This is a genomic window from Streptomyces sp. NPDC059994 (genome assembly GCF_042737755.1).
Taxonomy (GTDB): Bacteria; Actinomycetota; Actinomycetes; order Streptomycetales; family Streptomycetaceae; genus Streptomyces.
The window spans coordinates 1-41,034 of sequence record NZ_JBHWUR010000067.1; the positions used below are offsets into that span (position 1 = coordinate 1).

General features: G+C 72.2%; 36 protein-coding genes, 2 tRNA genes and 1 pseudogene. 21 read left to right on the top strand and 18 right to left on the bottom strand.

Annotated features, from left to right (window positions below):
- Positions 1–37: 37 nt before the first annotated feature.
- Both ACFWA7_RS27125 and ACFWA7_RS27130 read right to left on the bottom strand, forming a co-directional pair.
- On the bottom strand, positions 38–895 hold the full coding sequence (locus ACFWA7_RS27125; RefSeq protein WP_385546649.1) for a ketose-bisphosphate aldolase: 858 nt from the start codon (positions 893–895) through the stop codon (positions 38–40).
- A 49-nt stretch (positions 896–944) separates the two neighbouring features.
- On the bottom strand, positions 945–1,829 hold the full coding sequence (locus tag ACFWA7_RS27130; RefSeq protein ID WP_385546651.1) for an SIS domain-containing protein: 885 nt from the start codon (positions 1,827–1,829) through the stop codon (positions 945–947).
- Between the two features lie 173 nt (positions 1,830–2,002).
- Between ACFWA7_RS27130 and ACFWA7_RS27135 the strand changes: the two genes are divergently transcribed.
- The gene (locus tag ACFWA7_RS27135) at positions 2,003–2,782 is read left to right on the top strand and encodes a DeoR/GlpR family DNA-binding transcription regulator (RefSeq protein ID WP_385546654.1); all 780 of its coding nucleotides are present in this window, start codon (positions 2,003–2,005) and stop codon (positions 2,780–2,782) included.
- A 33-nt stretch (positions 2,783–2,815) separates the two neighbouring features.
- Here ACFWA7_RS27135 and ACFWA7_RS27140 read toward each other — a convergent pair whose 3' ends face one another.
- Positions 2,816–3,415 (bottom strand): TetR/AcrR family transcriptional regulator, encoded by a 600-nt coding sequence (locus ACFWA7_RS27140; protein ID WP_385546657.1) that lies wholly within the window; start codon positions 3,413–3,415, stop codon positions 2,816–2,818.
- A gap of 167 nt (positions 3,416–3,582) precedes the next feature.
- Here ACFWA7_RS27140 and ACFWA7_RS27145 point away from each other — a divergent pair, with 167 nt between their 5' ends.
- Entirely contained in the window at positions 3,583–4,494 is a 912-nt protein-coding gene (locus ACFWA7_RS27145; protein ID WP_385825621.1) for a phosphatase PAP2 family protein, read from the top strand.
- The gene (locus ACFWA7_RS27150) at positions 4,491–5,375 is read left to right on the top strand and encodes a DMT family transporter (RefSeq protein WP_385546663.1); all 885 of its coding nucleotides are present in this window, start codon (positions 4,491–4,493) and stop codon (positions 5,373–5,375) included. The genes ACFWA7_RS27145 and ACFWA7_RS27150 overlap by 4 nt, the downstream gene beginning before the upstream one ends.
- A gap of 67 nt (positions 5,376–5,442) precedes the next feature.
- Here the strand turns inward: ACFWA7_RS27150 and ACFWA7_RS27155 are convergent, their stop codons facing one another.
- Positions 5,443–8,103 carry a TIM-barrel domain-containing protein gene (locus ACFWA7_RS27155; protein ID WP_385825623.1) on the bottom strand — a complete coding sequence of 887 codons (2,661 nt, stop codon included), beginning with the start codon at positions 8,101–8,103 and terminating at the stop codon, positions 5,443–5,445.
- A gap of 276 nt (positions 8,104–8,379) precedes the next feature.
- On the opposite strand from ACFWA7_RS27155, the gene ACFWA7_RS27160 reads away from it, so the two are divergent.
- From ACFWA7_RS27160 to ACFWA7_RS27170, 3 genes are all read left to right on the top strand, one after another.
- Positions 8,380–9,390 (top strand): SPFH domain-containing protein, encoded by a 1,011-nt coding sequence (locus ACFWA7_RS27160; RefSeq protein ID WP_385546684.1) that lies wholly within the window; start codon positions 8,380–8,382, stop codon positions 9,388–9,390.
- Positions 9,387–10,280 carry a hypothetical protein gene (locus ACFWA7_RS27165; protein ID WP_385825625.1) on the top strand — a complete coding sequence of 298 codons (894 nt, stop codon included), beginning with the start codon at positions 9,387–9,389 and terminating at the stop codon, positions 10,278–10,280. Before ACFWA7_RS27160 ends, ACFWA7_RS27165 begins: the two co-directional genes overlap by 4 nt.
- 229 nt (positions 10,281–10,509) lie before the next feature.
- Positions 10,510–11,271: a BTAD domain-containing putative transcriptional regulator gene (locus ACFWA7_RS27170; protein ID WP_385825628.1), complete on the top strand. Its 762-nt coding sequence runs from the start codon at positions 10,510–10,512 to the stop codon at positions 11,269–11,271.
- 15 nt (positions 11,272–11,286) lie between these two features.
- Here ACFWA7_RS27170 and ACFWA7_RS27175 read toward each other — a convergent pair whose 3' ends face one another.
- From ACFWA7_RS27175 to ACFWA7_RS27185, 3 genes are all read right to left on the bottom strand, one after another.
- Complete coding sequence (locus ACFWA7_RS27175; RefSeq protein ID WP_385825630.1) at positions 11,287–12,114, bottom strand: phosphatidylglycerol lysyltransferase domain-containing protein; 828 nt, start codon at positions 12,112–12,114, stop codon at positions 11,287–11,289.
- Positions 12,093–12,230: a hypothetical protein gene (locus tag ACFWA7_RS27180; RefSeq protein ID WP_385825632.1), complete on the bottom strand. Its 138-nt coding sequence runs from the start codon at positions 12,228–12,230 to the stop codon at positions 12,093–12,095. Before ACFWA7_RS27180 ends, ACFWA7_RS27175 begins: the two co-directional genes overlap by 22 nt.
- A gap of 309 nt (positions 12,231–12,539) precedes the next feature.
- Entirely contained in the window at positions 12,540–13,211 is a 672-nt protein-coding gene (locus ACFWA7_RS27185) for a GDSL-type esterase/lipase family protein (protein WP_385825634.1), read from the bottom strand.
- Positions 13,212–13,431: 220 nt separating this feature from the next.
- Between ACFWA7_RS27185 and ACFWA7_RS27190 the strand changes: the two genes are divergently transcribed.
- From ACFWA7_RS27190 to ACFWA7_RS27200, 3 genes are all read left to right on the top strand, one after another.
- Positions 13,432–13,526: transfer RNA gene (locus ACFWA7_RS27190), tRNA-Ala, on the top strand.
- Between the two features lie 37 nt (positions 13,527–13,563).
- Positions 13,564–14,475, top strand: coding sequence for a diacylglycerol/lipid kinase family protein (locus tag ACFWA7_RS27195; RefSeq protein ID WP_385825636.1), 912 nt, complete (start codon positions 13,564–13,566; stop codon positions 14,473–14,475).
- 464 nt (positions 14,476–14,939) lie between these two features.
- Entirely contained in the window at positions 14,940–16,049 is a 1,110-nt protein-coding gene (locus ACFWA7_RS27200) for a nitric oxide synthase oxygenase (protein WP_385825652.1), read from the top strand.
- A 363-nt stretch (positions 16,050–16,412) separates the two neighbouring features.
- Here ACFWA7_RS27200 and ACFWA7_RS27205 read toward each other — a convergent pair whose 3' ends face one another.
- The gene (locus ACFWA7_RS27205) at positions 16,413–16,886 is read right to left on the bottom strand and encodes a MarR family winged helix-turn-helix transcriptional regulator (protein ID WP_385825638.1); all 474 of its coding nucleotides are present in this window, start codon (positions 16,884–16,886) and stop codon (positions 16,413–16,415) included.
- Positions 16,887–17,058: 172 nt separating this feature from the next.
- Here ACFWA7_RS27205 and ACFWA7_RS27210 point away from each other — a divergent pair, with 172 nt between their 5' ends.
- From ACFWA7_RS27210 to ACFWA7_RS27260, 11 genes are all read left to right on the top strand, one after another.
- Positions 17,059–18,303 (top strand): Glu/Leu/Phe/Val dehydrogenase dimerization domain-containing protein, encoded by a 1,245-nt coding sequence (locus ACFWA7_RS27210; protein ID WP_385825640.1) that lies wholly within the window; start codon positions 17,059–17,061, stop codon positions 18,301–18,303.
- Positions 18,300–19,760 (top strand): adenylosuccinate lyase family protein, encoded by a 1,461-nt coding sequence (locus ACFWA7_RS27215; RefSeq protein WP_385825642.1) that lies wholly within the window; start codon positions 18,300–18,302, stop codon positions 19,758–19,760. The genes ACFWA7_RS27210 and ACFWA7_RS27215 overlap by 4 nt, the downstream gene beginning before the upstream one ends.
- Positions 19,757–20,374 (top strand): hypothetical protein, encoded by a 618-nt coding sequence (locus ACFWA7_RS27220; RefSeq protein ID WP_385546076.1) that lies wholly within the window; start codon positions 19,757–19,759, stop codon positions 20,372–20,374. The genes ACFWA7_RS27215 and ACFWA7_RS27220 overlap by 4 nt, the downstream gene beginning before the upstream one ends.
- Positions 20,375–20,444: 70 nt before the next feature.
- Positions 20,445–21,119 (top strand): FmdE family protein, encoded by a 675-nt coding sequence (locus ACFWA7_RS27225; RefSeq protein WP_385825644.1) that lies wholly within the window; start codon positions 20,445–20,447, stop codon positions 21,117–21,119.
- 44 nt (positions 21,120–21,163) lie between these two features.
- The gene (locus ACFWA7_RS27230) at positions 21,164–22,021 is read left to right on the top strand and encodes an NAD(P)H-binding protein (RefSeq protein WP_385546070.1); all 858 of its coding nucleotides are present in this window, start codon (positions 21,164–21,166) and stop codon (positions 22,019–22,021) included.
- A 4-nt stretch (positions 22,022–22,025) separates the two neighbouring features.
- Complete coding sequence (locus ACFWA7_RS27235; RefSeq protein WP_385546067.1) at positions 22,026–22,928, top strand: inositol monophosphatase family protein; 903 nt, start codon at positions 22,026–22,028, stop codon at positions 22,926–22,928.
- A gap of 216 nt (positions 22,929–23,144) precedes the next feature.
- The gene (locus ACFWA7_RS27240) at positions 23,145–24,242 is read left to right on the top strand and encodes a phenazine biosynthesis protein (protein WP_385825646.1); all 1,098 of its coding nucleotides are present in this window, start codon (positions 23,145–23,147) and stop codon (positions 24,240–24,242) included.
- Positions 24,242–25,618: an aldehyde dehydrogenase family protein gene (locus ACFWA7_RS27245; protein WP_385546061.1), complete on the top strand. Its 1,377-nt coding sequence runs from the start codon at positions 24,242–24,244 to the stop codon at positions 25,616–25,618. Before ACFWA7_RS27240 ends, ACFWA7_RS27245 begins: the two co-directional genes overlap by 1 nt.
- 73 nt (positions 25,619–25,691) lie before the next feature.
- Positions 25,692–26,417 (top strand): SDR family NAD(P)-dependent oxidoreductase, encoded by a 726-nt coding sequence (locus tag ACFWA7_RS27250; protein WP_385546058.1) that lies wholly within the window; start codon positions 25,692–25,694, stop codon positions 26,415–26,417.
- A gap of 225 nt (positions 26,418–26,642) precedes the next feature.
- Positions 26,643–27,005: an ArsR/SmtB family transcription factor gene (locus ACFWA7_RS27255; protein WP_385546055.1), complete on the top strand. Its 363-nt coding sequence runs from the start codon at positions 26,643–26,645 to the stop codon at positions 27,003–27,005.
- A 110-nt stretch (positions 27,006–27,115) separates the two neighbouring features.
- Entirely contained in the window at positions 27,116–28,372 is a 1,257-nt protein-coding gene (locus tag ACFWA7_RS27260) for an MFS transporter (protein ID WP_385825648.1), read from the top strand.
- Positions 28,373–28,379: 7 nt separating this feature from the next.
- Here ACFWA7_RS27260 and ACFWA7_RS27265 read toward each other — a convergent pair whose 3' ends face one another.
- From ACFWA7_RS27265 to ACFWA7_RS27285, 5 genes are all read right to left on the bottom strand, one after another.
- On the bottom strand, positions 28,380–28,619 hold the full coding sequence (locus tag ACFWA7_RS27265; protein ID WP_385825654.1) for an acyl carrier protein: 240 nt from the start codon (positions 28,617–28,619) through the stop codon (positions 28,380–28,382).
- Between the two features lie 3,040 nt (positions 28,620–31,659).
- Positions 31,660–32,703, bottom strand: a complete 1,044-nt coding sequence (locus tag ACFWA7_RS27270) for a trypsin-like peptidase domain-containing protein (RefSeq protein WP_385546049.1) — start codon at positions 32,701–32,703, stop codon at positions 31,660–31,662.
- Between the two features lie 173 nt (positions 32,704–32,876).
- Positions 32,877–35,099, bottom strand: coding sequence for an NADP-dependent isocitrate dehydrogenase (locus ACFWA7_RS27275; RefSeq protein ID WP_385546046.1), 2,223 nt, complete (start codon positions 35,097–35,099; stop codon positions 32,877–32,879).
- A gap of 177 nt (positions 35,100–35,276) precedes the next feature.
- Positions 35,277–35,353 (bottom strand) — tRNA-Pro (locus ACFWA7_RS27280).
- A gap of 108 nt (positions 35,354–35,461) precedes the next feature.
- The gene (locus ACFWA7_RS27285) at positions 35,462–36,646 is read right to left on the bottom strand and encodes a Gfo/Idh/MocA family protein (RefSeq protein ID WP_385825650.1); all 1,185 of its coding nucleotides are present in this window, start codon (positions 36,644–36,646) and stop codon (positions 35,462–35,464) included.
- A 611-nt stretch (positions 36,647–37,257) separates the two neighbouring features.
- Between ACFWA7_RS27285 and ACFWA7_RS27290 the strand changes: the two genes are divergently transcribed.
- On the top strand, positions 37,258–38,463 hold the full coding sequence (locus ACFWA7_RS27290; RefSeq protein WP_385546040.1) for an acyl-CoA dehydrogenase family protein: 1,206 nt from the start codon (positions 37,258–37,260) through the stop codon (positions 38,461–38,463).
- Positions 38,464–38,490: 27 nt separating this feature from the next.
- On the opposite strand, the gene ACFWA7_RS27295 is transcribed toward ACFWA7_RS27290, so the two are convergent.
- From ACFWA7_RS27295 to ACFWA7_RS27315, 5 genes and pseudogenes are all read right to left on the bottom strand, one after another.
- The gene (locus ACFWA7_RS27295; RefSeq protein ID WP_385546037.1) at positions 38,491–39,060 is read right to left on the bottom strand and encodes a GAF domain-containing protein; all 570 of its coding nucleotides are present in this window, start codon (positions 39,058–39,060) and stop codon (positions 38,491–38,493) included.
- 29 nt (positions 39,061–39,089) lie between these two features.
- Positions 39,090–39,671, bottom strand: coding sequence for an ATP/GTP-binding protein (locus ACFWA7_RS27300; protein WP_385546034.1), 582 nt, complete (start codon positions 39,669–39,671; stop codon positions 39,090–39,092).
- Positions 39,649–40,020, bottom strand: coding sequence for a DUF742 domain-containing protein (locus ACFWA7_RS27305; RefSeq protein WP_067166125.1), 372 nt, complete (start codon positions 40,018–40,020; stop codon positions 39,649–39,651). The genes ACFWA7_RS27300 and ACFWA7_RS27305 overlap by 23 nt, the downstream gene beginning before the upstream one ends.
- Positions 40,021–40,022: 2 nt before the next feature.
- Entirely contained in the window at positions 40,023–40,457 is a 435-nt protein-coding gene (locus tag ACFWA7_RS27310) for a roadblock/LC7 domain-containing protein (protein WP_101391062.1), read from the bottom strand.
- Between the two features lie 7 nt (positions 40,458–40,464).
- Positions 40,465–41,034 (bottom strand): annotated as a pseudogene (locus ACFWA7_RS27315) (ATP-binding protein); the annotation flags it as partial.

The window sequence follows — 41,034 nt, forward strand, 5'->3', positions numbered from 1 at the left end:
GCCCGGGGAAGGGGGCCCGGCGGCCGCGCCGCGCGCGTCAGGCTTCGGTGGCCAGCACCCCGATGAGCCGGGTGACCGCCTGCACCATCGCCTGTCGCCCGACCGTCAGATAGCTGCGGGCGTCCACCGCCTCCGGGTTGGCGGCGAGATACGCGCGGATCGCGTCGGTCATGGCGATGTTCAGCGCCGTACCGATATTGATCTTGGCCATGCCACCGGCGACGGCCGCCGCCAGCTCGTCGTCGGGGACGCCGGACGAGCCGTGCAGCACCAGCGGGACGTGGAGCGCGGCGTCGAGGCGGGCGAGCAGACCGTGGTCGAGCGCGGCCGTGCGGGTGGTCATGGCGTGGGTGTTGCCGATGGCGACGGCGAGCGCGTCGACGCCCGACTCGGCGACGAAGGCGCGCGCCTCCTCGGGGTCGGTCCGGGCGCCGGGCGCGTGCGCGTCCAGCGGCGGCTCGCCGTTCTTGCCGCCGACCTCACCCAGCTCGGCCTCGATCCACAGGCCCTGGGTGTGCGCCCAATCAGCGGCGGCACGCGTCGCGGCGAGGTTCTGGTCGTACGGCAGATGGCCGCCGTCGTACATCACCGAGCTGAATCCGGCGTCGGCCGCCTGCCGCAGCAGGTCGTCGCGCTTGACGTGGTCGAGGTGGAGCGCCACCGGTACGGCGGCGGCCTCGGCCGCGGCGACGGCGGCCCGGGCGAGCGGCAGCACCCGGCCGTAGCGAAACCTCACCGCGTTCTCACTGATCTGCAGGACGACCGGCGAGTGCGCGGCCTCGGCGCCGGCGATGACGGCCTCGGCGTGTTCCAGCGTGATGATGTTGAAGGCGGCCACGGCACGGCGCTTGGCGGCGGCCTCGGTGACCAGGGCCCCGGTCTGGGCGAGTGGCATCGTGCTTCCCCTGTCCTCTGTGCGGTTGTCCTCTGTGCGGTCGGGTGCTTCAGGAGCCGTCGAGGACCACCGAGCGGGTGAGGTGGCGCGGGCGGTCCGGGTCGAGGCCCCGGGCGGCCGCGACGGCGACCGCGAGGCGCTGCGCCCGTACGAGCTCGGCCAGCGGGTCGAGGTGCCCGGCCACCCACTGGGCCCCGGTGGCGCGCACCTGCTCGGCGAGCCCGTCCGGGGCCTCGCCGAACATCCAGGTCGCGGTGGTGCCGGTGGAGATGCTGATCGGGCCGTGGCGGTACTCCATGGCCGGGTACGCCTCCGTCCAGGACAGCGATGCCTCGCGCATCTTCAGCGCGGCCTCCTGGGCGAGCCCCACTGTCCAGCCGCGGCCCAGGAACGTGAACTGGCTGCGCCCGACGAGCCCTTCGGGCAGCGGCTCGGCCAGCGCGGTGCGCGCGTCGGCGACCGCCTGCTCGGTGTGCAGGCCGAGGTGGGCGCGGAGCAGGGTGAGCGCGGTGGTGGCGAAGCGGGTCTGGACCACCGATTCCTCGTCCGCGAACTCCAGGACCACGACGTCGTCGGCGGCCCGCATCACCGGGGTCTCCGGGTCGGCGGTGATCGCGGTGGTGCGGGCGCCGCCGCGCACCTGGGCGAGGAGTTCGAGGACCTCGGTGGTGGTGCCGGAGCGGGTGAGCGCGACCACCCGGTCGTAGGAGCGGCCGGCCGGGTACTCGGACGCGGCGAAGGCGTCGGTCTCGCCCTGGCCCGCGCTCTCGCGCAGGGCGGCGGCGGCCTGGGCCATGAACAGCGAGGTGCCGCAGCCGACGACGGCGACCCGCTCGCCCGGCGCGGGAAGGGCGTCCTTGTGGTGCACCGCCAGCTCGGCGGCGCGCTTCCAGCACTCGGGCTGGCTGCTGAGTTCGTTCTCGACATGGCTCATGCCGGGCTCCCACTCACTCTGGATCCGTGGCCCGGATCCGTGTCCGGATGCGTGTTTCTGCAAAATATAGCTAGCTTTCGAGCACAATCAAGCATCTTGGGGTGGGTTAAAGTCATCACCGACGGTGACCACGGCGAAATGCGCCGGAGAGCACGGGAGAGAAGAGGATCCGGATGTCGCGCGACGCCCGCTGGCAGGCGCTTCTCGAACTGCTCGTGGAGCAGGGCCGCCTCGACGTCGAGGAGGCGGCGACCGCGCTCGGCGTGTCCGCCGCGACCATCCGCCGCGACTTCGACCAGCTCGCCGAGCAGCAGATGCTGGTCCGCACCCGGGGCGGCGCGGTCGTGCACGGGGTGTCGTACGAGCTGCCGCTGCGCTACAAGACGGCCCGGCAGGCCTCGGAGAAGCAGCGCATCGCGAAGGCCGTGGCGGATCTGATCGCGCCCGGCGAGGCGGTGGGACTCACCGGCGGCACCACGACGACAGAAGTGGCACGGGCCCTCGCCGTACGGCCCGAACTCGCCTCCGGGTCACCGGCGTTGACGATCGTGACCAATGCGCTCAACATCGCCAACGAGCTGGCGGTACGGCCCCAGTTCAAGATCGTGGTGACCGGCGGGGTCGCCCGGCCCCAGTCGTACGAGCTCACCGGGCCACTGGCCGGGGGCGTGCTCAACCAGATCACCATGGACGTCGCGGTGCTCGGCGTCGGCGCCTTCGACGTCACCCACGGCGCCTCGGCGCACGACGAGGACGAGGCCGGGATCAACCGGCTGCTGTGCGAGCGGGCCGAGCGGGTGATCGTCGCCGCCGACGCCACCAAGCTGGGCAAGCGGACGTTCGCACGGATCTGCGCGACCGATCAGGTCGGCACGCTGGTGACGGACACGGCGGTGTCCGAGGAGACCGCCGCCCGGTTCACCGACGCGGGCGTGACGGTGCTGGCGGTATGAACTCCCGTACGGGAAGCGGCGACTGACTGAGCGTCAGCTGATACCCAGCGCCGGAAGGATCACCGCTTCCACGAACTCCGGCAGGGCGTCCGCCTCCGCGAACCTGTCCTCGAAGAGCCGTTCGACGCGCAGGACACCCATGAAGGCCGGGGCGACGAAGTCGATCGCGCGGTTGCCGGGATCCACCTCACCGCGCTCGGCCCCGCGCCGCACCATCGCGTCGAGCGCGGCGATCTCCGGGTTCAGGACGGTCTCGCGCAGCGCCTCGCGCAGGTCGGGGTGCATCACATAGGCCTGGCCGACGGCCTCCATCAGCTCGGTGTCGCGACCCTTGTTGCGGGACGCGGCCAGCGCCGCCTCGCGCAGGTCGCCCGCGAGCGTGCCCGTGTCGATCCCGGTGAAGAACGAGCAGCGGCTCGCCCCGAGCGCCGCCGTGACCAGGACCGGCTTGGACTTCCACTGGCGGTAGAGCGTGGCCTTGCCGCACTTGGTGCGCGCGGCGACGCCCTCCATGGTCACGGCGTCATAGCCGCCCTCGCGCAACAGGTCGAGCACCGCCTCGTACAGCTCCAGCTCCCGCTCTGGGCTGATCTTGCTACGGCGTGCGGCGGCCGTCGCGGCCTGCGTCGACATCGCGTTCCTCCGGTGCGTGGGGCAGTGCTCCTGCACATACGAGAGTAGGCGCCGCTCAACCGAGACGCAAACGTATCGAGACGTTTGCGTCTCGATGAAATCCGATCTAGCCTTCCTACGTTCGCTTGTCGATTTCTGCTCGATTTCTTGCTCAGAGGGGCCGGAGAATGGCTGCCGGTATACGTCCAGGGACCCGGCGTCCCACCGGACCGGAGACGACCGGTACCTCCCGGCCGCCCCTGGTGCGCGAGCTGCTGCTCGTGACCGCGCTCTTCGTCGTGTACAAGTTCGGCAGGCAGCTGGCGAACGGCCACGAGACGCGCGCCCTCCACAACGCCGACCGCGTCTGGGACTGGGAGCGCGCGCTCCAGCTGCCCGGCGAGGGCGCGGTGCAGCGGCTCCTGCTCCACAACGAGACAGTGATCCACGTCGCCAACACCTTCTACGCGACCGTGCACTTCCCCGCCACGATCGCCTTCCTGGTCTGGCTGTACGTCCACAGGCCCGCCCACTACCTGTGGTCCCGCCGGGTCCTGGCGCTGGTGACCACGGCCGCGCTCGCCCTGCACATCCTGCTGCCGCTGGCGCCGCCCCGGATGCTGGCGTCGGCCGGCCTCGTGGACACCGCGCAGGTGTACGGGCCGTCGGTGTACGCGGCGACGCCGGACACGGACACCATGGCCAACCAGTTCGCGGCGATGCCGTCGCTGCACTTCGGGTGGGCGCTGATGGTGGCGATCGGCCTGATCGCGGCGACCCGCGGACGGTGGCGCCGGCTGTGGCTGCTGCACCCCGCGCTCACCCTGCTGGTGATCGTCGGCACCGCCAACCACTACTGGCTGGACGCGCTCGTCGCGACCGCGCTGCTCGGCGCCGCCCTGTACCTCGTGCCGCGTCCGAAGCAGGTACGCGGCGGTCGCACCGTCGCCGTGCATGTGCGCAGGACCCCCACGCCCCGGCCGGCCGAGCCCGCCGTGGCCCCCGAACCCGCCCGTGCCCCGGAATCTGCCCTGACCTCCGGGCGCACGGGCGCCTACGACCGCGCCGACGCTCCCCGGCTCGCGGAGGCGCTGCGATGAACGAGTCCGCGGTTCTCGCCATCCTGCTCTCTCTCGTCTCGGCTGCCGGGTACGCCCTCGCCGCCGTCGCACAGTCCCGGCTGGCCTGCGCGAACGGGGGCGGCGGACTCGCCGCCCTGCTCGCCCGGCCCCAGTGGTGGTGGGCCGTCGGGCTCAACGCGGGAGGCGCGCTGATGCACGTCGCCGCGCTCCACTACGGCCCGCTCACCCTGGTCCAGCCACTGGGCGCGCTCACCCTCGTCGCGGCGCTGCCGATCGGCGCGTACTACCAGCGGCGCCGGGTCACCCGGCGCGAATGGCGCGGCGCCGCCTGGACGCTCGCGGGGCTGACCGGCCTGATCTCGGTGACCGGGCCCTCGACGCCCGGCGACGCGCTGAGCCTGCGCGAGGGGCTCGCCGTCGCGGCTGCCACCGCGCTCCTGATCGCGGTGGCCGCCCGCGCCGGATCCGGCTCGGGCCGCGTCGGGCTGGGCCACGCCACCGCCTCCGGCGTCGCCTCGGGCGTGGCCTCCGCGCTCACCCAGACCGTCACCGCCTCGCTCGCCCGCGAACTGCCGGGCGGGCCGATGGCCTGGTGGCAGACGACCCTGCTCGCCGCACTGGTGGCGGCGTTCGCGGTGGGCGGGCTGCTGCTCTCGCAGACCGCGTTCCGTGGCGGGCTCGCCGCGCCGCTCGCCGTGGTGAACCTCGCCAACCCGGCGGCGGCCTCCGTGATCGGCGTGGCGCTGCTCGGTGAGCGGTTCCACGGCGGGCCGCTCGGCTGGCTCACGGCGGCAGCCGCGGCAGTGGTCGCCGCGCGGGGTGTACTCATGCTGACCGGCGCGGAGCCGGTGCAGGTCCCGGCCCCGCGCACCCCGGAACCGGTCCACGTGCCGGTCTGAGGCCGAGTCCCACACACAAGGGCCGCACCGGAGGATTCCGGTGCGGCCCCTGGCGTACGGCCGGGTCTCAGCCGAGCGTGACCGTGAAGCCGTTCGCGGTCGGGACCGAGGCGGTCTTCACCTCCGTCACACCGGTCCTGGCGTCGTAGAACCACCCCGGCCCCGCCGCCGCCAGCTCCTGCGCGGAGCCGTAGCGGTGCAGCCGGTGGCCGCCGACCGCGACGGCGCCGGGCGCCGCCTCGGCGTGCACGGTGAAGCGGTACGCGCGAGCGGCGGGCTTGCCCGTGTAACTCCCCACGCTGGGGCCGACCTCGATGACCGAGCCGCGGCCCGTCGAGCGCACCTGGACCTTCTGCGTGGCCGAGGAGCCCTGGGCGAACTGCCGGGTCACGCCGTCGTCCTCGTACAGCGTGTACGCGGACTTCCCCGCCTGCGGGTAGACGTCGTAGTCGAGTTCGCCCTTGTCCCGGGTCTGCCAGGACAGCGTGCCCTTGGGCCACATCGGGACGATCGAGCCGCCCTTGACGAACAGCGGGAGCGTGTCGAGCGGCGCCTTGTAGCCGTTGATCGTGGTCGGGCCCTGGTAGGTCCTGCCGGTCCAGTAGTCCGTCCAGGTGCCCTTGGGCAGATAGATGCCGTCGCGTACCTCCGTGTCGCTGTAGACGGGGGCGACCAGGAAGTCCGGGCCCGCCAGGAACTCGTACTTGGCGTTCGGGCCCAGGGTGCCGGGATCGTCCGGGTACTCCAGGGAGAGCGGCCGGACCGCGCCGACGCCGGTCTTCGTCGCCTCCTTGGAGAGCCCGTACATGTACGGGATGAGCCGCTCCTTCAGCTGGAGGTACCTGCGGTTGATGGAGGTGTACGGCTCGCCGTCCAGCCACGGCTGCTGGTCGTGCGGCTTGTGCGTGGTGAGGTCGCTCGACCAGCCGTCCATGGTCATGATCGCGGGCAGGAACGCCTTCCACTGGAGGTCGCGGGCGTACATCTTCGGGTCGTGGGCGAAGATGCTGCCCACGTCACCGGTGTTGTAGGCGATACCGGAGAGCGTGGCGCCCGCGTAGGTGGGGATCTGCCAGCGGATGTAGTCCCAGCTCAGCTTCTGGTCGCCGCTCCACAGGACGCCGCAGCGCTGGGCGCCCGCCCAGGAGACCGGCAGCCAGACGAAGCCGCGGGCGTCGCTGTTGTCCTCGATGCCGGCCTTCGCCTGGTCGCAGGCGTTGAGGGCGAAGCCGTAGCCGTTGCCGACCCAGGCGACGTCGAGCTTGGCGACCCGCTGGCCCGCCTTGACCTGCTCGGCGAGCTTGTCGAGGCCGTCCTGGGTCCACAGGCCCAGCTGGGCGCCCCGCGCGTGGAGACCCTGGCCGGTCTCGGCGAGGTTCTCGTGGCCGCAGCCGTAGCCGTCGTTGACGAGCATCCAGCCGAGCGGCATCTGGTTCTGCACATAGCCGTCGGCGACCTTGAGCGCGTCCAGGGTGTGCCGCTCGCCCCGGTTGGCGTTGTGCAGATAGCAGTCGGAGTCGCCGGGTTCGAGCCCGTACACCGGCGGCATGAACGGCTTGCCCACCAGCGAGGTGTACTTGCCGATCACGGACTTCACATCACCGGTGAAGTAGTAGGCGTCCAGGCGCCGTTCCTGCTGGCCGGTGCGGACGTGGGGGCCGAAGTCGTAGACGCCGGGCGCGAAGGTGTTGCGGAAGACGCCGTAGCCGGCCGAGGAGACGTAGAACGGCTGGGAGTTGTTGTAGCCGCCCTCGTTCCAGTTGGTGTTGTTGCCCACGTGTCTGATCTGGTCGCGGTGCGAGAAGCTGCCGTTCTGCTCGCCGCCGCCGAAGAACTGCTCGGTGGCGCCGCGCGTCAGGCTCTGGCGCAGACCGCCGGTGGTCCAGCGGAGCGGGTCGGCCTCCTGCCAGATCGCGGTGCGGTTGTCGGCCTTGTAGAGCCCGAACCGCAGGGGCTTCTTGTAGACGCGCAGGACGGTGTCCTTGGCGCGGATCCCGTAATAGGCGCCCGCGTCGAAGGAGCTGGTCGCCCGCCGCGGCTTCGGCTGCCGCTGGATCATGCGGCTGCCCGGCGGGTCCGCGAGGACGCCGTCGGGTGACGCCTGCAGCCGCAGGGTGTCGTCCTCGAAGAACTCGGCGCGGGCCTTGAGCGCGCCCGCCGCGATCTCGTACGCACCGTGGCCGCCGGTGAAACCGGTGAGGTTCCCGGCGTCGCTCGCCTCGGGCAGATAGGCCTTGCCCGCGAAGGAGTTGTCGTGCACGTCGTACGGGACGACGACCACGTGATACGTGCCCGATGCCTTGGGGATGACGGTGGCCTCGGGGTCGGCGGTCCCGGCGCTCTCGGCGACCTTCTTGCCCGCCGAGTCGTAGATGTAGAGGTCGAAGTCGTCGGTGGGCTTCTCCCACTGGATGGAGACGGGGACCCCGCCCTCGGGGTTGTCGTCCCACTCGCCGGCCGGCGGGTTCACCGTCAGGTCGAAGCGGGCGCAGACGGCGTTGCCCGGGTCCTCGGCGGGCGTGCCGCACTTGTCGGGCGAGCCGACCGTGCCCTTGGGGTAGACCGGGCTCTGCCAGGTGACGCTCTTGGAGGCGCCGTCGAGGGTGCCTGCGGGTGGGGTGGCGTGGGCCGCCGGGGCGGCCGGGACCGTGAGCGCGGTGAGGGTGAGCGCGGCCGCCGCGAGCACGGCGGCGGCCACTCTCCCCCGGCGGTGTCGAAGATTCCGCAAGGAGTGTTCTCCGTTCGTACCGAGCTGCTTCCGAAGCTGATTCCGAAGCCACTTCCGAACAACGAGGGTGCAGTGCATGCGCGTTCATGCTTGGAACCATGGAGTTTCGAGCATTAAGATTCATGACGCGGCCGGTACATGTCAACGGCTTCGCGGATACCGGACGGGTAAAACCGTGGCCCCCGGGAGGATCCTTTCGTCACCTTGACGATATCGAGAAGACCCCATATCGTCGTCATGACGAAAACAGAGGACGGCACACAAGGGGGTCCCACCATGGCCGACATCGACCGCCGACTTGGCCGGCGCCATCTGCGCTCCGCGCCCACCGCGCACATCCGCCACCACAAGCGCGGCCGGCTCGTCCACGACGGGCCAGGGCTCAGCTTCTGGTTCCGGCCGCTGACCGCCGCGCTCTCCGAAGTGCCGGTCGACGACCGGGAGTTGGCCATGGCCTTCCACGCCCGGACGTCCGACTTCCAGGACGTCACCGTGCAGGCCACCGTCACGTACCGGATCAGCGACCCGGCCGTCGCGGCCGCCCGGCTCGACTTCTCGATCGACCCGGACAGCGGCGTCTGGCGCGGCGCCCCGCTGGAGCAGCTGTCCACGCTGCTCACCGAGACCGCCCAGCAGCACGCGCTCGACGTGCTCGCCCGCACCCCGCTCGCGGCGGCCCTCGTCGACGGGGTGGCCTCGGTGCGCGAGCGGATCTCGGACGGCCTCGCGGCCGAGCCCCGGCTGCCCGCCACCGGCATCGAGGTGGTGGCGGTCCGGGTGGTCGCCATCCGCCCCGAGCCGGAGGTGGAGCGGGCGCTGCGCACCCCGGCCCGCGAGCAGATCCAGCAGGAGGCCGACCGGGCGACGTACGAGCGCCGGGCGGTGGCCGTCGAGCGCGAGCGCACCATCGCCGAGAACGAGCTCGCCAGCAGGATCGAACTCGCCCGCAGGGAGGAGCGGTTGGTCGAGCAGCGCGGCACCAACGCCCGCCGCGAGGCCGAGGAGAACGCGGCCGCCGACGGTGTGCGTGCCGAGGCCGAGGCCGCCCGTACGGTCCGGCTCGCCCGGGCCGAGGCCGAGGCGGCCCGCACGACCGGCGAGGCCCGCGCCCAGGCGCAGGCCGCCTGGCTGCGGGTCCACGCCGACGCCGACACGGCGACGCTCCACGCGCTCACCGCGACCCGGCTGGCCGAGAACCTGCCCCGGATCGACAGCCTGACCCTCTCCCCCGACGTGCTCACCGGACTGCTCGCCAAGCTGGCCCGCCCGGCCGGGGAGGAGCGGTGAGCCTCGCGCCGCGCGCGGTGCTCGTCCACCGCACCACGGAGTACGAGGAGTTGCTGGCCCGGCACGGCACCCACGGCCAGGCCGCGTTCTTCCTCGCCTCGCGCGGGCGCTCCCTGGACGAGGTGGCCGAGCGCCACCACCGCACCCGGCGGGCGCTCGCCGAGGTGGCGGCGGCCGTGCCGCTCCAGTGGCGCCAGTCGCGGGTCGAGCGCGCCGATCTGGACCGGTTCCTGTTCGCACCGGAGGACGTGGTCGTGGTGGTCGGGCAGGACGGGCTGGTCGCCAACGCGGCCAAGTACCTCTCGGGCCAGCCCGTGGTCGGCATCGACACCGATCCGGGCCGCAACCCGGGCGTGCTGGTGCGCCACCGCCCGTCCGACGCCGCAAAGTTGCTGCCGAGCGCCGCCGCGACCCGGGCCGATGAGCTGACCATGGTGGAGGCGGTCGCGGACGACACCCAGCGGCTGCTCGCGCTGAACGAGATCTATCTGGGGCCGCCGGGCCACCAGACCGCCCGCTACCGGCTGGGTCCCGACGACCCGGCCGCCGCCCCGGAGCCCCAGGCCTCCTCCGGCCTCCTTGTGGGCACCGGCACCGGGTCCACGGGCTGGCTGCGCTCGCTGTGGCAGCAGCGCGGCAGCCACCTCGCACTGCCGGGCCCCGCCGATCCCCGGCTCATCTGGTTCGTACGGGAGGCGTGGCCCTCACCCACGACCGGAACGAGCCTGGTGGAAGGGGTACTTGAGAGCAGTGAGCGGCTGCGCCTCACCGTCGAGTCGGACCGCCTTGTCGCCTTCGGTGACGGAATCGAGTCGGACGCACTGGAGTTGACGTGGGGTCAGACGGTGAGCGTGGGACGGTCGGACACCGCACTCCGGCTCGTAGGCTGATCCGCCTGGGCGGTGGGCACGCTCCCGCGTGAGCCCCCTCACAGTGGGGCACTCGACTTTCCATTGCGTTGACCGTGTCAGAAGCGACAAATACTCTTCATCCATGTTCGTTACGGGGTAAGATCCCGCTCTTCGAGCGGAGATCATCCAATTCACCGGCGCTGCCGGAAGATCCCTTCAAGGCGTCGGCGGAGTCATAGGATTCAGCACGAAGCACGGGGGAAGCACGTTGAAAGTTCGCCTGCTCGGATCTTTGGAAATCACCGACGGCCATCTCACCTTCCGGATTCCCGGCGAGAAGCTCAGGGCGATCGTGGCCGCACTGGCCCTGTCGCCCAACCGGCCCGTCTCACGCCACGATCTCATCGACGAGCTGTGGGGAGAGGAACTCCCGCGCAACGCCGAGAACTCGCTCCAGGGACATGTCGCCCGGCTGCGCCGCATCATCGAGTCCCGTACGGGGCGCGACGGGCTGCGCGGACTCATCCAGACGTCCGGCTTCGGCTATGCGCTGTCGCTGCCCGAACGGGACGTCGACGCCTCGCTGTTCACCGCCCTGGTGCGACAGGCAACCGCCGCGCGCCGGGCGTCGCCGGAGCGCGTGGTCCGGCTGCTCACCGAGGCCCTCGCCCTGTGGCGCGGGCCCGCGCTCCTCGACACCGGCCAGGGCATGATCAGCCGGCTCGCCTACACCCGGCTCACCGAGGTGCGGCTGATGGCGTACGAGCACCTCTTCGACGCCGAGCTCGACCTCGGCAGGCACCGCGAGGTGATCACCGAGCTCCAGCAGCTGCACGCCCAGTACCCGCTGCGCGAACGGTTCTGCGAGCAGCTCATCACCGCGCTGTACCGGTCGGGGCGGCAGGCCGAGGCGCTCGACGCCTACCACCGCACCCGGCAGCGGCTCTCGCACAGTCTCGGCCTGGAGCCCGGGGACGCGCTGCGCGCCCGCTTCCAGCACATCCTGCGAAGGGAGCCGGTCGCCCTCTGACCGCCAGAGCCTCCATCAGGGCGTCCGCCAGGGCGACTTGGCGAGCCGCAGCAGCTCGCCCAGCGCCCCGGCGGCCGCCCGGCCCTGCCACGCCAGATAGCCGGGCTGCACCAGATGCGGGTCCCAGATCCGCTGATAGGCCAGCCGCCCGGCCGCCGCGTGCCGCCACTCGCCGCGTTCGGCGGCCAGCCGCAGCAGCCGCGCCGCCAGCACACTGGCCGACCCCAGCTCGTACTGCGCACAGAGTCCGGCGAACGGGGTGAAGCCGAGGTGCAGCCACTGCGCCTCCTCGGCCGCGAAGACCCGTACCGCCTCCAGGTTGACCGCTTCCAGAGCGCCCTCCGGCGCGCCCGGCACCCGGTGCGCGGTGTGGTGCAGCCAGCCGGGGCGGGTGCCGAACACCGGCAGACAGGTGAGGGAGGCGACGACCTCGTTGCCGATCCGGCCCGCGAACACCCGCCGCCCGTCGGCCGATTCGGCCGCGCCGGGACCGGCCCCGATGTCCTCGTACGCCACCTTCTCAGCCACTTCGACCCCCGCCTGCCACGCCTGGGACACCGCGAGCCGCAGTTCCGCCAGGCGCGGGCCGCCAAGGCGGAATTCGGGAAGGTAGACCGAATAGGACGAGCCCGCCTGGTTCACGGTGAAGCCGCAGCGCGAGAAGAGCTCGGCTTCCGGGCGCCGCAGCCGCGTGGCCACTATTCTGCGGCGGCGTTCCCCGGCGAATTCCGTGAAGGCGCGCAGCAAGGGCTCCTGACCGTCGTGGGAAGCGATCACTCCGGCGGACTGGTGCAGATGGCCGCCGGTATCCCGATAGGGGATCACTCCGTGTCTGCCCGCCACGGTGAAGTACTCATTTCCTCGCTCACCACGAGAAACGCGCTGGGGTTCTCGCCGTAGGTCCGTAATTCCCCGAGAACCGTGTCGCCGCCGTCAACGGCGAAGGTACCGATGCTCATGACATTCCCCCCTGTCATGAGCATCGTGGCAGCCGTGGACCCCAATTCCCTGACACGCGCGTCCCAGTCCCGTCTCAGAGTCCTCTCAGCGGGCGGTGGCGCTTTCCCGTGTTCTTCGGGAGAGGGGGCGAACCGGGAGATGGCGGTCGGGCCGGCGTGATCACCGGCAGGGCGCCGAGGGCCCCGCACGTCCCGCGCCTCGCCCCGCCCGCCGTGCTCACCCGAGCCGATCCGGACCACGGGAACGGGCGCGGGACCGGTCCTGCCGCGCCGAGGCGGGCCGCCGCCCCGGCGGGTGAGCGCGGAGGCCTACGGCGTTAGGCGGGCCGCCAGCGTCCGTACCACCACCGCCGCGGCCAGCGCGTGGCCCCGGCTGTTGAGGCGGCCCTGCTGCGGGCTCCACAGCGTCCCGGGGTCGGTGTCCGGCTGCGTCATCAGGTCGATGTGCAGCGCCCCATGACGGAGGGTCACTGACGCCAGCCGCTCCACGAGGAGACGCTGGCGGGACCGCACCCGGTCGCGCTGGGCAGGGGTCACCTGACCGGAGGCGGACCAGTCGAAGGGGCTGACCACCACGGTGTGGCGGCAGGCCGTCTCCTTCAACGAGGCCAGAATTCGGCTGAGTTCGGTCTCCACCACATCCGCGTCGAACCGGCGCGCCCGCACATCGGGTCCGCCGCCCGCGATCAGGGCGAGGTCGGCCCGGAAGGCGAGCGCCTGGGCCAGCTGTCGGGAGCGCACCTCGGCGAGTACGAGCTCACGCCGGGCCTGCACCAGGAGGCAGGCGAGGCCGGGGCGGGCCTCGCGCAGCGCCCGGGCCACCCGGTCGGGCCAGACCCGGGGCCGGTAACCGGGGACCACGGCGCCCCGGGCGAGCCGGCCCTCCTGCCCGCTGAGCACCACGGCGCGCCGCCAGTCGAGGCCGGCCAGCAGGGTCCGGGCCTCGCCCGGGCGCAGACAGCGTGGATCGTCGTCCTCCATCGCACAGCCCAGCCTTTCGCTCGTCCCCGCGCTGCCGTCGTAATGACCGGCGCGCCGGCAGTCAACTGCCCTGGGTACAGAAACAGTTGTTCTGCCGGCGGTTCGGGCCACGCACCGGGCGGTCGGCGTGATGGTGTGGCGGGCCGGGTAGGACACGCGTCTCAGTGTCGTCTCAGTGGGGTCTCAGCGGCCCCCGCGAGGATCCATCCGTACGACGATGGGAGAGGTACCCGAAGAGGTCCAACGGGGGTTCCGGGCGTGTTCCGGGCCGGGCGCGAGCAGCCCGCGCAGGTTCGAATCCTGTCCTCTCCGCCACAGCACTGCTTCGCCGAGCGCGCCGAGGTGTCCGTCGATGAGTCCGTCCCCCAAGTCCGTTCTGGTGGTGGCCAATCCAGCCGCGGGAACGTACTCGCGGGAGATGGCTCACGAGGTCGCGCGACGGATCGCGGGGGCCGGTACGCCCGTCGAGCTGGCTGTGACAGAGCGGCCGGGCCATGCCCAGCAGCTCGCCCGTACCGCGGGCGGGCCGGGCGGCCCGGCCGTACTGGTGTGCGTCGGCGGCGACGGCACCGCCCACGAGATCATGACGGGTCTGCTCGCCGGGCGGGAGGAGCCGCGCGCCGCCCTGCTCGTCCTGCCCGGCGGTCGCGGCAACTCCTTCTACCAGGAGCTCTGGTCCGACCGCCCGTGGCCCGCCGCCCTGGAGGCCGCCCTGTCGGCGCCGCACGTGCGCCGCGTCGATCTGGCGCGGATCGCCGAGACCGGTGAACTGGCCCTGCTCGGCGCCTCGTCGGGGCTCGCCGCGCAGGCGCTCACCAGTGTGCGGGACGCGCTGGGACCGGGCCGGCGGCGCTATCAGACAGCGGTGGCGCGGACGATGATCGCCTTCCGGCCGTACCGGGGCCGGGTGAGCGTGGACGGGGTCGTCGTGCAGTCGGGGGCGACCGTCTCGGTCCTGGTGGGCGGCGGGCGTCGGCGGGGCGGACAGTTCATGCCGCTGCCGCGCTCGGTGCTGGACGACGGGCTGCTCGACATCTGTGTGGCGGGCGCCGAACTGCCGCTGCGGGACATGGTGCGCCTCGCCAGGGACGGCAGCCATGTGGGGCGGGACGGGATGGTGTACGCGCGGGGCCGCCGGGTGGTGGTGGAGCGCACGGACGGCGAGCCGCTCTTCTTCGAGCACGACGGGGACCTGCTGTACACCGGATCGGCCCGCTACACGCTGGATGTGGTCCCGCGCGCGCTGCCGGTCCTCGCCCCATAGGCTCCCGCGTCCGGCTCGTCCGGCTCGTCCGGCTCATCCGGCTCATCCGGCTCGGGCAGCCCGCGCGCCAGCCACCAGGCGAGGGCGGACCCAGCGGACGGTTGACGCCGAGCACATGCGGCCCTTGCCACCATGTGCGCAGGGCCCGGCCGACGGGCCGAGCGGGGCCGCGTGGGACCGGGGGTCACGGGGGTGCTCCCGGTCCCGCGCGGCCGGCTCTCTCCCCCAGCCAGTCCCGCGCCGCCGTCGCACCCACCCCCGACCCGATCGAAAGCGGTCATCGCGCGATCCGAACACGCCATTGCCCATCACTGCTCCGTAACGGACGTCCGCCGCGTCCGGATCGCGGGCATCATCGGGGCCCACCGATCGTCGTTGGGCCCGGAGGTACGCGCGTGATACGGAAATTCCTCGCCAGGGCGAGGCGCCCCGCGAGCGGCGGCCCGACTCCGGCCGAAGGGGCGCTGTGGCGGGAGGCAGCCGAGTTCGTCCGGCTGCACCACGCGGAGGAGCCCGCGCTCGGGAGGCCGGAGCGCCGACTCGCGGAGATACGCGACGAGATCCGCGCCACGGGCACGTACCGGCACACCACCGAGGAGCTGACGTTCGGCGCCCGGGTGGCCTGGCGCAACAGCAACCGCTGTATCGGCCGCCTCTACTGGCGCTCGCTGCGGGTGCGCGATCTGCGCGGCCTCACCGACGCCGAGCCGATCGCCGAGGCGTGCGCCGAGCATCTGGTCCACGCCACGAACGGCGGCCGCATCCGGCCCCTGATCACCGTGTTCGCCCCGGACGCGCCCGGTCGCCCGGCCCCGCGCATCTGGAACGAGCAGCTCATCCGGTACGCGGGCTACCGCGCCCAGGACGGCCGGATCCTCGGCGACCCGCGCAACGCCGGGCTCACCGACCTGGCGCTGCGGCTCGGCTGGCCGGGCGGCCCGCGTACCGCGTTCGATGTGCTGCCGCTGGTCGTGGAGGGCGTCGACGACAAGCCGCGCGTCTTCGAACTGCCCCCGGACGCCGTCCTGGAGGTACCGCTCGACCACCCCGACGACCCGTGGAGCCGGGAGTGGGGTCTGCGCTGGCACGCCGTGCCAGCGATCTCGGGGATGTGTCTGGAGATCGGTGGCATCCACTATCCGGCCGCGCCCTTCAACGGCTGGTACATGGGGACCGAGATCGGCGCCCGCAACCTCGCCGACACCGACCGCTACGACCTGCTGCCGCGCGTGGCCCGGCGGCTCGGTCTGGACACCACCGACGACCGCTCGCTGTGGAAGGACCGCGCTCTGGTCGAGCTCAACCGGGCCGTGCTGCACTCGTTCGACCGGGCCGGGGTCACCATGGCCGACCACCACACGGAGTCCCGGCGCTTCGTACGGCACTTGGAGCGCGAGGAACACAAGGGCCGCTCGGTGCCCGCCGACTGGTCGTGGATCGTGCCGCCGATGTCGGGGGCGACCACCGAGGTGTTCCACCGCACCTACGACGCCGTGGAGCTCCGGCCGGGGTTCGCGCACCATCCGGAGGCGGCCGCCCGGGCCCGCGGTGAATCGATTCGTCGCATGTCATGACGCGCACTCCCCGAGTCCCTGGGGAGGGGGCGTACGTAGACGGGAGCGGGGTCGCGGGCGTACCGCGGTGTCCCCTGGGAATCTGAGATGTTCTGGTACTTACGTCTGCCGGGGCCATCCCCCGCGAGCGCGAACCCCTTGATGTATACAGCCGCCGCGACCCCCGACAGGAGGCGGTGCCGCTTAGGGCGCCGTACCCGGCCGGGCGGACGGCGTCCGCAGGGCATCCGGGCAGGACGGCAAGCCCGCTGCCAGACTGGCGTAATTGCGCATGGTGCGCAAGAGTGACGGACAGCAATGGGCTGACGGATCATCAAAACAGTGTTGACGTACGGGAGTTGGCGCGCCGGCCTGGAGCCCCGGCTAAAGGGCCGACGAATCGTCCGCGACCGCGAGCCGTTGCAGTAGCTCACGCAGCACATCGCGCTCCGCCACCGACAGGGGCTGCAGGAACGATTCGTGGATCTTGACCATCAGGTCCCCGGCATCCCGCAAGCACACTGTGCCGCGGTCGGTCAGATAGAGCGCGAAGGTCCTGCGGTCGGCGCCGCGACGGCGCTCCAGGAGGTTCTTCTGCTCCAGGTCGTCGACGAGGCCGACGATGGTCGTCCGGTCGATGCGCAGGGTCTGTCCGACCATGCGCTGATTGATCCCGGGCTCGGAGTCCACCACGTTCAGCACCCCGAACTGACGCAGCGTGATGTTCAGATGGACCAGGGCCTGCTCGGCCTGTTCGGTGAAGCGCTGGCCGGCCTTGCGGAGAAGGAAGCCGTGCCAGCCTTGCAACCCCTGGAACAACGGCCGTGTCCCACTGTTCGGTTCCCGCTTCGCCACCACTTTTTCGGTTCACCCTCCAGTGGTGACGGTCCATCATGAGGGCCGCGTAACAGGACCCTTGACTCCCAAGTCACCGGTCGGCCATGCTCCCGGTTCAACAGAGCACCTGATTGTCACTGTAGCAGACAATCTATCTTGCTCAATTTTGCGCGCCTCCATATGCGCGCTCTTCATGACCGACGGGGGAACCATGGTCAGCGTCATCGAGTATGCAGATCCGGTTGTGCACTGTCCGGGCTACCTGGTGTACGACGCCACCGACTGCCGCCTGGCGGCGGGCGGGTGCCGTATGCAGGCCGGACTCACCGCCGAAACCCTCCAGACCCTCGCGGGGCGCATGACGCTCAAGCAGCGCGTGCTCGGGGTCAACGTCGACGGTGCCAAGTGCGGCATCGCCTACGACCCGCACGGGCCGCACCGCGTGGAGGTGCTGCGCCGGTTCGTCGCCTTCCTGGCCACAGAGCTGACCACCCGCTTCAGCATGGGCTGCGACATGGGCACCCGGTTCGAGGAGCTCGACCGGATGGCCGCCGCGCTCGGCATCGGCTCCGCCAAGACCGCCGTCCGGCGGGCCCAGCGGATCACCGAGCACGAGTTCCGCGCCCGGATGGACCTGCTCAACACCCGGGTCGGCCTGCTGACGCTCGGCCAGCGCCGGGCGGGCCAGGCCCTCGCCCACTCCGCGCTCGCCGCCACCGCCCACACCGGCCGCCGCGACAGCCAGGTGAGCGTCGCCCTCCAGGGCTTCGGCAACCTGGGCCGGGCCGCCGCGCTCGCTCTGCTGGAGGCGGGCGTACGGATCACGGTCGTGGCCGACGAGTACGGCTGCGCGGTCGATCCGCGCGGCCTCGACATCGCGCGCATGCTCACCCTCGACCAGCGCCGCCCGGTCCAGAGCCTGCTGGCCGAGCCGATGCGGCTGCCGCGCGAGGCCCTCTTGGAGCTGCCCGCCGACGTACTCGTCCTCGCGGGCGGCGAGGACGCGGTCACGCCCTCGCAGGCGGCGGTCCTGCCGGTGCCGATCGTCGCCGTGGGCGCCAACTGCGGGCTGAGCACCACCGCCGAGCAACTCCTGCTCGACCGCGGAGTCGTGGTCGTCCCCGACTTCATCGGCGGGATCGGCGGCTCGGCGTCGATGGAGGCGCTCTTCGGGCCCCGCGCCACACCGACGGCGCCCGAGGTGCTCGACACCATCGGGGCGATGATGCGCGAGCTCGTCGGGGACATCCTCTGCGGAGCGCGCGACCGTCGGGTGAGCCCCCGTCAGGTGGCCGCCGACATCGCGGCCTCGGCGATCGTGGCGCCCGGCGACAAGCCCTACGGCGCAAGTCCCTACCGCCCGGCCCGCCCCGCGCCCCGCGGCGGCCGGGGGCGTTCCGTCCGTACCCCGCTGAAGTCCGAGAGGCGACCGTCATGACCACCGCACCCTCGCCGCAGACCCCGGCCACCAGTCAGCCTCCGGCCGACGCCGAATGCGCCCACTTACGCAGTCACATCACCGACTCGCGGTTCTACGGGCACCGGTACAGCACCCAGGCCAGCCACCGCATCTTCTGTGACCGATGTCGGTACCAACGATGGCTCGACGTCGAAGCGGCGCTCGCCCTGAGCCAGGGCGAGCTGGGCATCATCCCGGCGGCGGCCGCCAAGATGATCGCGGCCGCCGCCCGGGTGGACCGGCTGGACCTGCCCGCCATCCAGGCCGAGATCCGCCGCACCAGCCACTCGCTCGTCGGATTCCTGCGGGTCTTCCAGGCCTCCTGCGAGGGCGGCTCCGGCGAGTACGTGCACTACGGCGCCACCACGCAGGACATCCAGGACACCGCGCAGGTCCTCGAAATGCGGGACGTCCTGGACGAGTTGGAGACGCTGCTGCGGGCGCTCGCCGGGCAGCTGGCCGATCTTGCCGAGGCCAACGGCGCCACCGTCGCCCTGGGCCGCACCCACGCCCAGCCCGCCCTGCCGATGGGCTTCGGGGTCAAGATCGCCAGCTGGCTGGACGAGATCGTCCGGCATCTGGAGCGCATCGAGCAGTTGCGGCCGAGGGTCCTCGCGGCCCAGCTCTTCGGCGGGGTCGGCACCATGGCCGGGTTCGGCGAGCTGGCGCTGCCGCTCCTGGACGCGTTCGCCGGCCGCCTCGGGCTCGCGGCGCCGGCGGTCGGCTGGCACGTGTCGCGGGACCGGGTCGTGGAGTTCGTGTCGTGTCTCGCCATGGTCGCGGGGACGATGGGCCGGATCGGGGACGAGGTGCGCGTCCTGTCCCGCCCCGAGTTCGGCGAGCTGGAGATCGGCTGGCGGCACGGCCAGGTCGGCAGCAGCACCATGCCGCACAAGCGCAACCCGGAGGCGTGCGAGCAGGCCGTCGTCATGGCCCGGCTCACGGCCGCGCAGATGGCCAACGCGCTGGCCTGCATGGGCGGCGACCACGAGCGCGACTCCCGGTCCCTGCGCATCGAATGGGCCTGTGTGCCCGACGCCTCGCACTACGCCCTCTCGGCGTGCGAGATCGTCACGCACCTCATCGGCGGCCTCGCGGTGCGGCCGGAGCGGATCCGTACCAACGTCTCCGCGGTCGCCGAGCAGATCGCCACCGAGAAGCTGATGCTGGCGCTCGGCAAGCACATCGGCAAGCAGACCGCCCATGAGTACGTGTACGAACTCGTCCAGGCGGCAAGGGAGAACGGCTCCTCCATGCGCGAGGTGACCGGCCGCGACGGGCTCGCGGGCGCGCCGCTGGACGCCGCCGCCCTCGACGAGATCTTCGACCCGACGACCTATCTCGGCCAGTCCGTCGCCCTGACCGGCCGGGCGGTGGCCGGGGCCCGCGCCGCCCTGGCGCGGCCCGCGCAGGCGGCAGGCGGCGACGCGCGATGAGCGCCGCGCCCGCGACCGCCGAGCCGGGCACCGGGGAGATATCCCGGGCCCGCGAGATCGTCTTCCCCCGTCCGCTCTACTCCAGCCTGGTGGCCCACGCGGTACGCAAGTTCACCGGCCACTACCTGGCGGGCGAGACCGAGGAGCGCAAGGCGTTCGGGATGCTCGCGGGCCGCCCGGTGCCGGGCGGCATCCAGGTCGGCTCCGTCTTCCCGCTCATCGTCAACATGCGCCACGACAGCGGCCACCGCGCCCGGATGGACGAGGTGGTCGAGGAGCACGCCATCCCGTCCGAGACGCCGATGGACCAGCGCGGCTGGATCGCCGATCCGCGCGAGCTGATGGACATCGACGACGCCTGCGACGACGCCGGCTGGGTGCTGTTCGGCAACTACCACACCCACCGGGTGCCCTGGCCGCACGATCCGGTCCGCGACACCTGCACCCATCTGGACCGGGTGCTGGCCGCCGAGTCGGGCCAGTGGACGTTCATCCTGTCCGTCGTCGATCTGCACCGACCGGTCCTGCGGGCGTTCTTCGAGGGCGACAACGACCGCGAGGCGACCGTCCGCATCGTCCCGCCGCTGCCCGGAATGCGTACCGCCGGGGCCTGAACCGCCCCGGCCGTCCCCGCACCCGTACCCGTACCGCACCCTTCCGTCTCTCACTCATCAAGAGGTCGTCATGGATCGCACCCAGGCTTACAACGACGTCATCCGCTTCCACGGCCACGAATGCCCCGGCGCCGCCTTCGGCGTACGCGTCGCGGAGGCCGCCCTCACCGCCCTCGACCTGAAGGACCCGGGCACACCCCTGGTCCTGGTCTCCGAGACCGACGCGTGTGCGGTCGACGCGCTCCAGGTGCTCACGGGCTGTACGTACGGCAAGCGCAACCTGATCCACCAGGACGCGGGCCGCAATGTGTTCACCCTCTGGGAGCGCGACGGCTCCGCCGGGGTGCGGATACGGGCGAAGGCCGACAGCATCGTCTTCCGCACCGAGGAGATCTGGGCGCTGGCCGGCCGGATCGACGACGGCACCGCGACCCTGGAGGACCGGGCGGCCTTCGAGCGGCTGCAGGGCGAGCGGATCTCCGCGCTGCTCGACGTGGCGGACGACGACATCCTGGTGGTCGAGAAGGCCGAGGCCGCGGCGCCCGGCGTCAAGCACCTGGCCCGCACCGACCTCTGCGTGGACTGCGGCGAACCCACCAGCGTCGAGACGCTGCACGACCACCGCGGCCGCATGGTCTGCCCGGCCTGCCACCTGGCCGCGCACGGCGGGGTGCTGCCCGAGGGGCACGGCGACCACGGGCACCACCCGCAGAGCCACAAGCACCACCACGAGCACAAGCACTGACCGATGAAGACCGAGCGCGTACGTACGGAAGGGGCCCTGCGGCCGTGACAGTGTTCGTGATCGGCGCGGCCGGCGGGCTCGGGCGACTCGTGGTCCGCGCGCTGCGGGAACGTGATGTGGAGGTGGCCGTCCTGGCCCGGGACCCCGAGCGGGTCCCGGCCGGGCCGGGCGTGCGGGTGGTGGCCGGGGACCTGTCGGACCCGGCCTCGGTCAGGGCGGCAGCCGAGGGCTGCACGAGCCTGTTCCTCTCGGCCTCCTGCGACGTCGAGTGCCAGAGCGCCGCCGTGGACGTCGCCGCCGACGTCGGCGCGCGGCTGGTGAAGATGTCGCCGTGGCAGGCGGCGGTACGGGAGGACAGCCCCGCGCCCGGGGCCCGCCACCACTGGATCACCGAGCGGTACCTCGCCAAGCGGGATCTGCCGTACACCATCCTGTCCCCCAACTACCCGATGCAGGAGCTGATCCGGCACTACGCGCCCGAGGTGCGGCGGCGCGGGGTCCTCGTCGACCCGGCGGGCGGGCGGGGCGTGAGCGTGGTCGACGAGCACGACGTGGCCGAGGTGGCCGCGCGGGTGCTCGTCGAGCCGGGCCACGAGGGCCGCACCTACGCCCTCACCGGGCCGGCCGCACCCACCTTCGCGGAGCTCGCGGAGCTGCTGGCCGGGCTGATGTCCGTACGGGTATCGGCCAGCGAGCTCGCCGGTCCGGAGCTCGCGGCGTGGCTGGCCCGGGAGCACCGGCCGTGGGAGGCCGAACTCGACGCGCTCTTCGGGCAGTTCCGCGAGGGCGCGGGCGAGTCGGTGACCGACGACGTGCACCGCGTGACCGGGCACGAGCCGCGCCCGGTCGCGGACTTCCTCAAGGCGCACCTCCACCATTTCCTGCCGGACTCCGGAGGCTGAGCCGATGCCCGCGACCCCGCGCACCGCCGAACGGACCGTCGTCGCCGACGACTTCCTCGCCGCGGGCTTCGCGGCCCGCGCCACGGTGGCGGCCGGACGGCTGCTCCTCGATCTGCGTATGCAGCACGAGGACGGCCTCGCACCCGGCGGCGCCAAGATGGCGCAGCTGGGCCGCACCTGGTCCGGGCTGCTGCTGCGCAACCGGATCCGTGCGCGCTATCCGCGCGACGGCGTGCTCACCGGCCCTGCCTCCCGGCCGCCGGACGCCCTGCGCAGACGCCGGGTCTGGCTGGTCGAGCCGCTGGACTCGGCCGAGGAGTACCACGCCGACGGGGATCCGCACTGGTCGGTGCGGCTCGCGCTGTGGGAGCGCGAGCGGGGTGTGGTGGCCGCGGCCGTCGCGGTCCCCGCGCTGTGCGAAGTGGTGTGCACGGCGGACCGGGACGCGGGGTGGCGGCACCCGTCGCCGATCCCCCGGCAGCGGCCCCGGGTGGTGGTCGACACGCGCGATCCGGCACCCTTCGCCCGTACGGTGGTGCGCCAGACCGGGGCCGAGCTGGTCCCGATGGGCTCGCCCGGCGCCAAGACCCTGGCGGTGATCCAGGGCGACGCCGACGCCTACATCCACACCACGGGCGCGTGGGACTGGGGCGACGAGGGACTGTTCCGGGTCGCGGAGGCGGCGGGGTTGCAGGTGAGCAGGCTGGCCCCGCCCGAGGAGGTGCGGCCCGGTCTGCAAAGAGCACCGTCCGCTCCGAAAGGCCCCGGCCGCTCCGCGCCCCTCGCCGTGATCTGCCGGCCGAGGCTCACCAGGACACTTCTGGCCGCCTTCGCCGGGCACGGCATCCGGCCGGCCGCGGTGCTCCCCGGCCCCGGGGCCCGTCCGGGGTCACCGTCCGCGGGGTGAGGCCGGGGGGCCGGGCCCGGCCCCCCGGCCGTACAGGGCGTCTCACCCGCGCGACCAGCTCCCCACTGATGCGCGGGGAGTCTTGACGCCCCTACCCGCGCTCAACATACTGCCAACAATCAGCACCTCTGACAATCAGTCAACTGTTCTACGCCCGCCGAGCGTTGCGACGCCGGGCCGCCGATCGCCACCCAGAACGGACAGGACCGAACCGAGATGGCCGATGACTTCACTTCCGTGTTCGAGCCCCCACTTGACCAGCTGCCCGACATCGACGACCTCGTCCGCGCGACCATGGAGTGGCACTTCTCGCCGCTGACCGGCAGCCCGTACTGGGTCGAACGCGCCAAGGGCTTCTCCTTCGACCCGCGTGCCGATGTCCAGTGCCTCGCGGACCTGCGCCTGTTCGCGGACGTGCCGGTCGACTGGAGCCGGATACCGGCCGACCGGCTCGTACCGCGCGGCAGCGCGCCCGGGGTGCGGTACGGGATCTACGAGTCGGGCGGCGCCACCGGTGCGCCCAAGCGGATCGTGGACGCCACCTCGCGGCGCCGCAACGTCCAGTGGCAGAGCCGGCTGCTCGACGAGCAGGGCTTCCCCTCCGGCGAGGGCAACTGGCTCCACATCGGCCCGACGGGCCCGCACGTGATGGCCAAGAACATCAGCACCCTCTCCGAACTGCGCGGCATGCTCTGCTACTTCGTCGACCTCGACCCGCGCTGGGTGCGGCGCTGTGTCAGCGAGGGGCGCCAGACCGAGTTCCGCAGGTACGTCGACCACATCCTCGACCAGGTCAGGGACGTCCTGCACACCCAGGACATCCGCGGCATCTCCACCACCCCGCGCATCCTGGAGTCCATCGGCGCCCGCGAGGACGTGTTCGCCCTGCTGCGCGAGAGCGTGCGCGGCATCATCTGGGGCGGCACCAGCATGGACGGCGAGACCCTGCGCCTGATCGACGAGGAGCTGTTCCCGCAGGCCAAGCTGGCCGGTGCGTACGGCAACACGATGATGGGCGTGGCGCCCCAGCGCACCCCCCGGCCCGGCGACGCCGCACCGTGTGTCTTCCGCCCGTTCTATCCGTACACCGTGGTCGAACTCGTCGACCCCGCACAGCCCGACCGGATCGTCGCCGACGACGAGGACGGCCGGGTCGTCATCACCGTGCTCACCCGGGACTACTTCACCCCGCCGACCCTGGAGCGGGACCTCGCCACCCGCCGGGCCTCGGCCGACGGCTTCCCCGGCATCGAGCTCTCCGGGGTCCGCCCCTACGAGTCGGCGGGCACCTCCGTGGTCGAGGGGGTCTACTGATGGCCGAGGCCAAGGATCTCCATGAGATCCCGCTGATCCGGGCGGGCCTGCCCAGGCACTCGGCCGAGCGCGCCGAACTCGCGGGCGTCGACGGCACGTTGCTGGCGCTCGTCCACCTCGCCCCGCCGCTCCTGGCGCGCCTCACCGTCGCGGACGCGCGGGCCGGGGCCGAGCGGACGCCGGAGCCGGAGCGCATCGCGGCGGCCGGCGAGCTCTTCGAGACGGGGACGCTCAACGGGCTCTCCCCGCAGGCCTATTGCGAGCTCCAGTCCCGGGTCGCCGGTGTGCCCGTCGCGGTGGCCCGGCACTCGCTGCGGGACGTCGCGGAGACGTTCGCGGGCGTGGGGGCGCGGTTCCTGGCCGAGCGCCCGGCCGGCGCCTCGGCCGCCCCGGTCCCGGGGGAGATCTCCACGGTGTGGACCCGGCGCGGCGACGTGCTCGCCGTGATCGCGCCCAGCAACAACCCCGGCACACACACCCAGTGGCTCACCGCGCTGGCCTGCGGGTACCGGCTGGTGGTGCGGCCGGGGACGCGGGATCCGTTCACCCCGGCCCGGATGATCGCCGCGCTCCTGGACGCGGGCGTCGCCCCGCACTACCTCTCACTGCTGCCCGGCAGCCACGCCACCGGGGACGCGCTGGTCGAGGCCGCCGATCTGAGCCTGGTCTTCGGCGGGGACGCGGCGGCCCGGCGCTACGGCGAGGACCGCCGGGTCATCCTGCGCGGCCCGGGCCGCTCCAAGCTGCTGCACACCGGTGAGATCACCGAGCAGACCGTCGACGTGATCTGCCGGTCGGTCGGCTACGACGCGGGGATGCGCTGCACCAACGCGACCGCCGTGTTCACCGACGCCGACCCGGCGGCCCTGGCGGCGGCCGTGGCCGAGCGCCTGGCACGGCTGACCCCGGCGCCGCCCCAGTCGCCCGACGCCCAGGTGCCGGTGCTGCCGCTCGCGGAGGCGCGGGCGCTGCGGGAGCACCTGGAGGGACGGCTGGAAGGCGCCGTCGACGTGGCGGCCCCGCTCTATCCCGAGGGGCCGGTCGCGGACCTCGGGGACGGGTCGGGCGCGCTGCGCCCCGCCGTACTGCTCTGCGACCGCCCGGACCACCCCGGCGCCCGGATCGAGCTCTCGTTCCCGTGCGTGTGGATCCTGCCGTGGCGGCGCGAGCAGGGGTTCGGCCCGCTGCGGGACACGCTCGCGCTCACCATCCTCGGCGGCGACGAGCCACTGGCGCGCGAGGCGCTGCGGGAGCGGTCGATCCGCAAGGTCCTGCTGGGCCCCATCCCCACGTACCAGGCGGGCCGGACCAGTCCGCACGACGGCTATCTGAGCCACGAGCTGATGGAGGCCCGGGCCTTCGGCACCTCGGCCTGAGCGCGGTCGGCGCCACACGTGCGCCCCGCGCCCCCGCCCTACCTCACCGCAACGACCCCTGGAGTGTGTGGAGATGACTCGAACCGTCCTGGTGACCGGTGGCGGCACCGGCATCGGCAAGGCGATAGCGGCGGCGTTCCTCGCCGACGGCGACCACGTCGTCATCAGCGGCCGCCGCGAGGACGTACTGCTGCGGGCCGCCGAGGAGCTCGGCGGCCGGGTGACGGCGCTGCCCTGCGACGTGACCGACCCCGAGCAGCTGGAGGGCTTCCGCGACCGGCTGCCGGACGTCCTGCACGTGCTCGTCAACAACGCGGGCGGCAACCGGGAGTTCGACGCCCCGCCGCCGGGCGATCTGCGGAGCCTGGCCGAACGGTGGCGGGCCAACCTGGAGGCGAATCTGCTCGGCGCCGTGCTGACCACGGCCGCCGTCGACAAGCAGCTCGCCGCCGGCGGGGCCGTGGTGAACATCAGCTCCTTCGCGGCCGACCGGGGCGCGGGCTCGTACGGCGCGGCCAAGGCGGCGATGAACAGCTGGAACATCTTCATCGCCCGCCAGCTCGGGCCGCGCGGGGTGACCTGCAACGTGGTCGCGCCGGGCTACGTCGAGAAGACGGAGTTCTTCCGCGACCGCCGCTCGGAGCAGTTCCACGAGGCCCGGGTGGCGGAGACCCTGGTGGGCCGGGCCGGACAGCCGCAGGACATGGCGGAGGTCGTACGGTTCCTGGCGTCGCCCGCCGCCCGGCACATCACCGGGCAGGTCGTCCGCGTCGACGGCGGCGTGATACCGACCCGCTGAACGGCGAACCGGTGCGGGCCGGCCACCCGGCTGAGCGGTCTCGGGGAAGTGGGGTGCGTTTCCGCCTCGTCCGGTGCGGTGCATCGGCGTGCTGCCGTATCGCCCTCGTACTGGACGTACTTGGGTGATGCGGCAGTGCGGCGAGGTGCCGTGCCGGACGGCGTGGGGACGTGCCCCACTTCCCCGAGACCGCTCAGGCCCGTACCGGCCCTCTACGATGGGGAGATGAGCGCGAGCGAGAACCTGTCAGATGCGCACTCCCCGCACCCGCACACCACTGGCGAGGACGAGCGCCTGGACGTCGCGGTCGCCGTGCTGACGCTGCTCGCGGACCGTACCCGGCTGGCCCTGCTCAAGGAGCTCGGCGCGGGCGACGCCGATGTCACCACCCTCACCGTGGCCTGCGGGGCCGCCCGCCCGTCGGTCAGCCAGCACCTGGCCAAGCTGCGCCTGGCCGGTCTGGTGGCGACCCGCAAGGACGGCCGCCGGGTGGTCTACTCGCTGCGCCACGGCCATCTGCGGCGCCTGGTCGACGAGGCCCTGAACGTGGCCGACCACCAGCTCGGCGCCCTCCCGCCGCACGACTGACGAGGCCACCGTCCGTCCTCGGCCCTGATCCACCAAACATGTGCATAGGTACGCACACATTGGTTACGATGGGAGTCCCAGCACCTTCTCGCGCCCCCGGGACGGGTCCCATGCTGTCCGTACTGCGCAACCGCACCTATCGCCACCTGTTCACCGCCCAGGTCGTCGCGCTCCTCGGCACCGGCCTCGCCACCGTCGCGCTCAGCCTGCTCGCCTACGACATGGCGGGCGGCCACGCCTCGGCGGTCCTCGGCACCGCGCTCGCGATCAAGATGGTGGCGTACGTGGGAGTGGCCCCGCTCGTGGGAGCCTGCGCCGACCGGATCCCGCGCCGGGCGCTGCTCGTGGCGACGGACCTGACCCGCGCGGGCGTGGCCCTGACGCTCCCGTTCGTCTCGCAGGTCTGGCAGGTGTACGTCCTGATCTTCCTGCTCCAGGCCGCCTCGGCCGCGTTCACCCCGGTCTTCCAGGCGACCGTGCCCGAAGTCCTGCCCGCCGAGCGCGACTACACCCACGCCCTGTCCATGTCCCGCCTCGCCTACGACCTGGAGAGCCTGCTGAGCCCCGCGCTCGCCGCGCTGCTGCTCACCGTGGTCTCGTACCACTGGCTCTTCGCGGGCACCACCCTGGGATTCCTGGGCTCCGCCGCGCTCGTGGTGTCGGCCGTGCTGCCCCGGGCGACCCCGGTGGCACACACCACGAGCGCCTGTGCCAGGGCCGCGTCCGGGACCCGGCTGTTCTGGGCGGACCCCCGGCTGCGGGCCCTGCTCGCCCTCGACCTGGCGGTCGCGGCGGCGGGCGCGATGGTGTTCGTCAACACGGTCGTCGTGGTCAGGGGCCACTTCCACGAGTCCGCCGGAGCGGTCTCGCTCGCCCTCGGCGCGTACGGGATCGGCTCCATGGCCGCCGCGCTGTGGCTCCCGCGCCTCCTGGCCCGGACGAGCGACCGCGCGGTGATGCTCCCGGCGGCCTACGCCCTGCCCGCAGTCATGGTCGCGGTGGCCGCCACCACCCTTGCCCCCGCCGGGAGCTGGAGCTGGGCCGGGCTACTGGTGACCTGGGCGGCCATCGGCGCCGCGAGCTCGGCGGTGCTGACCCCGGGCGGCCGCCTGATCCGGCGCTGCACGGCCACGGCCGACCTCCCGGCCGCGTTCGCCGCCCAGTTCTCCCTCTCCCACGGCTGCTGGCTGCTGACGTATCCGCTCGCCGGGTGGCTGGCGGCCGGGGCGGGGGTGCCGGTGACGGCGGGGGTGATCGGGGTGATCGCACTGGGCGCGGCGGGGGCGGCGACGGCGGTGTGGCCGCAAGGAACCGCGCCGGAGCGCGGTGCGGCCGAAGCGGAGCGCGCGGTCGTACGCGTCGGCTGACAACACGTCACCTGCGCCTGCGCAAAGGCGCGTTGATGATGTAGTCGACGGCCGCGCGCACGGTGCGTACGCCCATGACGTCTTCATCGGGGATACGGATGTCGAAACGCTCCTCGGCCGCCACCACCACCTCCACCATCGACAGCGAGTCGAGGTCCAGGTCCTCGGCGAAACGCTCCCCCATCCGGACGTCCTCGACGGGGACCCCGGCGATCTCGTTGACGATCTCCGCAAGGCCGTCCAGGATTTCCCGGCGCCGGTCGGACCCGCTCTCGTCGGCCTGTTCGGCCCGCTCCCCGGCCCGCGAGGCCGCGTCGATCAGGCGCTGGTCCGGGTGGTTGAGGAAGGACTGGAGGAGGAACCAGAAGGCGTCCGGGTCCATCCAGTGCAGCTCGTCAAGGGCCGCGTCGACCACCCGGCTCTCCCGGGTCTCGTGCCAGACGACCAGCGGCGCGAGGACCTGCGCGGGAGCCGTCGGGCTGCCGCGCAGCACCCGGCAGAGCGCCTCAAGGAGATCGGCGAGTGCGGTCTGCGCCAGCTGCTCCTGGTGCTGGTACACCTCGAACTCCTCGGCCATCCGCTCCACCGGCCTTCTCACCAGACGGTCCACGAGCGCATCGACGCCGCTCACCCGCGCCCGTCTGACCTGCTCGCTCTCCCAGATCCAGAGCACCAGTTGTTCCGGGTGGGCCAGTGCCAGGGCTTCCCTCTCCTCCAACTGGTGTCCGGCCAGACCGGCCGAACGCGTGCAGAAGTAGACCCACTCGTGGCGGCCTTCCTGCGGGCCGCTCCTCAGGCCCGGCGAGCCCAGGACCCGGCGGCCGATATGCCACAGGTCGGTCATCGCGGAAGTGAACAGCCAGCTGCGGGACTCCGCCTCCAGGCGCTTGAGCCGGGGCCCGGGAGCGCCCTCGGCCTTCATCCGCTGCCACAGGGCGCGCAGGAAGGACGTGGTCGCGGCACTCCGCGCCTCCGGCAGCCCGGACGCGCCGCGCTCCTGACCGATCCGCTCGTACAACTTCCTCAGGAACAGCCGGTCCTGCTCCAGCTCGGCCTCCCGGCGCAGCCTGATGGCCCGGACGCGCTCGCGGCAGCGCCCGGCCGACCGCCCCGGCGCCGCCGCGAACACCTCCTCGCACTCGGCCAGCCAGGGCAGTTCGGTGTACGCGATCCCCCGGGTCTCCTCCACTACGGCAAGGACCGCGTCCGGCAGGCGCCCGTGCGAGGCGTGCTCGGCGGCCACCTGCGCCACGTGCTCGGCCGGCAGCCCCGGGCCGCCGTCCGGAGTGCCCACCAGCAGCCGTGCCGCGAGCTCCACCGCGTCCTGGTCCGGGCGGGCCAGCAGCAGCCGGACCTCCTCCACCGCCACATCGGCGGGCAGCCGCAGCAGGGTGCGGCGCGCCGACGCCCGTACTGTCGGATTCACGTCCCACAGCAGCCGGTTGAGGGAGCGCAGCACCTGCGGCCCGCCCGTCACCGCGAGGCGGTCCATCTGGTCGGCGACGATACGGCGTACGAAATAGTGTTCCTGCGAGGCGAGTTCGGACACGAAGTCCCAGAACCGGGTGCCGTGCGGGTCCAGCTGGAAGACCAGCTGGGTGCCGATGCCCCGCCACTTCCAGTCGCGCTCCAGCATGGCCCTGATCACCGCGGTGTGCGCCGCGTCGGGCGCCCTGCGGTCCTCCAGGCGCAGCACCAGGAATTCGAGGGCGCCGCGCAGCGTGGCGAATCCGGGCTCCTGCGCCATCAGGACGAGCGCGTCGGCGGCGATGTCGTCCGGGTGCTTGGCCTCCCAGCCCTGGTCGAGGTAGAGGCTCAGCGCCAGTACGTACTCCGCGAAGCGGTCGTAGATGAAGACGACGTTGCGGACGCCGATCTCGTCGTCGATGCTCTCCTCAAGGATGATCTCCTCGTCGATGACCCGGCTGTAGAGCGAGTCGCTGGTGTCGAGCTCGGCCGCCGTGGCGCGCAGGGTGGCGGCGACGGCGCTGCGCGGCACCGAGGTGGAGCGGCTCTGCCGCATCAACCGGGCCACGTCCAGGACGAGTTCGGCCACCGCGCCCTTCCCCTTGAGTGAGGTGGCGTACGCGACCTGCTCGACCTTGCGCTCCCAGAACAGCTTGAAGAGGCGGAAGAGCCGGAAGTCCTCGACCACGCCGATGTCGCGGTCGCGGTACGCCTCGCACAGGATGCGCAGCACCAGGGCGTGCCGGCAGCGCTCGGCGGCCTCGCCGCGCAGCTGCCCCCGGATGCCGAAGGCGCTGAAGTAGGCGGCGGCGATCCCGGGGAAGGAGGCGAGGGGGAAGAGCGGTACGTCCTCGACCCGGGTCGCGGGGGTGACCCTGGGGCCGCTCTGCACGGGCTCGCGCCGCCAGACGTAGCTGGCCCAGAACGGGGCGCGGTAGAACTGCCAGAAGTCGGTGCGGCAGGTGACCACCACCTTCACCCCGGCGCTCTCGGCCTGCCGCAGCAGCTCGTGCAGGGCCGCCTTCATCGCGTCCGGCTTGGCCGGGGACTCGTTGATCGCGTCGAGGAGCAGCAGCGGCGGGCGGCCGGGTGCGGCGGTGCGGGCCAGGTCCGCGAAGCAGCCGGGCCAGTCGGCGCCGTAGCCGAGGCGGGTCGCGATCAGGCTGAGCAGCCCGTGCGGCTCGGAGACCGGGACGCGCGCCGACATCAGCAGCACCGGCGAGTCGTCGAGGCTGCGCTCGGCGAGCGAGCAGAGCAGATTGGTCTTGCCCCGGCCGGGCTTGGAGACCACCAGCAGACAGGTGCTGTCGTTGGCCAGGAACTCCTCGACCCGCTCTTCGAGTTCATGGTGGCGGAAGTAGAGCTCGCGCAGGTACTTGGAGCCGATCTCGGATATCTCCCGCAGGGTGGCGCGCCGGGCACGCTCGCGCAGCCCGGCGAAGGGCGTGCCGGTGGCGGTCAGCGCGTCGAGGTCGGCGGGGTCGAGCCGGGCGACCTCGTCGGCGAGCCGGGCCATCGCCTCCTGGCGGTCCACGCCGACGACCGCCACCGCGGCGAGCGCGCGCACGAAGTCAGCGAGGGCGCGCGGGCCGTCCCGGGCGACCTGGGCGACGAGCGAGGTGAAGAAGGAGACGGTGGTGGTGCCGGGGGCGATGTGCAGGAGCGACTCCCCGTATCCGGCGCTCTCCAGGAGGAACGCCCGTTGCCCGGGGTCGTTCATGCCGGGCAGCGTGGCGAAGCTCTGGATGAGTCTGCCGCGCAGCCCGGCGCGGTCGGAATCTGGCATGGCGGTCTCTCCGGGGTGCGCGTGCGCCGGGTGATCAGCCGAGGCGGGAGCGGACGTCGGGCGGGAGCTCCCGCAGGATCCGGCTCAGCAGGATCCCCTCGTTGCGGTAGTAGTAGCTGCCGGTGGCGGGTTCCTGGAGGTTGCCGCCGGCGTGGTGGACCGCGCAGACCCGCCAGTCGTCGGTGAGCACGGGGGCGCCGGAGGAGCCGGGCAGGGTGGCCGTCACGTACTGGACGACGTCGGCGTCGACGTACTCCACGAAGTTGCTCTGGAACGCGATCTGCTTGGGCCGCCCGGCGGGGTGCTGCACGATGTTGACGCGGTCGCCCTGCCGGGGCGGCGCCCCGGATATCTCCAGGTGCCCCCACTCGCTGCCGGGGCTCTCCGCGAGCTCGACGAGCGCGAAGTCGCGGCGCGCGTCGGCGAGGTACAGCCGCCCGGTGGCGCGGGCCGCGTGCACCGGGCGCGGCCGGCCCGCCGAGTCGTCCTCGTAGTTGAAGAGGAAACGGGCGCTGCCGAGCAGGTCCGCGTGCGGCAGTACGTGCTCGTTGGTCAGCAGCAGGTCGTCCGCGACCAGGAAGCCCGTGCCGGTCCAGCGGCCGGTGGTGTGGTCCACCACGATCTGGCAGACCGGCCGGGCGGCGGCCAGGGCGAGCTCCAGGAAGTGGACCGGCCGCAGCGTATTGGCGGCGATGATCTTCTCCTCGACTCCCTCGGGGCTGGTGGGACCCTTCCAGGCGGCGACCGCCGGGGCCGGGGAGACCGGGACCATCATGCGGTGGCGCAGCAGCAGGGCGGCGATGAAGTCCTGCTGCTCCCTGCCGGTGAGGGTGGCGATCACATTGAGCAGGAGGCCGAGGGCCTCGTGGTCGTAGGAGACCCTGCCGTACCCGGAGAGGTGCGTGACGACGCGGCTGACCGCCACGAGCGTGGCGCCTTCGAGGTCGATGTGCGGGACGAGATCGCCCAGGCCTGCCAGGGTCAGGATCTCGGCGCGCCCGGACGGGGAGCCGAGGACCGGCACGGCGGCCAGCAGGGTGACGAGCCGCTGACGCTCTTCCACGGTTAGTTCGACCATCGCTTGCTCCCCCTCGCGAGCGGCGCCGGAATTTCCCCATCGTGCCAGCGCGGCGGCACTTTCGCGGGCGGTCCGCGAAGGTCGGCGGGGAAAATCCCGGGAAGGGCCCGGGAAAGGGGACCGCCCCGGCCGGGCGCGGTGCCGGCCGGGGCGGTACGGGTGCCGCTGTCGGATCAGGCCAGGGTCGCGATGGCCTGGTTGAAGGTCGCCGACGGGCGCATGACCGCCGCCGCCTTCGCCGGGTCGGGCTGGTAGTAGCCGCCGATGTCGGCCGGGGAGCCCTGGACGGCGATCAGCTCGCCGACGATGGTCTGCTCCTGCTCGGCCAGCGTCTTGGCCAGCGGCGCGAACGCCTCCGCGAGCTGCGCGTCGTCGGTCTGCCTGGCCAGCTCCTGGGCCCAGTACAGGGCCAGGTAGAAGTGGCTGCCGCGGTTGTCGATGCCGCCGAGCTTGCGGCTCGGGGACTTGTCCTCGTTGAGGAAGGCGCCGGTGGCGCGGTCGAGCGTGTCGGCCAGGACCTGGGCGCGCGCGTTGCCCTTGGTCGTGGCGAGGTGCTCGAAGCTGACCGCGAGGGCCAGGAACTCGCCCAGGCTGTCCCAGCGCAGGTAGTTCTCCTTGACCAGCTGCTGGACGTGCTTGGGGGCGGAGCCGCCGGCGCCCGTCTCGAAGAGGCCGCCGCCGTTCATCAGCGGGACGACCGAGAGCATCTTGGCGCTGGTGCCGAGCTCCAGGATCGGGAACAGGTCGGTCAGGTAGTCGCGCAGCACGTTGCCGGTGACGGAGATCGTGTCCTCGCCGCGGCGGATGCGCTCCAGGGAGAACGCGGTCGCCTCGACCGGGGACAGGATCTTGATGTCCAGGCCCTCGGTGTCGTGCTCCGCGAGGTACGTCCTGACCTTCTCGATCAGGACGGCGTCGTGGGCGCGCTCGGCGTCCAGCCAGAAGACGGCCGGGTTACCGGTGGCGCGGGCGCGGGTGACGGCGAGCTTGACCCAGTCCTGGATCGGCAGGTCCTTGGTCTGGCACATCCGGAAGATGTCACCGGCGGCGACCGGCTGCTCCAGGACGACGTTGCCCTCGGCGTCGACGACGCGGACGGTGCCCGCGGCGGCGATCTCGAAGGTCTTGTCGTGGCTGCCGTACTCCTCGGCCTTCTGCGCCATCAGGCCGACGTTGGGGACCGAGCCCATGGTGGCCGGGTCGAAGGCGCCGTTGGCGCGGCAGTCGTCGATGACGACCTGGTACACACCGGAGTAGCTGCTGTCCGGCAGGACGGCGAGGGTGTCGGCCTCCTGGCCGTCCGGGCCCCACATGTGGCCGGAGGTGCGGATCATGGCCGGCATGGAGGCGTCGACGATGACGTCGCTGGGGACGTGCAGGTTGGTGATGCCCTTGTCGGAGTCGACCATCGCGAGGGCCGGGCCCTCGGCGAGCTCGGCCTCGAAGGACGCCTTGATCTCGGCGCCGAGGTGCGGCACGGAGTCCAGGCCCTTGAGGATGGTGCCGAGGCCGTCGTTCGGGGACAGACCGGCGGCGACCAGCGCCTCGCCGTACTTGGCGAAGGTCTGCGGGAAGAACGCGCGCACCACGTGGCCGAAGACGATCGGGTCGGAGACCTTCATCATCGTGGCCTTGAGGTGCACCGAGAACAGCACGCCCTCGGCCTTGGCGCGGTCGATCTGCTCGGTGAGGAACGCCCGGAGCGCGGCGACGCGCATCACGGAGGCGTCGACGACCTCGCCCGCGAGGACCGGTACGGACTCGCGCAGCACGGTGGTGGTGCCGTCCTCGGCCGCCAGCTCGATACGGAGCGAGCCGGCCCCGGCGACGACCGCGGACTTCTCCGTGGAGCGGAAGTCGTCGGCGCCCATGGTCGCCACGTTCGTCTTCGACTCGGCGGTCCAGGCGCCCATGCGGTGCGGGTGGGCCTTGGCGTAGTTCTTGACCGAGCCGGGGGCGCGGCGGTCGGAGTTGCCCTCGCGCAGCACCGGGTTCACGGCGCTGCCCTTGACCTTGTCGTAGCGGGCGCGGATGTCGCGCTCCTCGTCGGTCTGCGGGTCGTCCGGGTAGGCGGGCAGCGCGTAGCCCTGCGCCTGCAGCTCGGCGACGGCGGCCTTGAGCTGCGGGATCGAGGCCGAGATGTTCGGCAGCTTGATGATGTTCGCGTCGGGCGTCTTCGCCAGCTCGCCGAGCTCGGCGAGGGCGTCGTCGATGCGCTGCCCCTCCTGGAGGTACTCCGGGAAGTGGGCGATGATCCGCCCGGCCAGCGAGATGTCCCGCGTCTCCACCGTGACCCCGGCCGTCGAGGCATACGCCTGGACCACAGGCAGGAACGAGTACGTCGCCAGCGCGGGCGCCTCGTCAGTGTGGGTGTAGATGATGGTCGAGTCAGTCACCGGGTGCTCCACTCCACGTATGCAACATTGCTCGACATCAAGATATCTCGTGACGGACCCCGGCCGGACAGGGGCCCGGCCCGCCGAAACCGGCAGAATCGGCGGAAGATCTACGCCCGAACGCACGGAAAGCCGCCTTCTCCGATGGAGAAGACGGCTTCCGACCTGCGAAAACGCTGGTCGGGACGACAGGATTTGAACCTGCGACCCCTTGACCCCCAGTCAAGTGCGCTACCAAGCTGCGCCACGTCCCGATGCCCGTCTGACCTGGGGTTTCCCCCGGCCGAACGCGCACCAGAACAATACCGCACTTCGACCGGTGGTCACGAACTCCTTTCGGCCGTCGGATACGGCGGGCCGCCTCAGCGGACCTGACCGGCCGCGAAATAGGCGGCGAGCTCCGGGTCCAGCGGCTCGACCCGCCGGGGCGTGCCGCCGTCGCGCAGCGACATGGTCGCCTGGTAGCCCGCCGCCACGGCCATCCGGGCGGCCACCGGCGAGGTGTCGGTGCGGCCGCCCTCGCGTACGAAGCGCAGGAACTCGTCGATCAGGAGCGGGTCCGCGCCGCCGTGGCCCGAGTCGTCCGGGGCGGGCGGCACCTCGTGGACCTCGTCGGGCTCGTCCCGGAAGTGGGAGCGCCGGGCGTTCCACACCTTGACCCGGCTGCCGGGCCCGTCGCCGAAGTTCTCCAGGCGGCCCGCGTCGCCGATGACCGTGTAGTTGCGCCAGTAGTCGGGGGTGAAGTTGCACTGCTGGTAGGCGGCGAGCACGCCGTTGTCGAGGCGCATGTTCAGGAGCGAGACGTCCTCGATGTCGATCACCGGGTTCAGGGCGCGCTGGGTGTGCGGCGGCCAGTGGCCGTCCTTGGTGTACCAGTCGTCCGCCTTGGGCTCGCCCTCCGCGCGCCGGTGCGGATTGTCCCCGTAGACCATGAGGTCGCCCATCGCCTGGACGTCGCGCGCGTAGCCGCCGGCCAGCCAGTGCAGCACGTCGATGTCGTGGGCGGCCTTCTGGAGCAGCAGACCGGTGGTGTTCGCGCGCTCGGCGTGCCAGTCCTTGAAGTACCAGTCGCCGCCGTAGCCGACGAAATGGCGGATCCAGACCGTCTTGACCCTGCCGATCGCACCGCGCTCGACGAGGTCGCGCATCAGCCGGACCACCGGCATGTGGCGCATGTTGTGGCCGACGTACAGCCGCGCCCCGGTCTCGTACGCCGTGCGCAGGATCGTGTCGCAGCGCTCGACCGAGATGTCCAGGGGCTTCTCCACGAAGACGGGCTTGCCCGTCCGCATGGCCGCGCAGGCGATGTCGGCATGGGTGTGGTCGGGGGTGAGGACGAGCAGGGCGTCGATGTCGGGGTCCTCGACGACCTTGCGGTGGTCTCCGGTCATGACGGCGCCGGGGAAGGCCCCGGCCGCCTCCGCGCGGGCCCGGGGGTCGGGGTCGGCGAGCGCGGTCACGGCGGAGCCGCGGCCCGGGCGGTGGGCGACGCGGGCGAGGCTGCCGCGCAGGCCGAAGCCGAGGACGCCGATACGGAGGTCGGTCATGGTCAACTTCCTTACGGTCTGGGCCTGGTGGCCCGGCGCGCCGGGGTGTCCGGTGCCCGATGATGACATCGGCGCCCGACCCAGGTGCCGCGCGCCGGAGTATGCGCCTGGGACAACTATTTCGCGCCGACACCACCTGGCGGCACTCCAACGCGCCGGTCCGGAAAAGTGCTTGGCCGTGGCACGGTGAAACGATCAGGTTCGCACAGGCTGGAGGCCGTGCGGCGAGCGGCCGACGGACGTCCGATCGCGTTCACGCCCGGCGCCCAATCGCGTCCCGGGGTGTTCCTGGATGCCATCCCCGTGCACATCTGGGGCCAAAACCTGTCCCTCGGTGCCGGATACCCACGAAACCTTTGCCCGCGGCATGTGGCAAGAAGTGGAGACCGGGGAATGCCAACCGAGTGGAACCGAGGAGGCCAACCTCACAGAACACACCAGTAGTCAAACGTCAACACGCCGCGTTCTGGCCAAAGTTGACAAGGACGTTGAAGCGCCACCGAATGATCAACAACATGATGAGGTCGGCCTCTTCGGGACGGGAACCACTGCCGATGCACCACCTGCTCGAACACCGTTACGAGCAGGCGTTTCGCGGAGGAGGGCTCGCCATGGACGGATACTTCAGCAGCCGCCCGCATCATCAACTACGGGAGTGTGTACGGCAGTTCGCGGAATGCGAGATCCGGCCCCGGATAGCGGCGATGGAGGCGGCACGCTCCGTCCAGTACGACCTGTCCCGGCTGATCGCCCGGCAGGGCTGGATAGCCGCCACCGTCAGCCCGTCGTACGGGGGAATGGGCGTCGGACACCTCGGGAAGACCATCATCATCGAGGAGTTGTCCCGGGTCAGCGGCGCCATGGGCGCCATGGCGCAGGCCTCCCAGCTGGGCGTGGCCAAGATAGTCCACTTCGGCAGCGAGGAGCAGAAGAAGCACTGGCTGCCCGCCATCGCCGCCGGTGACTGCCTTCCGACGATCGCCGTGACCGAGCCCGAGTCCGGCGGCCATGTGCTCGGGATGACGGCGAGCGCGGTCCGCGACGGCGACGACTACGTCCTCAACGGCCGCAAGGTGTACGTCGGAAACAGCCATGTCGGCGATGTGCACGGCGTCGTCGTCCGCACCGGCCCCGGCTCCCGGGGGCTGACCGCGTTCCTCGTCGAGCCCGACCGGCCCGGGTTATCGCTCGGCGCCGAGCGCGACACGATGGGCCTGCACGGCTTCAGCTTCGGCGAGCTCTACTTCGACAACTGCCGGGTGCCGGTGGAGAGCCGGCTGGGCGAGGAGGGCGACGGGCTCGCCGTGGCCTACTCCTCCAGCGTGCTGTACGGCCGGGCCAATCTGACGGCCGTCTCACTGGGGATCCACCAGGCGATCCTGGAGGAGACCACCAAGTTCTGCACCGAGCGGATCCGCTACGGCAAGCCGCTGTACGAACTGCCCAACATCAAGATCAAGCTGGGGCAGCTGCAGTCCCGGCTGATGACGGCCAGGCTCGCCGCGTACCACGCGGTGCACCTGCTCGACCACGGCCTGCCGTGCGACGCGGAGCTGATGAACGCCAAGGTGGTCAACGTGGAGTCCGCGCTCGACTCGGCGCGCAGCGCCATGGAGATCCACGCGGCGGCCGGTCTCTTCACCGACCGCCCGATCGAGCGGTACCTGCGGGATGCCCACCACATCTCCGCCCCGGCCGGCACCACGGACGTCCAGCTGCTGCGGCTGGCCGAAGTGGCGCTGGGCACGACGAAGGGCCAGTGGTCACAGCGGCTCTCCGATGCCGTACGCACGGAGGAGTTCGCGGCGGCCCACTGACCGCGCAGGGGACCGGCGGAGCGGCGGTCAGAAGCGGCCGTGCTCCCGGCGGTGGATCTGCTCGATCAGCTCGGCCGCCATCGACTTGATCGTCTCAAGGCCGGCCCGGCCCCACGGCCGCGGCTCGGTGTCGACGACGCAGATGGTGCCGAGCGCGATCCCGGTCCGGTCGATCAGCGGGGCGCCGAGGTAGGAGCGGATGCCGATCTCGTCGACCACCGGGTTGCCCGCGAAGCGCGGGTAGTCGCAGACGTCCTCCAGGACCAGGGCCTTGCGGCGCACCACGACGTGCGGGCAGTAGCCGTGGTCGCGGGCCATGAACCGGCTCACCCCGCCCGACGCGGCCACCGCGTTCAGATCGGTGCCCGCGTGCGCCCCCTCCGGGGTGTGCAGCCCGGCGAAGAACTGCTGGTGCTCGTCGATGAAGTTGACCATCGAATAGGGCGCCGCGGTGACCTCCGCGAGTTTGTGGGCGAACTCGTCGAACGCCGGATCCGGATGCTCCCCCATGCCGAGCTGGCGCAGCCGCTGCACGCGGACGGGCGCCTCCCGGTCGACGGGGGTGAGCAGCAGATGGCCGGTCGGGTCGTACGTCATGTGTGCGCTCCATGGCTGGTGGCGGCCGGTTAGGTGGACAGCAGGTGCTGGACCAGGGTGACCAGGGTCCCGATCCCGGAGCTGCCGATGCGGGCGTCGCAGAGCACGACGGGAACCTCCGGCTTGAGGTCTATGGCGGACCTGACCTCGTCCGGGGTGTAGCGGTAGGCTCCGTCGAACTCGTTGACCGCGACGAGGAAGCCGATCCCGCGCCGCTCGAAGAAGTCCACGGCGGAGAAGCAGTCCTCCAGGCGCCGGGTGTCCGCGAGGATCACCGCGCCGAGCGCGCCCTCGGAGAGCTCGTCCCACATGAACCAGAACCGCTCCTGCCCGGGCGTGCCGAACAGGTACAGGACGTGCCGGTCGTCGAGCGTGATGCGCCCGAAGTCCATGGCGACCGTCGTGGTGGTCTTGGACTCCACCCCTTCGAGGCTGTCGTGCGCCACGCTGACCGTGGTGAGCAGCTCCTCGGTGGAGAGCGGTTCGATCTCGCTGACCGCGCCCACGAGGGTCGTCTTGCCGACCCCGAAGCCGCCGGCGACGAGGATCTTCAGCGCGGTGGGGAAGAGATCCACGGCGGGGCTGACGTCAGAGCCTTCGTCGTAGGCCATCGAGCACTGCCTCCAGCAGAGAACGGTCGGTGGGGGTGTGGTGGAAGCGGGGGGCGCGGGCCGTCACCGCCCCGCAGTCCACCAGGTCGGACAGCAGCACCTTGGTGACGACGGCGGGCAGCCGCAGATGGGCCGCGATCTCCGCCACCGAGGTCGGCCCCTCGCAGAGCCCGAGCGCCTGGGAGTGTTCGGGCCCGAGGTGCGTCTGGGGCGGCTGTCCGGTCGCCATCACCTGGGAGAGCAGGTCCAGCGTGGCGGTCGGCCGGGTGCGGCCGTTGCTCACGGTGTACGGGCGGATCAGCCTCCCGGCCGCGTCGTCGAGCCATGGGCCGTCCTGCGGGGCCGGCACGCTCAGTGCCTCGTGCCGCTCGGTGTCCCGGCGCCTTGCCGGGCCGGCGTCACGAGGTAGGGCCGTACGCTCTTCACCAGCATCGCCATCTCGTACCCGAGCACCGCGGCGTCCGCCTCGCGTCCGGCGAGCACGGCGAGACAGGTGCCCGAGCCTGCCGTGGAGACGAACAGCAGCGTGGAGTCGAGCTCCACCACCACCTGGCGGACCTCGCCGCCGTCACCGAAGCGCGCACCCGCGCTGCGGCCCAGCGAGTAGAGCCCGGAGGCCAGGGCCGCCATGTGGTCGGCGCTGTCGACGTCCAGACCGTGAACGGACTTCACCAGCCCGTCGGAGGAGAGCAGGACCGCGTTGCGTGTGTAGGGCACCCGCTGGACCAGTCCGCTGAGCAGCCAGTCGAGGTCCGAGACGTGTCCGGTCGGCGCATCGCTCGCCATGGTGCATCTACTCCTTGGAGTGGTCGGCGTCAGTTTCTGCCTGGGGGTGAGGTAACGGCTGTGCGAGGTGGGGCGGGTGCGGTTGCGGTACGGCGGGGCTGTCGTGCGGGGCCGGCTGCGACTCGGCGAGACCGATGCCCCGCTGGAACGCCGCCATCAACCCCGGGTCGTGCAGGGCGTGTTCGTCCTCCTTGCGTGCGGCCGGAGCGTCCCGCAGCTGCGGGACGAGGTGCTCCTGGCTGCGGCGCCGGGGCAGATCGGGCCGGCCCGCGCCGCGCACCGTACCGTTCGCCACGGGTATCGGAGGCACCGCGGCCTCCCCCGGCGCCCGGTGGGTGCCGGGGAGGGCGGCGGCCGGGTTGGGCCGCTCCTCGTGGGCGGCGCGCACCGGCAGCGGCGTCGTGCCGTGCGTGGACACGGTCTCGCCGTGCTGGGACTGGCGGGGCGGGGGCGGCAGCTCGGTGCCGTGCGCGGGCGTGTGGCGTGCCGGGGTGCGGTGCTCGGGCGGCGGCACCGGCGCGGCGGGGGGCGGCACCGGCGCGGCGGGGGGCGGGACGGGCACGGGCGCAGGCGGGGG

Bases quoted from the DNA above. Each gene is read 5' to 3' on its own strand.
- ACFWA7_RS27195 (WP_385825636.1), top strand. From the start codon at position 13,564: ATGAGTCCGTCCCCCAAGTCCGTTCTGGTGGTGGCCAATCCAGCCGCG.
- ACFWA7_RS27185 (WP_385825634.1), bottom strand. From the start codon at position 13,211: ATGGAGGACGACGATCCACGCTGTCTGCGCCCGGGCGAGGCCCGGACC.
- ACFWA7_RS27225 (WP_385825644.1), top strand. From the start codon at position 20,445: ATGGATCGCACCCAGGCTTACAACGACGTCATCCGCTTCCACGGCCAC.
- ACFWA7_RS27295 (WP_385546037.1), bottom strand. From the start codon at position 39,060: ATGACGTACGACCCGACCGGCCATCTGCTGCTCACCCCCGTCGACCGG.
- ACFWA7_RS27240 (WP_385825646.1), top strand. From the start codon at position 23,145: ATGGCCGATGACTTCACTTCCGTGTTCGAGCCCCCACTTGACCAGCTG.
- ACFWA7_RS27270 (WP_385546049.1), bottom strand. From the start codon at position 32,703: ATGGTCGAACTAACCGTGGAAGAGCGTCAGCGGCTCGTCACCCTGCTG.
- ACFWA7_RS27150 (WP_385546663.1), top strand. From the start codon at position 4,491: ATGAACGAGTCCGCGGTTCTCGCCATCCTGCTCTCTCTCGTCTCGGCT.
- ACFWA7_RS27260 (WP_385825648.1), top strand. From the start codon at position 27,116: ATGCTGTCCGTACTGCGCAACCGCACCTATCGCCACCTGTTCACCGCC.
- ACFWA7_RS27160 (WP_385546684.1), top strand. From the start codon at position 8,380: ATGGCCGACATCGACCGCCGACTTGGCCGGCGCCATCTGCGCTCCGCG.
- ACFWA7_RS27255 (WP_385546055.1), top strand. From the start codon at position 26,643: ATGAGCGCGAGCGAGAACCTGTCAGATGCGCACTCCCCGCACCCGCAC.
- ACFWA7_RS27310 (WP_101391062.1), bottom strand. From the start codon at position 40,457: ATGGCGAGCGATGCGCCGACCGGACACGTCTCGGACCTCGACTGGCTG.
- ACFWA7_RS27145 (WP_385825621.1), top strand. From the start codon at position 3,583: ATGGCTGCCGGTATACGTCCAGGGACCCGGCGTCCCACCGGACCGGAG.
- ACFWA7_RS27125 (WP_385546649.1), bottom strand. From the start codon at position 895: ATGCCACTCGCCCAGACCGGGGCCCTGGTCACCGAGGCCGCCGCCAAG.
- ACFWA7_RS27290 (WP_385546040.1), top strand. From the start codon at position 37,258: ATGGACGGATACTTCAGCAGCCGCCCGCATCATCAACTACGGGAGTGT.
- ACFWA7_RS27130 (WP_385546651.1), bottom strand. From the start codon at position 1,829: ATGAGCCATGTCGAGAACGAACTCAGCAGCCAGCCCGAGTGCTGGAAG.
- ACFWA7_RS27180 (WP_385825632.1), bottom strand. From the start codon at position 12,230: ATGAGCATCGGTACCTTCGCCGTTGACGGCGGCGACACGGTTCTCGGG.
- ACFWA7_RS27135 (WP_385546654.1), top strand. From the start codon at position 2,003: ATGTCGCGCGACGCCCGCTGGCAGGCGCTTCTCGAACTGCTCGTGGAG.
- ACFWA7_RS27215 (WP_385825642.1), top strand. From the start codon at position 18,300: ATGACCACCGCACCCTCGCCGCAGACCCCGGCCACCAGTCAGCCTCCG.
- ACFWA7_RS27250 (WP_385546058.1), top strand. From the start codon at position 25,692: ATGACTCGAACCGTCCTGGTGACCGGTGGCGGCACCGGCATCGGCAAG.
- ACFWA7_RS27300 (WP_385546034.1), bottom strand. From the start codon at position 39,671: ATGGCCTACGACGAAGGCTCTGACGTCAGCCCCGCCGTGGATCTCTTC.
- ACFWA7_RS27245 (WP_385546061.1), top strand. From the start codon at position 24,242: ATGGCCGAGGCCAAGGATCTCCATGAGATCCCGCTGATCCGGGCGGGC.
- ACFWA7_RS27235 (WP_385546067.1), top strand. From the start codon at position 22,026: ATGCCCGCGACCCCGCGCACCGCCGAACGGACCGTCGTCGCCGACGAC.
- ACFWA7_RS27140 (WP_385546657.1), bottom strand. From the start codon at position 3,415: ATGTCGACGCAGGCCGCGACGGCCGCCGCACGCCGTAGCAAGATCAGC.
- ACFWA7_RS27220 (WP_385546076.1), top strand. From the start codon at position 19,757: ATGAGCGCCGCGCCCGCGACCGCCGAGCCGGGCACCGGGGAGATATCC.
- ACFWA7_RS27285 (WP_385825650.1), bottom strand. From the start codon at position 36,646: ATGACCGACCTCCGTATCGGCGTCCTCGGCTTCGGCCTGCGCGGCAGC.
- ACFWA7_RS27210 (WP_385825640.1), top strand. From the start codon at position 17,059: ATGACCGACGGGGGAACCATGGTCAGCGTCATCGAGTATGCAGATCCG.